The 54,900-nt window shown below is 69.9% G+C and carries 57 protein-coding genes, 2 tRNA genes, 1 pseudogene and 1 riboswitch (2 of these 61 cut by a window edge); of the genes and pseudogenes, 30 read left to right on the top strand and 30 right to left on the bottom strand.

Annotation, left to right across the window (positions count from 1 at the left end; genetic code table 11):
* From pstS to AB663_RS16630, 4 genes are all read right to left on the bottom strand, one after another.
* A protein-coding gene (pstS, locus tag AB663_RS16645) for a phosphate ABC transporter substrate-binding protein PstS (protein ID WP_067201826.1) crosses the window boundary here: on the bottom strand, positions 1-91 show its beginning. 1,016 nt of this gene lie to the left of the window's left edge; 91 of the gene's 1,107 nt are visible here — the first part of the coding sequence; its start codon is at positions 89-91; its stop codon lies beyond the left edge, outside the window.
* Between the two features lie 177 nt (positions 92-268).
* Positions 269-1,249 carry an NUDIX hydrolase gene (locus AB663_RS16640; protein WP_067201824.1) on the bottom strand — a complete coding sequence of 327 codons (981 nt, stop codon included), beginning with the start codon at positions 1,247-1,249 and terminating at the stop codon, positions 269-271.
* Positions 1,246-3,411, bottom strand: a complete 2,166-nt coding sequence (locus tag AB663_RS16635; RefSeq protein ID WP_067201821.1) for an RNA degradosome polyphosphate kinase — start codon at positions 3,409-3,411, stop codon at positions 1,246-1,248. The genes AB663_RS16640 and AB663_RS16635 overlap by 4 nt, the downstream gene beginning before the upstream one ends.
* Before the next feature lie 51 nt (positions 3,412-3,462).
* Complete coding sequence (locus tag AB663_RS16630) at positions 3,463-4,146, bottom strand: response regulator transcription factor (protein ID WP_067201819.1); 684 nt, start codon at positions 4,144-4,146, stop codon at positions 3,463-3,465.
* A gap of 72 nt (positions 4,147-4,218) precedes the next feature.
* Here AB663_RS16630 and AB663_RS16625 point away from each other — a divergent pair, with 72 nt between their 5' ends.
* From AB663_RS16625 to ygfZ, 3 genes are all read left to right on the top strand, one after another.
* Positions 4,219-4,512, top strand: coding sequence for a hypothetical protein (locus AB663_RS16625; protein ID WP_067201816.1), 294 nt, complete (start codon positions 4,219-4,221; stop codon positions 4,510-4,512).
* Positions 4,513-4,674: 162 nt separating this feature from the next.
* A complete protein-coding gene (locus AB663_RS16620; RefSeq protein ID WP_067201813.1) occupies positions 4,675-5,277 on the top strand; it encodes an FABP family protein in 603 nt (200 codons plus the stop codon).
* Position 5,278: 1 nt separating this feature from the next.
* Complete coding sequence (ygfZ, locus tag AB663_RS16615; protein ID WP_067201810.1) at positions 5,279-6,397, top strand: CAF17-like 4Fe-4S cluster assembly/insertion protein YgfZ; 1,119 nt, start codon at positions 5,279-5,281, stop codon at positions 6,395-6,397.
* A 1-nt stretch (position 6,398) separates the two neighbouring features.
* Here ygfZ and AB663_RS16610 read toward each other — a convergent pair whose 3' ends face one another.
* Positions 6,399-7,259: a class I SAM-dependent methyltransferase gene (locus tag AB663_RS16610; protein ID WP_067201807.1), complete on the bottom strand. Its 861-nt coding sequence runs from the start codon at positions 7,257-7,259 to the stop codon at positions 6,399-6,401.
* A gap of 37 nt (positions 7,260-7,296) precedes the next feature.
* Between AB663_RS16610 and AB663_RS16605 the strand changes: the two genes are divergently transcribed.
* Positions 7,297-8,046: a phosphoglyceromutase gene (locus AB663_RS16605; protein ID WP_067201805.1), complete on the top strand. Its 750-nt coding sequence runs from the start codon at positions 7,297-7,299 to the stop codon at positions 8,044-8,046.
* 113 nt (positions 8,047-8,159) lie between these two features.
* Here AB663_RS16605 and phoU read toward each other — a convergent pair whose 3' ends face one another.
* Positions 8,160-8,870 (bottom strand): phosphate signaling complex protein PhoU, encoded by a 711-nt coding sequence (gene phoU, locus AB663_RS16600; RefSeq protein ID WP_067201803.1) that lies wholly within the window; start codon positions 8,868-8,870, stop codon positions 8,160-8,162.
* Between the two features lie 215 nt (positions 8,871-9,085).
* Between phoU and AB663_RS16595 the strand changes: the two genes are divergently transcribed.
* Positions 9,086-10,312, top strand: a complete 1,227-nt coding sequence (locus AB663_RS16595) for a sensor histidine kinase (protein ID WP_067201800.1) — start codon at positions 9,086-9,088, stop codon at positions 10,310-10,312.
* Positions 10,309-10,992, top strand: coding sequence for a response regulator transcription factor (locus AB663_RS16590; RefSeq protein ID WP_067201798.1), 684 nt, complete (start codon positions 10,309-10,311; stop codon positions 10,990-10,992). The genes AB663_RS16595 and AB663_RS16590 overlap by 4 nt, the downstream gene beginning before the upstream one ends.
* A gap of 105 nt (positions 10,993-11,097) precedes the next feature.
* Here the strand turns inward: AB663_RS16590 and AB663_RS16585 are convergent, their stop codons facing one another.
* Positions 11,098-11,631: a DNA modification methylase gene (locus tag AB663_RS16585; protein ID WP_067201795.1), complete on the bottom strand. Its 534-nt coding sequence runs from the start codon at positions 11,629-11,631 to the stop codon at positions 11,098-11,100.
* A gap of 134 nt (positions 11,632-11,765) precedes the next feature.
* On the opposite strand from AB663_RS16585, the gene AB663_RS16580 reads away from it, so the two are divergent.
* From AB663_RS16580 to AB663_RS16555, 6 genes are all read left to right on the top strand, one after another.
* Positions 11,766-12,248, top strand: a complete 483-nt coding sequence (locus tag AB663_RS16580) for a CarD family transcriptional regulator (protein WP_067201792.1) — start codon at positions 11,766-11,768, stop codon at positions 12,246-12,248.
* 69 nt (positions 12,249-12,317) lie between these two features.
* Positions 12,318-13,493, top strand: coding sequence for a bifunctional 2-C-methyl-D-erythritol 4-phosphate cytidylyltransferase/2-C-methyl-D-erythritol 2,4-cyclodiphosphate synthase (locus AB663_RS16575; protein WP_067201788.1), 1,176 nt, complete (start codon positions 12,318-12,320; stop codon positions 13,491-13,493).
* Between the two features lie 99 nt (positions 13,494-13,592).
* Positions 13,593-14,183 carry a short chain dehydrogenase gene (locus tag AB663_RS16570; protein ID WP_067201786.1) on the top strand — a complete coding sequence of 197 codons (591 nt, stop codon included), beginning with the start codon at positions 13,593-13,595 and terminating at the stop codon, positions 14,181-14,183.
* Between the two features lie 67 nt (positions 14,184-14,250).
* Positions 14,251-15,711: a cysteine--tRNA ligase gene (cysS, locus tag AB663_RS16565; RefSeq protein WP_067201784.1), complete on the top strand. Its 1,461-nt coding sequence runs from the start codon at positions 14,251-14,253 to the stop codon at positions 15,709-15,711.
* The gene (rlmB, locus tag AB663_RS16560; RefSeq protein ID WP_067201782.1) at positions 15,708-16,715 is read left to right on the top strand and encodes a 23S rRNA (guanosine(2251)-2'-O)-methyltransferase RlmB; all 1,008 of its coding nucleotides are present in this window, start codon (positions 15,708-15,710) and stop codon (positions 16,713-16,715) included. Before cysS ends, rlmB begins: the two co-directional genes overlap by 4 nt.
* Positions 16,716-16,765: 50 nt before the next feature.
* Positions 16,766-17,407 (top strand): NAD(P)-dependent oxidoreductase, encoded by a 642-nt coding sequence (locus AB663_RS16555; RefSeq protein WP_067201780.1) that lies wholly within the window; start codon positions 16,766-16,768, stop codon positions 17,405-17,407.
* Between the two features lie 4 nt (positions 17,408-17,411).
* Here the strand turns inward: AB663_RS16555 and AB663_RS16550 are convergent, their stop codons facing one another.
* Positions 17,412-18,716 (bottom strand): DUF4032 domain-containing protein, encoded by a 1,305-nt coding sequence (locus AB663_RS16550; RefSeq protein ID WP_067201778.1) that lies wholly within the window; start codon positions 18,714-18,716, stop codon positions 17,412-17,414.
* A gap of 78 nt (positions 18,717-18,794) precedes the next feature.
* Positions 18,795-19,898, bottom strand: a complete 1,104-nt coding sequence (locus tag AB663_RS16545; protein WP_067201775.1) for an ABC transporter ATP-binding protein — start codon at positions 19,896-19,898, stop codon at positions 18,795-18,797.
* Positions 19,899-20,129: 231 nt separating this feature from the next.
* Here AB663_RS16545 and AB663_RS16540 point away from each other — a divergent pair, with 231 nt between their 5' ends.
* The 3 genes from AB663_RS16540 to AB663_RS16530 all read left to right on the top strand — a co-directional run bounded on the left by AB663_RS16540 (position 20,130) and on the right by AB663_RS16530 (position 22,251).
* Positions 20,130-21,098 (top strand): DsbA family protein, encoded by a 969-nt coding sequence (locus AB663_RS16540; protein ID WP_067201772.1) that lies wholly within the window; start codon positions 20,130-20,132, stop codon positions 21,096-21,098.
* Between the two features lie 32 nt (positions 21,099-21,130).
* Positions 21,131-21,203: transfer RNA gene (locus tag AB663_RS16535), tRNA-Thr, on the top strand.
* 94 nt (positions 21,204-21,297) lie between these two features.
* Positions 21,298-22,251, top strand: a complete 954-nt coding sequence (locus AB663_RS16530; RefSeq protein WP_067201769.1) for an aldo/keto reductase — start codon at positions 21,298-21,300, stop codon at positions 22,249-22,251.
* A gap of 27 nt (positions 22,252-22,278) precedes the next feature.
* On the opposite strand, the gene AB663_RS16525 is transcribed toward AB663_RS16530, so the two are convergent.
* The 6 genes from AB663_RS16525 to AB663_RS16500 form a co-directional block, all read right to left on the bottom strand.
* Positions 22,279-22,950: a response regulator transcription factor gene (locus AB663_RS16525; protein WP_157541172.1), complete on the bottom strand. Its 672-nt coding sequence runs from the start codon at positions 22,948-22,950 to the stop codon at positions 22,279-22,281.
* Positions 22,947-24,188 carry a sensor histidine kinase gene (locus AB663_RS16520; RefSeq protein WP_067201763.1) on the bottom strand — a complete coding sequence of 414 codons (1,242 nt, stop codon included), beginning with the start codon at positions 24,186-24,188 and terminating at the stop codon, positions 22,947-22,949. The genes AB663_RS16525 and AB663_RS16520 overlap by 4 nt, the downstream gene beginning before the upstream one ends.
* A gap of 9 nt (positions 24,189-24,197) precedes the next feature.
* Positions 24,198-25,004 carry an ABC transporter permease gene (locus tag AB663_RS16515; RefSeq protein ID WP_067201760.1) on the bottom strand — a complete coding sequence of 269 codons (807 nt, stop codon included), beginning with the start codon at positions 25,002-25,004 and terminating at the stop codon, positions 24,198-24,200.
* Positions 25,001-25,912, bottom strand: a complete 912-nt coding sequence (locus AB663_RS16510) for an ABC transporter ATP-binding protein (protein ID WP_067201756.1) — start codon at positions 25,910-25,912, stop codon at positions 25,001-25,003. The genes AB663_RS16515 and AB663_RS16510 overlap by 4 nt, the downstream gene beginning before the upstream one ends.
* Positions 25,913-26,056: 144 nt before the next feature.
* On the bottom strand, positions 26,057-26,434 hold the full coding sequence (locus AB663_RS16505; protein ID WP_067201753.1) for an MmcQ/YjbR family DNA-binding protein: 378 nt from the start codon (positions 26,432-26,434) through the stop codon (positions 26,057-26,059).
* A gap of 19 nt (positions 26,435-26,453) precedes the next feature.
* A complete protein-coding gene (locus AB663_RS16500; RefSeq protein WP_067201750.1) occupies positions 26,454-27,107 on the bottom strand; it encodes an SOS response-associated peptidase family protein in 654 nt (217 codons plus the stop codon).
* A gap of 50 nt (positions 27,108-27,157) precedes the next feature.
* Here AB663_RS16500 and AB663_RS16495 point away from each other — a divergent pair, with 50 nt between their 5' ends.
* On the top strand, positions 27,158-28,108 hold the full coding sequence (locus tag AB663_RS16495) for a DMT family transporter (protein ID WP_067201746.1): 951 nt from the start codon (positions 27,158-27,160) through the stop codon (positions 28,106-28,108).
* Between the two features lie 149 nt (positions 28,109-28,257).
* Here the strand turns inward: AB663_RS16495 and AB663_RS16490 are convergent.
* Positions 28,258-28,788 (bottom strand): annotated as a pseudogene (locus tag AB663_RS16490) (nitroreductase family protein); the annotation flags it as partial.
* Positions 28,785-29,189: a peptide-methionine (R)-S-oxide reductase MsrB gene (msrB, locus tag AB663_RS16485; RefSeq protein ID WP_067201743.1), complete on the bottom strand. Its 405-nt coding sequence runs from the start codon at positions 29,187-29,189 to the stop codon at positions 28,785-28,787. The pseudogene AB663_RS16490 and the gene msrB, both read right to left, overlap by 4 nt.
* A gap of 56 nt (positions 29,190-29,245) precedes the next feature.
* Here msrB and AB663_RS16480 point away from each other — a divergent pair, with 56 nt between their 5' ends.
* From AB663_RS16480 to groL, 4 genes are all read left to right on the top strand, one after another.
* A complete protein-coding gene (locus tag AB663_RS16480) occupies positions 29,246-30,238 on the top strand; it encodes a DUF2332 domain-containing protein (protein ID WP_067201740.1) in 993 nt (330 codons plus the stop codon).
* Between the two features lie 9 nt (positions 30,239-30,247).
* Complete coding sequence (locus tag AB663_RS16475; protein ID WP_067201738.1) at positions 30,248-30,505, top strand: DUF3263 domain-containing protein; 258 nt, start codon at positions 30,248-30,250, stop codon at positions 30,503-30,505.
* 105 nt (positions 30,506-30,610) lie between these two features.
* Positions 30,611-31,177 (top strand): LytR C-terminal domain-containing protein, encoded by a 567-nt coding sequence (locus AB663_RS16470; protein ID WP_335338556.1) that lies wholly within the window; start codon positions 30,611-30,613, stop codon positions 31,175-31,177.
* 115 nt (positions 31,178-31,292) lie between these two features.
* On the top strand, positions 31,293-32,912 hold the full coding sequence (gene groL / locus AB663_RS16465) for a chaperonin GroEL (RefSeq protein ID WP_067201732.1): 1,620 nt from the start codon (positions 31,293-31,295) through the stop codon (positions 32,910-32,912).
* Between the two features lie 69 nt (positions 32,913-32,981).
* Here groL and AB663_RS16460 read toward each other — a convergent pair whose 3' ends face one another.
* The 6 genes from AB663_RS16460 to AB663_RS16435 form a co-directional block, all read right to left on the bottom strand.
* The gene (locus AB663_RS16460; RefSeq protein ID WP_067201729.1) at positions 32,982-33,269 is read right to left on the bottom strand and encodes a WXG100 family type VII secretion target; all 288 of its coding nucleotides are present in this window, start codon (positions 33,267-33,269) and stop codon (positions 32,982-32,984) included.
* Positions 33,270-33,415: 146 nt separating this feature from the next.
* On the bottom strand, positions 33,416-35,095 hold the full coding sequence (locus AB663_RS16455; RefSeq protein WP_083511296.1) for a sensor histidine kinase: 1,680 nt from the start codon (positions 35,093-35,095) through the stop codon (positions 33,416-33,418).
* A gap of 33 nt (positions 35,096-35,128) precedes the next feature.
* A complete protein-coding gene (locus tag AB663_RS16450; protein WP_067201725.1) occupies positions 35,129-35,815 on the bottom strand; it encodes a response regulator transcription factor in 687 nt (228 codons plus the stop codon).
* 77 nt (positions 35,816-35,892) lie between these two features.
* The gene (locus AB663_RS16445; protein ID WP_067201721.1) at positions 35,893-37,533 is read right to left on the bottom strand and encodes a DNA repair helicase XPB; all 1,641 of its coding nucleotides are present in this window, start codon (positions 37,531-37,533) and stop codon (positions 35,893-35,895) included.
* 11 nt (positions 37,534-37,544) lie between these two features.
* Complete coding sequence (locus AB663_RS16440; protein WP_067201718.1) at positions 37,545-39,248, bottom strand: helicase-associated domain-containing protein; 1,704 nt, start codon at positions 39,246-39,248, stop codon at positions 37,545-37,547.
* Positions 39,249-39,258: 10 nt separating this feature from the next.
* Positions 39,259-39,528: a multidrug ABC transporter ATPase gene (locus AB663_RS16435; protein ID WP_067201715.1), complete on the bottom strand. Its 270-nt coding sequence runs from the start codon at positions 39,526-39,528 to the stop codon at positions 39,259-39,261.
* Between the two features lie 95 nt (positions 39,529-39,623).
* On the opposite strand from AB663_RS16435, the gene AB663_RS16430 reads away from it, so the two are divergent.
* Entirely contained in the window at positions 39,624-40,004 is a 381-nt protein-coding gene (locus AB663_RS16430) for a cold-shock protein (RefSeq protein WP_067201711.1), read from the top strand.
* Positions 39,988-40,596: a DUF3027 domain-containing protein gene (locus AB663_RS16425; protein ID WP_067201707.1), complete on the top strand. Its 609-nt coding sequence runs from the start codon at positions 39,988-39,990 to the stop codon at positions 40,594-40,596. The genes AB663_RS16430 and AB663_RS16425 overlap by 17 nt, the downstream gene beginning before the upstream one ends.
* A gap of 39 nt (positions 40,597-40,635) precedes the next feature.
* Here the strand turns inward: AB663_RS16425 and serC are convergent, their stop codons facing one another.
* The gene (gene serC / locus AB663_RS16420) at positions 40,636-41,748 is read right to left on the bottom strand and encodes a phosphoserine transaminase (protein ID WP_067201703.1); all 1,113 of its coding nucleotides are present in this window, start codon (positions 41,746-41,748) and stop codon (positions 40,636-40,638) included.
* A 99-nt stretch (positions 41,749-41,847) separates the two neighbouring features.
* On the opposite strand from serC, the gene AB663_RS16415 reads away from it, so the two are divergent.
* From AB663_RS16415 to AB663_RS16400, 4 genes are all read left to right on the top strand, one after another.
* Positions 41,848-42,549, top strand: coding sequence for a metal-dependent transcriptional regulator (locus AB663_RS16415; protein ID WP_067201700.1), 702 nt, complete (start codon positions 41,848-41,850; stop codon positions 42,547-42,549).
* 366 nt (positions 42,550-42,915) lie between these two features.
* Positions 42,916-43,644, top strand: coding sequence for a M23 family metallopeptidase (locus AB663_RS16410; protein ID WP_232304580.1), 729 nt, complete (start codon positions 42,916-42,918; stop codon positions 43,642-43,644).
* Positions 43,645-43,969: 325 nt separating this feature from the next.
* Complete coding sequence (locus AB663_RS16405) at positions 43,970-44,467, top strand: HNH endonuclease (RefSeq protein WP_067202922.1); 498 nt, start codon at positions 43,970-43,972, stop codon at positions 44,465-44,467.
* A gap of 46 nt (positions 44,468-44,513) precedes the next feature.
* Positions 44,514-44,587 (top strand) — tRNA-Arg (locus tag AB663_RS16400).
* Between the two features lie 184 nt (positions 44,588-44,771).
* On the opposite strand, the gene AB663_RS16395 is transcribed toward AB663_RS16400, so the two are convergent.
* Positions 44,772-46,433: a 2-isopropylmalate synthase gene (locus tag AB663_RS16395; protein WP_442922677.1), complete on the bottom strand. Its 1,662-nt coding sequence runs from the start codon at positions 46,431-46,433 to the stop codon at positions 44,772-44,774.
* Between the two features lie 150 nt (positions 46,434-46,583).
* On the opposite strand from AB663_RS16395, the gene AB663_RS16390 reads away from it, so the two are divergent.
* Both AB663_RS16390 and AB663_RS16385 read left to right on the top strand, forming a co-directional pair.
* Positions 46,584-47,252, top strand: a complete 669-nt coding sequence (locus AB663_RS16390; RefSeq protein WP_067201694.1) for a FadR/GntR family transcriptional regulator — start codon at positions 46,584-46,586, stop codon at positions 47,250-47,252.
* Complete coding sequence (locus AB663_RS16385; protein ID WP_067201691.1) at positions 47,249-48,046, top strand: ABC transporter ATP-binding protein; 798 nt, start codon at positions 47,249-47,251, stop codon at positions 48,044-48,046. Before AB663_RS16390 ends, AB663_RS16385 begins: the two co-directional genes overlap by 4 nt.
* A gap of 19 nt (positions 48,047-48,065) precedes the next feature.
* Here the strand turns inward: AB663_RS16385 and AB663_RS16380 are convergent, their stop codons facing one another.
* Positions 48,066-50,252, bottom strand: a complete 2,187-nt coding sequence (locus tag AB663_RS16380) for an MMPL family transporter (RefSeq protein ID WP_083511294.1) — start codon at positions 50,250-50,252, stop codon at positions 48,066-48,068.
* Positions 50,253-50,386: 134 nt separating this feature from the next.
* Between AB663_RS16380 and AB663_RS16375 the strand changes: the two genes are divergently transcribed.
* Positions 50,387-51,013: a MarR family winged helix-turn-helix transcriptional regulator gene (locus AB663_RS16375; RefSeq protein ID WP_083511293.1), complete on the top strand. Its 627-nt coding sequence runs from the start codon at positions 50,387-50,389 to the stop codon at positions 51,011-51,013.
* Positions 51,014-51,081: 68 nt separating this feature from the next.
* Here the strand turns inward: AB663_RS16375 and AB663_RS16370 are convergent, their stop codons facing one another.
* The 4 genes from AB663_RS16370 to AB663_RS16355 all read right to left on the bottom strand — a co-directional run bounded on the left by AB663_RS16370 (position 51,082) and on the right by AB663_RS16355 (position 53,823).
* A complete protein-coding gene (locus tag AB663_RS16370) occupies positions 51,082-51,432 on the bottom strand; it encodes a histone-like nucleoid-structuring protein Lsr2 (protein WP_067201688.1) in 351 nt (116 codons plus the stop codon).
* 48 nt (positions 51,433-51,480) lie between these two features.
* On the bottom strand, positions 51,481-51,807 hold the full coding sequence (locus AB663_RS16365) for a DMT family transporter (RefSeq protein WP_067201685.1): 327 nt from the start codon (positions 51,805-51,807) through the stop codon (positions 51,481-51,483).
* A 10-nt stretch (positions 51,808-51,817) separates the two neighbouring features.
* Positions 51,818-51,885, bottom strand: a riboswitch (guanidine-III (ykkC-III) riboswitch).
* Between the two features lie 38 nt (positions 51,886-51,923).
* Positions 51,924-52,784, bottom strand: a complete 861-nt coding sequence (locus AB663_RS16360; RefSeq protein ID WP_067201682.1) for a LuxR C-terminal-related transcriptional regulator — start codon at positions 52,782-52,784, stop codon at positions 51,924-51,926.
* Between the two features lie 520 nt (positions 52,785-53,304).
* Positions 53,305-53,823 carry a methylated-DNA--[protein]-cysteine S-methyltransferase gene (locus AB663_RS16355; RefSeq protein WP_067201679.1) on the bottom strand — a complete coding sequence of 173 codons (519 nt, stop codon included), beginning with the start codon at positions 53,821-53,823 and terminating at the stop codon, positions 53,305-53,307.
* A gap of 187 nt (positions 53,824-54,010) precedes the next feature.
* Here AB663_RS16355 and AB663_RS16350 point away from each other — a divergent pair, with 187 nt between their 5' ends.
* Positions 54,011-54,900, top strand: partial view of an ATP-binding protein gene (locus AB663_RS16350; RefSeq protein WP_067201677.1) — the start only. It continues 2,830 nt past the right edge of the window; the window shows 890 of its 3,720 coding nt (coding positions 1-890); the start codon lies at positions 54,011-54,013; its stop codon lies beyond the right edge, outside the window.

The following is a 54,900-nucleotide window of genomic DNA, read 5'->3' as shown; positions in this document are numbered from 1 at the left end:
CGGTGCCGCCTTCGTTCGCGGCGCAGCCGGCGAGAGTGAGGGCAGCGACGGCGCCGATGGCGCCGATTCGGGCGATGCGGGAGATCTTCACTGTGGATCCGTTCGATCGGGAATGGGAATGGGCCCGGTGCAGGGCACACAGTGACGCTAAGTGCGGCGGTTAACGAGATTCTCCCGCCCAGGTGAACGGAAGGTGAACGACCGTCGACGCTCTGGATTCCCGGCAGGCGGATGCTGGGATCGCGGGGGATCGCGTGGGTCGCGGCGATCAGACCTTGGGGACGTGCGTCTCGATCGCGATGATGCCCGAGCCCGGGTGAGACGAGGAGAGATGCACGACGGAGAAGGCACCGGGCTCTAGGTCGGCTGCGCTGTCGACGTACGATCCGTGGATGGTCCCGGTGGCGAGCGCGATCTCCGACAGGAGCCCGGGGAGCACGGGCCCGTGGCTGCAGAGCACGGCGGGCTTGCCTGATGCGACCCGCCTTCCGACGACCTTGCGCAGGTCGGCGGTGCCGTCTTCCCACGCATCCTGGCTGATGCGCGACGTCTCCACCGGCTTGCGTCCGAGCGCCTTCGCGAGCGGTGTCACCGTCTGCACGCACCGCACGGCATCGCTCGTGACGATCTTGCGCACGCCGAAGGCCCGCAGCGGCCCGACGATGGATGCGGCCTGTCGTCTGCCGCGACCGGTGAGCGGTCGCGCGGCATCCGCTCCGTCCCATTCCGAGCGGGGGAGCGCCTTGGCGTGGCGCAGTGCGATCACCGGAAAGGTGCGCAGCGCGCCGTCGTCCACGAGCTGCGCGAAGAAGTCCAGCACCTCGAGGTCGACCGGGTAGCTCAGCCGGCGGCGGGCCTTCTTGATGCTCACCCATTCGAGCGCGGCGATCTCGCGGTTGGGCACGAACGTCGAGGCGCGGATCGCGTCGTCTGTGGCCTCCGCCGCCCAGTAGTGCACGACCTTCTGCTTGTTCGACGGCAGGTGGTACCGGCTGACGCCGACGGGCACGCCCAGCGAGACGCGGATGCCGGTCTCCTCCTGCACCTCTCTCACCGCGGTCTCGGCGAGCATCTCACCGGGGTCCACCTTGCCCTTGGGCAGCGTGACGTCGCGGTACTTCGTGCGGTGGATGAGCAGCACGCGCAGCTTTCCGTCGACCAGGCGCCACACGACGGCTCCCGCCGCGTATACGGCCTTGTCGGTCCACTTCGCCCTGGTCTTGGCGGGCTGGGTCTGCCCGACGGTCATCGCACCGCCCGAGCGCGGCGACGCCGCTGGATCGATCCCATGGTCCTATCCTGCAGGTCGACAAGCGGGGTGCCGTCGGCGGCTTCGGCGTGGCGCTGCCACACGCCGTCGGCTCCGAGGTGCCACGAGCTGGTGCCGGGGTCCATCGCGAGATCGAAGAACTCGAGCAGCTCCTTCATGTGGTGAGGGTCGGTCACGCGCACGAGCGCCTCGACGCGACGGTCGAGGTTGCGGTGCATCATGTCTGCGCTGCCGATGTACACCTGCGGGTCGCCGTCGTTCTCGAACGCGAAGATGCGCGAGTGCTCCAGGTAGCGGCCGAGGATGCTGCGCACCGTGATGTTGTCGCTGATGCCGTCGAGGTCGGTCCGGAGGCTGCAGATGCCGCGCACCCAGACCTCGACCTTCACTCCGGCCGCGCTCGCCCGGTAGAGGGCGTCGATGATCTCCTCGTCGACCATCGAGTTGACCTTGATCCGGATGCGCGCCGGCTTGCCGGCCACGGCGTTGTCGCGCTCCGCGTCGATAAGGCGCAGCAGCCCCTTGCGCAGGTGCAGGGGTGCGACGAGGAGCCTCTTGAACTTCTTCTCGATCGCGTAGCCGCTGAGTTCGTTGAACAGGCGCGTGAGGTCCTTGCCCACCTGTGCGTCGGCGGTGAACAGGCCGAAGTCCTCGTAGAGGCGGCTCGTCTTCGGGTTGTAGTTGCCGGTGCCGACGTGCGAGTAGTGGCGCAGCATCCCGTCTTCCTCGCGGATGACGAGCGCCAGCTTGGCGTGCGTCTTGAGCCCGACGAGGCCGTACACGACGTGCACTCCTGCCTTCTCGAGCTTGCGGGCCCAGACGATGTTGTTGGCCTCGTCGAAGCGGGCCTTGACCTCCACCAGCGCGAGCACCTGCTTGCCGGCTTCCGCGGCGTCGATCAGCGCCTCCACGATGGGGCTGTCGCCCGAGGTGCGGTAGAGCGTCTGCTTGATGGCCAGCACGTGCGGGTCGCGCGCAGCCTGCTCGAGGAAGGCCACGACGCTCGTCGTGAACGACTCGTACGGGTGGTGCACGAGCACATCGGCCTTGCGGATCGCCTTGAACACGTCGGCCCGCTCGTTGCTGTCGCCGGGCTGGAACGCCACCGCGGTCGTCGGCAGGTGCGGCGGGTAGCGCAGATCGGGGCGGTCGATGCGCGTCAGGTCGAAGAGCCCGCGAAGGTCGAGGGGCCCGGGGAGCCGGTAGACCTCCTGGTCGGTGATGTCGAGCTCCCTCACGAGCAGGTCGAGCGTCACGTCGTCCATGTCGTCGGTGATCTCGAGGCGGATGGGCGGCCCGAACCGGCGCCGCATGAGCTCGGCCTCGAGCGCCTGGATGAGGTTCTCGCTCTCGTCCTCCTCGATGACCATGTCCTCGTTGCGCGTGAGGCGGAACGCATGGTGGTCGAGCACCTCCATGCCGGGGAAGAGGTCGTCGAGGTGGTTGGCGATGAGTTCCTCGAGGCGGATGAAGCGGAGGATCTCCCCGCCTCCTGGCACCTCGACGAATCGAGGCAGCATCGGCGGCACCTTGAGGCGGGCGAACTCCTGCCGGCCCGTGCGGGCGTTGCGGATGCGGATCGCGAGGTTGAGCGAGAGACCGGAGATGTACGGGAAGGGGTGCGCGGGGTCGACCGCGAGCGGCATGAGCACGGGGAAGACCTGCGCCTGGAAGTACTCGGTGAGCGCGTCCCGTTCGGCGTCGGAGAGGTCCGCCCAGTCGGCGATCTCGATGCCGGAGTCGGCGAGGGCGGGGCGCACGAGAGACGTCCAGGCGTCGGAGTGTCGCAGCTGCAGCGCGTGCGCCTCTCGTGAGATGTCGGCGAGGGCGTCGACGGGCGAGCGGCCGATGTTGGTGGGCACCGCGAGGCCGGTGACGATGCGCCGTTTGAGCCCGGCGACGCGGACCATGAAGAACTCGTCGAGGTTGCTGGCGAAGATGGCGAGGAAGTTGGCCCGCTCGAGCTCGGGGAGGCTCGGGTCTTCGGCGAGCTCCAGCACGCGCTGGTTGAACGCGAGCCAGCTCAGCTCGCGGTCGAGGTAGCGGTGGTCGGGGAGCAGCGCGTCGGGCGACTCGACGGCGTCGAAGTCATCGTCTTCGGAGTCGCCGAGACCGGCATCGGCGAGTGCGGGATCGATCATGGGGTACATCTAAGCACCGAGAGGTGTCGGGTGTGTGAACGGATGCCTCTGTTACCGCGACGCCACCTGCGGGTCGTCCTCGTACACGTTGAAGCGATAGCCCACGTTGCGGACGGTGCCGATGATCTGCTCCTGGTCGCCGAGCTTGGCGCGCAGGCGCCGCACGTGCACGTCGACCGTGCGCGTTCCGCCGAAGTAGTCGTATCCCCACACCTCGCTGAGCAGCTGCTCTCTGGTGAAGACGCGCGACGGGTGCGTCGCCAGGAAGTGCAGGAGCTGGAACTCCTTGTAGGTCAGGTCGAGCGGTTTGCCGTGCAGCTTGGCGGAGTACGACTGCTCGTCGATCGTGACGCCGGAGGCCTGCACGCGCGTGGGCTCGGCGACCTCGTCGCGGCGCGCGAGCGCGAGGCGCAGCCGCGCGTCGGCCTCGGCCGGGCCCGCGGTCGAGAGCATCACGTCGTCGATGCCCCAGTCGCCGGAGACGGCGCTCATGCCGCCCTCTGTGACGACGAGCAGCAGCGGCGCCTCCTGGCCGGCGGCGCGCAACAGCCTGCACAGCGACTTCGCCCCGACGAGGTCGACGCGGCCGTCGACGATCACGACGTCGTACTCGGGGGCGTTCACGAGCTGTGCCGGTTCGGCCGGGATCTGCCGCACGCGATGGCTGAGGAGCTCCAAGGCGGGGAGGACCTGCTCGGGCGCGGGAGCGTTGGTCAACACCAGGACCTGGGCCACGCGCTCTCCTTCCGGGCGTCGATGATCGACGTGCCGCCATGATACCGGCAGCCGATGGGGGACAATGGAGACATGTCGCAGCCAGCACTCGCTCCGCGGAACGCCTTCGTCGGCGTCTTCGTCGTGTGGGGCGTCGCCTTCCTCGCATCGATCGCGGTCGGCGTGTTCGCTCCCGAGGAGTGGCGGGTGTCGTGGCTCCTCGTCGTGTTCGGTGCGGTCGTGCTGCTGTCGTTCGCCGTGCAGCTCTGGTACGGCGTCACGCAGGGGTTCATCTTCCGGGTCGCCTGCAGCGTCACCGGCGCGCTGCTCCTCACGGGGCTGATCTCGGTGGGGTTCGGACTCGCCGCCCTCGTCCCCTCGGCCTGACGCGCCGCGACCTGGCGCGCGACGAGAGGGGTAAGGTGGAGGCCATGGATCTCGTCGCGCTCGAATTCTTCTTCATCGGCCTTCTCGGTCTTGCGAGCCTTGCGATCGCGTTCGTCTCGGTCGTGGTGCTGCGCAACCTCTTCCGCGGCCAGCGCTGAGCGCATGCTCGAACTGCCCACAGACCTTCCCGCCGATCTCGCCCCTCTCGCGTGGCTGATCGGCGTCTGGGAGGGCACCGGCGTCATCGACTATCCGCTGGGCGATGACCGGCTGCAGGGCGAGTTCACGCATCGCGTGAGCTTCAGCCACGACGGCGGACCCTTCCTCAACTACGCCGCGACGGCGACCTTCACCGGCGACGACGGCGGCCGGCGCATCCCGCTCGTCGCCGAGGCCGGCTTCTGGCGCCTCTCGCGGCCTGCGACGGAGTCCGACGCCGGCCCGGCTCTGCTTCCGCCGACCGCCGACCCTGTGACGCGCGGCGTCGACGACGTCGAGGAGCTGCGCCAGGCATCCGGCGGCTTCCCTCTCGAGGTCTCGATCGCGCACTCCGACGGCACCCTGGAGCTCTATCTCGGCGAGGTCACGGGTCCGCGCATCGACATCGCGTCGGATGCCATCGTCCGCGGAGCAGGGGGGAAGCAGTACGGCGCCGCGTCGCGCATGTACGGGCTCGTCGACTCCCATCTGCTGTGGGCATGGGACATCGCCGCACTCGGGACGCCGCTGCGTTCGCACGCGTCAGCACGTCTGGCCAGGGTCTGACGTGGCGATCTTCGACGACATCGCCGGGGCCGTGTCCGGGCCGTCGGGCATCGCCCACTTCGGTGACGCCTTCCGCGAGCAGCGCCGGCTTGCGGCGGGCGAGGCCTTCGTGCCGCTCGGCGATCGGGCCGTGGTCGAGGTCTCAGGGCCGGAGCGTCTCGGCTGGCTCGACTCCATCACGTCGCAGGCCGTCGGACGGCTCGCGGCGGGGGAGAGCACGGAGCTGCTCATCCTCGATCCGCATGGGCATGTCGAGCACGCCGCCGGGGTCTTCGACGACGGCGAGTCGACCTGGCTCCTCGCCGATCGGGCGGATGCCGAGCCCCTCGCCGCATGGCTCACGCGCATGAAGTTCCGCACCCAGGCGACGGTCGCGGTGCGCGACGACCTCGTCGCGCTCGGCTTCGTCGACGGCGGACCGGCCGCGCAGGCCGTGCGCGCGGCTGCGGCGGCGCCGCACTCGGTCGGGCTCGTGTGGGCCGACCCATGGCAGCGCGTCAGCGCCGGAGGGCATCAGTACGCCGAGGTCGCGGAGCACCCCGGCGCAGCCCTCGCCTGGCGTGTCGCGATCACCGCCCCCGACGCCGCCGGCGCCCTCGCGGAGAGACTCGGCGCCGACGCCCTCGCCGGCCTGCTCGCGGCGGAGGCGCTGCGGGTCGCAGCCTGGCGTCCCCGCTGGTCGGCTGAGGTCGATGAGCGCTCGATCCCGCATGAGTCTGACTGGATCCGCAGCGCCGTGCATCTGAACAAGGGCTGCTACCGCGGACAGGAGACGGTCGCCAAGGTGCACAACCTCGGGCACCCTCCTCGCCGACTCGCCGCGCTGCATCTCGACGGCAGCGACGCGGTGCTCCCTGCACCTGGCGACCCCGTCTTCGCGGGGGACGACGAGGTCGGGCGCATCACCTCCGTCGCACGCCATTTCGAAGACGGGCCGATCGCACTCGCGATCCTCTCCCGCCGCGCACCGACGGGCGATCTCGTGGTGCGTTCCGAGGGCGGGCACATCGCGGCGGCGCAGCAGGTCATCGTGCCGGCGGATGCCGGAGCCACAGCCGACGTGCCGCGCCTCACCCGGCTCTCGCGCCGCCCCACCGCACCCGACCCGCGCGGCGCCTGAGCTATCGCCGGGCGGGCTGCTCGAGCGCTTCCGCGCCGTCGTCGCGGGGCGCCACCGCACTCCACGGCACCGTGAGCTCGCCGAGACGCCACCGCGCCTTGCCGCCCTGGACGGGCCAGCCCTGGGCCTTGAGGGCGGCGACCGCGGCGAGGAAGCGCTGCGTAGCCCCGAAGGTCGACAGCGGCGCCGCCCGCTCCCACTCCCTGTCGAGATCCGTGAGAAGGGCGTGCACGCGCTCACCGGGGACGTTGCGGTGGATCAGCGCCTTGGGCAGCCGCTCTGCGACGATGCCGGGGCGCTCGAGTCCGGAGAGGCGCAGCGAGAGCGTGAATCGCACCGGAATTCCGTCAGGGGCGACGTCCACCCAGCTCGCGACGCGGCCGATCTCATCGCACGTGCCCTCCACGAGCAGTCCGCCCGGAGCCAGCCGTGCCGCCATGGCGCGCCACGCCTCACCGACGTCACCCTCGTCGTACTGACGCAGCACGTTCATCGCGCGGATCACCGCGGCGGCTCGACCGGCAGGCAGCGGCACCTCGAAGCCTCCCCGTGCGAAGGACACCCGCAGGTCGCGGGGGAAGGACGTCGTGCCGGCTCTGACGGCGGAGAGCTGCTCCTGCGCCAGCGCGACGCGCGCCGGGTCGATCTCGAGGCCGTGCACCTCGGCATCCGCACGCACCCGCCGAAGGCGCGCGGCGAGCTCGAAGGCCGTCACGCCGCTCGCACCGAAACCGAGATCCACGACGAGCGGGTCGGACGCTCGGCGGAAGGCCTCGCTCGCGGCGATCCAGCGGTCGTTGCGGCGCAGCCGGTTGGTTCCCGTCGTGCCGCGTGTCGGCCTGCCGACGGGAGATGACGCCATGAGTCGATCCTCTCAAACCCGCCGATAAACTGGCTGCATGACTGCGAAGCGCACCCTGATCCTGCTCCGCCACGGCCGGAGCGAGTGGAACGAACTGAACCTGTTCACCGGATGGGTGGACGTCCGCCTGAACGAGCAGGGCAAGGCCGAGGCGCGGCGCGGCGGCGAGCTGCTGGCCGAGGCCGGCATCCTCCCCGACGTGCTGCACACGTCGCTGCTGAGCCGCGCGATCCAGACAGCGAACATCGCGCTCGACGCGGCAGACCGGCTGTGGATCCCGGTGGCACGCTCCTGGCGCCTCAACGAGCGCCACTACGGTGCGCTCCAGGGCAAGGACAAGGCCGAGACGCTCGAGCAGTTCGGTCCCGAGCAGTTCCAGCTCTGGCGTCGCTCGTTCGACGTGCCGCCGCCCCCGCTCGACGACGACAGCGAGTTCAGCCAGGTGAACGACCCGCGCTACACCGGCATCGACGGCGAGGTGCCGCGCACCGAGTCGCTCAAGCTCGTGATCGACCGCCTGCTCCCGTACTGGGAGAGCGCGATCATCCCCGACCTCGAGGCGGGCAAGACCGTGCTCGTCACGGCCCACGGCAACTCGCTGCGCGGTCTCGTGAAGCACCTCGAGGGCATCAGCGACGCCGACATCGCTGAGCTCAACATCCCCACCGGCATCCCGCTGGTGTACGAGCTCGACGAGAACAACGTGCCGACCGGACCAGGGCGCTACCTCGACCCCGAGGCCGCAGCCGCGGGAGCTGCCGCGGTCGCCGCCCAGGGCAAGAAGTGAGCTGAGGGGGTGTCGTGCGAGCGCGGCACCCCCTCACAGCGACGACGCCCCTCCTGATCCCGGGATCAGGAGGGGCGTCCTCGTGCAGCGGGTGCCGGTGAACCGGCGCCCCGTCAGGCGTGGCCGTGCTCGTGCTGCTCGAGCTCCTGCTGCTCGATCGCGAGGGCGATGTCCTCCTCCTCGACGTGCCAGTCGCCCGTCGCGAGGTAGACGACCTTCTTCGCCACGGCCACCGCGTGGTCGGCGAAGCGCTCGTGGTAGCGGCTGGCCAGGGTCGCGTCGACCGTGGCGACGGCCTCGCCCTTCCAGTTGTCGCTGAGCACCTTCTCGAACACGCTCGCGTGCAGCTCGTCGATGTCGTCGTCGGTGTTGCGGATGGTGTCCGCGAGGCGCAGGTCCTGCGTGCGCAGCAGCTCCGAGAGCGTGCGGGCGATCTCCACGTCGAGCTCGCCCATCTTCGTGAAGGTGCCCTTGAGCCCCTTCGGGATGGCGCGCTCGGGGAAACGCAGGCGCGCGAGCTGCGCGATGTGCTCGGACATGTCGCCCATGCGCTCGAGCGACGCGCTGACCCGCAGAGCCGTGACGACGATGCGCAGGTCGCGGGCGACCGGCTGCTGCCGCGCGAGGATCTCGATGGCCTGCTCGTCGAGGGCCACGGCGAGCTCGTCGATCTTGGCGTCGTCCGCGATGACCTCCTCGGCCAGTGCGACGTCGCTCGTGGCGAAGGCGCGCGTCGCCTTGTCGATCGACACGGTAACCAGATCGGCGATCTCGACGAGGCGGGACTGCAGGTCCTCGAGGGACTGGTGGAAGACTTCGCGCATTGTGGGGCGCACCCTTTCATTCGGATCTCGGCGGTCGGCGCGAGACGGCGGTTCGTCCGCACGGCGGGCACGAGCGCGCTCCCGCACGGGCCCGAAGCGATTGTGTGCCCCGAAGGTTAACGAACGGTGCCCAGTACGTGAATAGTACTTCTCGGCTTTCCTGAGGGGCCCGGAAACCCGCCGGAAACGCGGTGAACGCACTCTACGCTGGGACCATGACCCTGCCGCAGATCGCGCTGCTCGCGCTCGCCGTCGGGCTGCTGATCGGCGTAGGCCTGTCGCTGCTCGTCGTGTGGGCGTACCGTGCGCGGGCCCGCGTCGTCGAGGAGACGTCGACCGTCGTGCCCGACGGGGTGACCGCCGTGCTCGGCAGCATGGACGACGCCGCGTGCGTCGTCGACACCTCCGGGCTCGTGCTGGCGGCGTCGAACGCCGCTGCGCGCTTCGGCATCGAGGTCGGCGCCACGCTGGACAACCCCGAGCTGCGTCAGCTCGTCCGCCGCGTGCGCGGCACAGGCGGCACCGCGACGGAGTCGCTGCGCATCACGCGAGGCGGCCTGACTCTCGACCCGCGCCTCGTCTCGGCGAGAGCGAGCGTCATCAGCCCGCGCATGGCGCTGCTCATCATCCGAGACGTGACCGAGCAGGAGCGCCTGGATCAGATGCGGCGAGACTTCGTCGCCAACACCAGCCATGAGCTCAAGACGCCGGTGGGAGCTGTGACCCTGCTCGCCGAGGCGATCGAGTCGGCCGCCGACGACGCAGCCCAGGTGCGCGTGTTCGCCGCGCGGATCTCGGCGGAGGCCGCGCGGCTCAGCCAGCTCACCGGCCGCATCATGAGCCTCTCGCGCCTGCAAGCCGACGACGGCCTCTCCGAGGTCAGGCCCGTGTCGATCGATGAGGTGCTGGCCGCGTCGATCGAGGCCCATGCCGTGCAGGCGGATTCGGCGGGCGTCGAGCTCACGCGCGGCGGGGACCGCGGCGTGTGGGTGCGAGGCGATGCGCAGATCCTCATCGAGGCGTTCGGCAACCTCATCGCCAACGCGATCGTGTACTCGCCCCGCGGATCGAGGGTGGGCATCGGCGTGCGGGCAGACGGCGCCGTGGTCGAGATCGCCGTGTCCGACCAGGGCATCGGCATCGCCGAGGCCGATCGCGAGCGGATCTTCGAACGCTTCTACCGGGCCGACGAGGCACGTTCCCGGCGTACGGGCGGCACCGGCCTCGGTCTCTCCATCGTCAAGCACGCGACGCAGCGTCACGGCGGAGAGGTGCTGCTGTGGTCGCGTCCCGGACGGGGCTCGACCTTCACGATCCGCCTTCCTCGCATCGAGTCCCCGGTCGCCGGCTCGTCGAAGAAGGGCAAGAAGAGCAAGAAGAAGCGCGAGCGCAAGGCGGCGAAGCCCGCGGCGGTCCGCGTTCGGAACGGAGATGACGCATGACCCGCATCCTTCTCGTCGAAGACGAGCCCGACCTCGCCGACCCGCTCGCGTACCTGCTGCGCCGCGAGGGCTACGAGGTCGAGATCGCGGAGGACGGACCAGGTGCGCTGGCGGCCTTCCGCGAGCGCGGGGCCGACATCGTGCTGCTCGACCTCATGCTGCCGGGGATGCCGGGGACCGAGGTGTGCCGGCAGATCCGGTCGACCTCGGCGGTCCCGATCATCATGCTCACGGCGAAGGACTCCGAGGTCGACATCGTCGTGGGGCTGGAGCTCGGCGCCGACGACTACGTCACCAAGCCCTATTCTTCGCGCGAGCTGCTGGCTCGCATGCGGGCCGTGCTCCGTCGTGTCGCGCAGGCTGACAGCGAGCTCGATGAGCGGGTTCTCGAGGGCGGCCGGGTGTCGTTGGACATCGACCGGCACACCGTCACGGTGGCGGGGGAGCAGATCAACATGCCGCTGAAGGAGTTCGAGCTGCTCGAGGTGCTCATGCGCAACTCCGGTCGCGTCCTGACGCGCGGTCAGCTCATCGACCGCGTGTGGGGCAGCGACTACTTCGGCGACACGAAGACCCTGGACGTGCACATCAAGCGCATCCGCTCTCGCATCGAGGAGAACCCGGGGGAGCCCGTCATGCTCGTCACGGTCCGGGGGCTGGGTTACCGCTTCGAGGGCTGAGCCGGGGCGGCCGCTGCGTCGCAGCCCGCCGCGAACGGACGAGGCCGGCACCCTGCGGGGTGCCGGCCTCGTCGATGCCGGAGGACGCCGTGTCGGCTGGCGCGCTCAGTTCGTGGGTGCGGGAGCAGCCGTGTCGGTGGGCGTCGGGGTGGGCGTCGGGGCGCTCGCCTTCTCGCTGGGCACGAGGTCTGCGTAGTACGGGAGGGTGCCGTCGAGCACGGGCACCTGCGTCTTCGTGCCGACGCCGTCGCCGGACTGGAAGTGCACCTCGACGGTCGCACCGGGCTTGGTGTCGAGATCGACGATGCGCAGCGGCTCCTCGTCGGCACCGAGGCTGACGCTGCCGTTGGCGGGGACCGTGACGGTGAAGGGGTCGATGTCGGCGAGGGTGATCGTCAGGGTCGACTTCTCGTCGGTGGGGTTGACGATCGCGGCGACGAGGTTTCCCACCGAGCCGTCCTCGGTCGCCACGATGAAGACGTTGCGCACGTCGAGCGGTCCGCCGTCGTCGGACACGTTCACGCCGTCGGACGGCGAGTACGAGATCGTCGTCGACTGCGGCGAGATGAACGTGCAGCCGGTCGCTCCGAGAACTACGAGGGCGCTGATGGCGGCAGACGCGACAAGGCGCGATTTCACGGGTCCTCCTGAGGTCCGGCGGGTCTTCCGCGTCCATTCTATGGGTAACCGCGGCCGCACCCGGGACCCCGGTGCGCGAACCTTAGCGCATATCGCCTGTGGTATCCTTGAGGTTGCCGAAAGGACATGTTTTTATGCTTTTTGAGGTTGGCGAGACCGTCGTCTATCCGCACCATGGCGCTGCGACCATCATCGAGGTCAAGGAGCGCATCATCAAGGGTGAGACGAAGAAGTATCTGAAGCTCAACGTCACCCAGGGCGATCTGATCATCGAGGTTCCGGCCGAGAACGTCGACCTCGTCGGCGTCCGCGATGTGATCGGCAAGGAGGGCCTCGACCACGTGTTCGAGGTGCTGCGCGCGCCGTTCACCGAGGAGCCGACGAACTGGTCGCGCCGGTACAAGGCGAATCTCGAGAAGCTCGCCTCCGGCGATGTCATCAAGGTGAGCGAGGTCGTGCGCGACCTGTGGCGCCGCGATCAGGACCGCGGGCTGTCGGCGGGCGAGAAGCGGATGCTGGCGAAGGCTCGCCAGATCCTCATCTCCGAGCTGGCGCTGGCCGAGAAGATCGACGAGGACAAGGCGGGCTCTCTGCTCGACGAGGTCCTCGCCTCCTGAGCTTCCTCGCACACGAGAAGGCGGATGCTGCGGCATCCGCCTTTTTCGTGCGCCGGGTAACGTGAGAGCGTGAGCATCCTCCCCGTCCCCGACACCGCGATCATCGTCGTCGCAGCCGGCTCCGGCACGCGACTCGACGGCGGAGCGCCCAAGGCCTTCGTCGGCATCGACGCCCGGCCGATCCTCCGGCACGCGCTGGACCGCGTGTTCGCCGCAGCTCCGGCTCAGGTCGTCGTCGTCGCTCCGGCCGGGTTCGAAGGGGATGCCGAGACGGAGATGCGTGCAGCGGCAGGAGAGCGCGCTGAACTGGGCGTCGTCGTGACCGGCGGAGCCACGCGTCAGGAGTCGGTGGCTGCCGGACTCTCGGCGCTGTGGGGCGACGTCACGACCGTGCTCGTGCACGACGCGGCGCGCGCGCTCACGCCGCCCGAGCAGATCGACGCCGTTGCGCGCGCCGTGACGCACGAAGCCGGCGTCATCCCCGCGCTGCCCGTCGTCGACACCCTGAAGCGGGTCGACGACGACCGCGTCGTGGCGGCCGTCGACCGCGCTGCGCTCGCGGCGGCGCAGACGCCTCAGGGCTTCCCCCGAGCCCTCCTCGAAGCGTCCTACGCCGCCGCGCGGGAACAGGGCGCCGAGTACACCGACGACGCAGCGCTGTTCGCCGCGGCCGGTCATGAGGTGCGCCGCATCCCCGGCTCTGAGCGCGCCTTCAAGATCACCACGCAGGCAGACCTCGAGCGCGCCCGCCACCTGCTCGGAGCATCCGCTCCCCGTGCGCCCCGCGTCGGGATAGGCACCGACGTCCACGCCTTCGGGGGAGAGGGCGACCTCTGGCTGGCGGGGCTGCACTGGCCGGGCGAACAGGCGCTGTCGGGCCACTCCGACGGTGATGCGGTCGCGCACGCGATCGTCGACGCGTTGCTCGGCGCCGCGGGCCTCGGCGACATCGGTCAGCACTTCGGCACCGCGCACCCCGAGTACGCGGGAGCGCACGCGGACGTGTTCCTCGGCCGCACCCGCGAGCTCGTCGCAGACGCGGGGTTCACGATCGGCAACGTCTCGGTGCAGTTCCAGGCGAACCGGCCGCGTTTCGCCGCGCGCCGAGCGGAGGCCGAGCAGGTGCTGTCGGCGCTCCTGGGCGCTCCTGTGTCGGTGACCGCGACGACGACGGACGGGCTCGGCTTCCCCGGCCGAGGGGAGGGCGTCGCGGTCACGGCCGTCGCACTCGTGTTCCCGCGCTGACGCGCATCGCCATCGCGGGCGACGGGCCCGCGTGGCGCCGGGAATGTGCGCCGTGCGCATAGGGTTGTCCCGCATGGTGACACGGCAGGAGGAGCACACATGAAGATCCTGATCATCGGCGGCTCGGGGCACGTCGGCCGCGCGGCGGCCGAGGCCTTCGACGGGCACGAGGTGGTGGCGGCGTCACGCCGGACACAGCCCTCGGTCGACGCGTCGGACCCGGCATCCGTCGCGGCGCTCTTCGACGCCGTCGGGCCGGTCGACGCCGTGATCGCCGCAGTGGGGAGTGTGCCGTTCGCTCCGCTGTCCGACCTCGCCCGCGACGACTACGAGTCCGCGTTCCGCGACAAGGTGCTGGCCCAGGTCGACGTCGTGCGTCTCGGCACCCCGTTCGTGCGGGACGGCGGGTCGTTCACGCTGACCTCCGGCATCCTCGCGCGCGAGCCGATCGCGACGGGAGCAGCCGCGTCGCTCGTCAACGGCGCGCTCGAGTCGTTCGTGATGGCCGCGGCGACCGAGCTTCCCCGGGGCATCCGGATCAACGTCGTGAGCCCGTCCGTCCTCGAGGACGCGCCGTCGTACCACTCGGCGTTCCCCGGTTTCATCCCCGTGTCGTCGCACCGCGTGGGTCAGGCGTACGCCAAGAGCGTGCTGGGCGTGCTGAACGGACAGGTCCTGCGCGTCGACTGACCGCGAGCGGCGTCGGGCGCCCCGCGACGTCCGGTCTTCTCGCGGGAGCGCCCGGTAGGCTTGAGCGGTGACTCTCCGCCTCTACGACACCCGCGCCGCTCAGCTGCGCGACTTCGTGCCTCTCGACCCCGAGAACATCACGATGTACGTGTGCGGACCCACCGTGCAGTCCGGGCCTCACATCGGCCACGTGCGTGCTGCGCTGAGCTTCGACCTGCTGCGGCGGTGGCTCACCTACCGCTACGGACGCGTGACGTTCGTGCGCAACGTCACCGACATCGACGACAAGGTGCTCCAGAACGCGACGGATGCCGAGCCGTGGTGGGCCTTGGCGTACCGCATGGAGCAGGAGTTCACGGCGGCATATGCCGCGGTCGGCATCCTTCCGCCGACGTACGAGCCGCGTGCGACGGCATCCATCCCGCAGATGCAGGAGCTCATCGCCCGGCTGATCGAGCGCGGGCACGCCTACCCGGCGCCCGACGGCTCGGGCGACGTCTACTTCGACGTGCATTCGTGGCCCTCGTACGGCTCGCTGACGAACCAGTCGGTCGACGCCATGGAGGCGGCAGTCGACGCCGACCCTCGGGGCAAGCGCGCCCCTCAGGACTTCGCCCTGTGGAAGGGCGCGAAGGCCGGGGAGCCGGACGACGCCACGTGGCAGTCGCCCTGGGGGCCGGGTCGGCCCGGGTGGCACATCGAGTGCTCCGCCATGGCGAAGCGGTACCTCGGTTCGGCATTCGACATCCACGGCGGCGGGCTCGACCTGCGCTTCCCGCACCACGAGAACGAGCTCGCCCAGTCGACGGCCGCCGGCGACGGCTTCGCGCAGTACTGGCTGCACAACGGGCTCATCACGGTCAACGGGCAGAAGATGTCGAAGTCTCTCGGCAACTTCACGCTCGCGTCAGCGGTTCTCGCGGTGCACGATCCCGTCGTCGTCCGGTATGCGCTTGCCGCAGCGCACTACCGCTCGAGCCTCGACCTCAGCGATTCGTCGTACGCCGAGGCGGAAGCCGCGCTCGGACGCATCCGTTCGTTCCTGCAGCGGGCGGAGCGCGCAGCGGAGCGGAACGCGGTGCGCCGAGCCGAGCGCACCAGCGCAGGAGCCTCGGACAGCGGCGTCTCGACCGACGACACGATCGAGTACATCCCGCTCATCCCCGAGGCGTTCGCCGACGCGATGGACGACGATCTCGGCGTGCCCCAGGCGCTCGCCGTGCTGCACGAGCGCGTGCGGAGCGGCAACCAGGCGCTCGACGAAGGCGATGACGCCGCTGCCGAGCGTGCGCTGATCGAAGTGCGCGCGATGGTCGGCGTGCTCGGGCTCGATGACGCACCGGCGGCGGGGCGTGACGCCGCGACGGCATCCGCTCTCGACGCCCTGGTGCAGACGATGATCTCGCAGCGCGCGCAGGCGCGTGCCGACAAGGACTGGGCGACCGCCGACCGCATCCGCGACGCGATCGCCTCCGCAGGAATCACGCTGGAGGACACTCCGGCCGGAACGCATTGGAGTATCGAATGACGAAGCCAGGCCGCCCCGGCGCCAGCCGCGGCAAGAAGAAGGGCCCGACCAAGGGGTCGGGCGGACTCGGGCGCAAGGCTCTCGAGGGACGCGGGCCCACGCCCAAGGCCGAAGACCGCGCCTGGCACGTCGCAGGCAAGCGCAAGGCCGCGGCGGAGCGCTACGCCGCAGCCGGCGGCAAGGGCAAGCCGGGTCAGCGCCAGGCGACCGGCGGCAATCCCAACCGCACCGCGCGCGCCAAGGACAACACCAGCGACACCGAGACGGTCACCGGCCGCAACTCGGTGCTCGAGGCGCTGCGCACGAAGATCCCGGCCACGGCGCTCTACATCGCGCAGCGCGTGGAGATGGACGACCGCGTCAAGGAGATGCTGTCGATCGCGACGCACCGTGACATCCCCGTGCTCGAGGTGACTCGGCAGGAGCTCGACCGCATGGCCGGATTCGACGGCGTGCACCAGGGCGTCGCGCTCAAGGTGCCTCCGTACGAGTACGCGCACCCGCAGGACGTGCTGGAGCAGGTCATCGACAAGGGTGAGGTGCCGTTGTTCGTGGCGCTCGACGGCATCACCGATCCGCGGAACCTCGGCGCCATCATCCGGTCGACCGCGGCGTTCGGCGGTCACGGGCTCATCCTGCCGCAGCGCCGGTCCGCGGGCGTGAACTCGGCGGCGTGGAAGACGAGCGCCGGGGCGGCTGCGCGCATCCCCGTGGCGCTCGCGAGCAACCTCACCACGCAGCTCAAGGAGTTCAAGAAGCAGGGCGTGTTCGTGCTCGGCCTCGACGGCGGGGGAGACGTCGCCCTGCCCCAGCTCGAGCTCGCCGACCGTCCGGTGGTGATCGTCGTCGGCTCCGAGGGCAAGGGTCTCTCGCGCCTCGTGGCCGAGACGTGCGACCAGATCGTCTCGATCCCGATCTCGGCCGCCACCGAATCGCTCAACGCCGGCATCGCGACCTCCGTCGCGCTCTACCAGGTGTCCACCATCCGCAACGCGCAGCAGTAGCGCGCAGACGGCACGGTCCCCGCACGACCCAGGAACAGGAAGGCATCGCCATGGCACGCATCGTCGTCCTCGGAGGAACCGGCTACGCAGGCCGCCACATCGTCGCGGAGGCGGTGAGCCGCGGGCACCAGGTGGTCGCGGTCTCGCGCTCCGCACCCGCCGATCCCGTCGACGGCGCGGAGTACGTCCAGGGATCGGTGCTCGACATCCCCGCTCTCGGCGGTGTCTTCGAGGGTGCGGATGCCGTCGTCTCGGCGCTCTCCCCGCGCGGCGACATGGAGAACGCGGTCCTCGGGGTGCTGGCCGACGTGGCGGAGAGGCTCACCGGGACGTCGACGCGGCTCGGGGTGGTGGGCGGAGCCGGGGGCAGCCTGGTGGCTCCCGGAGGACCGCGGCTGTTCGACCTCGACTTCCCCGAGGAGTACAAGCACGAGGCGCAGGTCGGCATCGACTCGCTGGCTCTGCTGGAGAAGACGGATGCCGCCCTCGACTGGTTCTTCGTGCATCCGGCTGAGGTCTTCGGACCCTGGGCGGAGGGCGAGCGCACCGGGCACTACCGCGACGGCGGAGACGTGCTCGTGCGGGACGCCGACGGGAAGTCCTACATCTCCGGAGCGGACTTCGCCGTCGCCGTGGTCGACGAGATCGAGCAGGGCAGGCACCACCGCGAGCGGTTCACGGTCGGGTACTGAGGCGTCAGACGAGGTCGCGCCAGTCGATGTCTTCGTCGTCGTCCGTGATGGGCGTGACCCCGGTGATGACGGGGAGGCTCATCGTCTCGGTCGGCGGGCCCATGATGGTCGCCTCGTCCCGCCGGTGACGCAGCACCTCGTTGATGTAGCTCGTGAGCACCTCGGCGAGCGGAACGGATCGTCCCTGCGCCTGCGAGAGGTACCAGCGGTGCTCGAGCACCTGGTGGAAGACCTCGGCCGGTTCGAGCTTCGCCCTCAGGTCGTAGGGGATGGCTCGGACCACCGGCTCGAAGACACGCGTGAGCCATTCGTGCGCATACATCTCCTCGTCGGCCCACTGCTTGTTCGATCGCGCCCGGAACTCGTCGAGGTCGTTGAGCAGCCGCCTCGCCTGGTTCTCCTCGACGTCGAGACCGGTCAGCCGGATGAGGCGGCGCTGATGGTGGCCGGCGTCGACGACCTTGGGCTGGATCTCGACCACCGTGCCGTCGGCCGTCGTCGACATAGACATCTCGTCGATGTCGAAGCCGAGCGCGTTGAGACGCTCGACGCGCTCGGTGATGCGCCAGGTCTCGGCTGCGGCGAACGACTCCTGCGCGGTCAGCTCGGCCCACAGCGACCGATACGACGACACGATGCCGTCGGCGACCGCGATCGCGTCGACGCCGTGCTCCAGGCGGCCGCCTGCCGCCAGGTCCATGATCTCGCCGGCGATGTTCGTGCGAGCGAGGTCGAGGTCGTACGCGCGCTGCCCGTCGGTGAGACCCTCTTCGTGCAGCTCGCCGGTCTCGGCGTCGACGAGGTACGCGGCGAAGGCTCCGGCGTCCCTCCGGAACAGCGTGTTCGACAGCGACACGTCGCCCCAGTAGAAGCCGACGTTGTGCAGGCGCACGAGAAGCAGCGCGAGCGCGTCGACGAGGCGCGTGGCCGTGTCGGGCCGCAGCACCCGCGTGAACAGCGCACGATACGGCATCGAGAAGCGCAGATGTGAGGTGACGAGGGCGGCAGGGAGCGGCGTGCCGTCGGCATCCGTCCTGCCGGCGATCACGGCAACCCGTGAGACGCATGGCACGTCGAGGCGAGCGAGGTTGCCGAGCATGTCGTACTCGCGCCTGGCCATTTCATCCGTCGTCTCCTTGACCGCGACGACCCGGCCGGAGAGATCGGCGAAGCGCACGAGATGCCGAGAGAGGCCCTTCGGGAGCGAGACGATGTGCTCCGACGGCCACTTGGCCAAGGACGTGCCCCAGGGGAGGGCGAGCAGCCCGGGGTCGACGGTGCTGGCGGTGATCCTCAGCGCATCCTGCATGGAACTCCTGAATGGTGCGGGGAAAGCAGAAGCGGCGCGGGCGACCGAAGTCTGCCCGCGCCGCCTCTGCGGATCCGATCAGGCCGAGACGACCGGCTTGTCGTTCAGGCGGTCGCCCGACTCGAGGTCGAACGCGTGCACGTGACCGGGGTTGGCCGACAGCGTGACCGTCTCACCCGCGTTCGGGTGGTTGCGGCCGTCGACGCGGGCGACCAGGTCGGTGCGCTTGCCCGCGATGTCGGTGTGGCCGTAGAGGTAGCCGTCGGCGCCGAGCTCCTCGACGAGGTCGACGACGACCGAGAGGCCCTTGCCGTCGGCCGGGCCGACCGTGATGTCCTCGGGGCGCACGCCCACCGTGATCTGCGAGCCCGTGGCGCGGCCGACCGTGTCGCGGTCGAGCGGGACGACCTCGGTGCCGAACTGCACGCCACCCTCGGCGAGGTCGGCGGTGAAGAGGTTCATCGCGGGCGAGCCGATGAAGCCGGCCACGAAGACGTTGTTCGGCTTCTCGTACAGGTCGCGCGGCGAGCCCACCTGCTGGAGCAGGCCGTCCTTCAGCACAGCGATGCGGTCGCCCATCGTGAGCGCCTCGGTCTGGTCGTGCGTGACGTAGACCGTGGTGACGCCGAGGCGGCGCTGCAGCGATGCGATCTGCGTGCGGGTCTGCACGCGGAGCTTCGCGTCGAGGTTCGACAGCGGCTCGTCCATGAGGAACACCTGCGGCTGACGCACGATGGCGCGGCCCATGGCGACGCGCTGACGCTGACCACCCGACAGGGCCTTCGGCTTGCGGGTCAGGTACTGCTCCAGGTCGAGCAGCTTGGCGGCCTCGAGCACGCGGGCCGCACGCTCCTCCTTGCCGACGCCGGCGATCTTGAGCGCGAAGCCCATGTTCTCGGCGACGGTCATGTGCGGGTACAGCGCGTAGTTCTGGAACACCATCGCGATGTCGCGGTCCTTCGGCGGCACGTCGGTGACGTCGCGGTCACCGATGAGGATGCGGCCGGAGTTGACCTCTTCGAGGCCGGCGAGCATGCGGAGGGAGGTGGACTTACCGCAACCCGAGGGGCCGACCAGGACGAGGAACTCGCCGTCTCCCACCTCGAGGTTCAGCTTGTCGACGGCCGGACGGGTTCCGCCGGGGTAGAGGCGCGTGGCCTCGTCGAACGTCACAGATGCCATTGTGTTTCTCCTTCACCGGCAGGTACGTGCCGGACGATCCGTAGTGATAGAGCGGCGGTTCGACCCACCGTGACCCCTCGTCGGGTCGGGATCAGTATGACAGAAGAAACCGCACCTGGGTATTTCTCAGCCAGGCTCGTTAACATCGAACCCGGCCGTGCTTCGCGGCGTGCGTCGCTGGCAGCGGCGTTCGGGGCCACCCTGCCCCCCAGGAGACTGTCAAGAGGAACGATGTCGAGCGACGAGACGCCGAACGTCCCCACCCCGCGCAACTCGCGCGAGGCCGTGCGGGAGAAGGCACAGAAGGTGCATGCCCAGCAGTCGAGGGCGCGCCTGATGCGACGGATCATCATCGGAGCGGTCGCGATCGTCGCCGTCGGCGCCATCGGCACCGCCGTGACCATGGCCGTGTCTGCGCAGGTGTCGAAGCCCCAGCTGACGCCGACCGGCATGGACGGCGACGGGGTCCTGGTGAGCGACATCACGGCGACGGCGGGATCCGACGAGGGCGCGGCCGCCCCGACGCCCGATGCGACGGATGCCGGCGCGAGTGCAGAGCCGACCCCGGAGCCGACGACGGCGGGCACGGTCGACATCCACGTCTACGTCGACTACCTCTCGCCCGACGCCGGCACGTTCGAGCGCGCGAACGCCCGGCAGCTCGCGAACTGGGTCACGGAGGGAGCCGCGACGCTCACCTACCACCCGGTCGCGCTCCTCACCGCGAGCTCCAACGGTACGAAGTACTCGCTGCGCGCGGCTGCCGCGGCGGCCTGCGTCGCGACCCACTCGCCCGACCAGTTCTACGCGTTCAACCACGACCTCCTCGACGATCAGCCCGAGGTCAACAGCGACGGCTTCTCCGACGTCGAGCTCGCCGACCTCGCCGGTGCAGTCGGCGTCGACAACGCCAAGAAGGTCCGCTCGTGCATCGAGAAGCAGGACTACGTCACGTGGGCGAAAGACGCCACGTCCCGTGCGCTCGAGGGGCCGCTGGTCGGCTCCGACGACCTCGTGCTGACGTCGGCTCCGATGATCGTCGTCAACGGCGAGGCCTACGTCGGCGCCCTCGACGACCCGGCCGAGTTCTCGCAGTTCGTGCTCACGGTCGCCAGCGACGCCTACTACGCCACCGCCACGCCGACGCCCGCCCCGAGCGAGTCGCCGGCTCCTGCGCCGACGGAGACGCCCGCGCAGTAACGCGCGCGGCCACCGCTAAGCTGGTGGCATCCGCCGACTTGGCGCAATTGGTAGCGCACCGTACTTGTAATACGGGGGTTACGGGTTCGAGTCCCGTAGTCGGCTCTGAACGGATGTCTCGCCCTGGGGGCGGACCGCCGTCGTGACACAGAGCGTCATCGTGGAAATACGTCGTCGGCCTGTCGGGTTGTGAACGAGCATGACTCGCATCGGAACCAGTGACCTCGACGTCTTCCCCCTCTCCCTCGGCGGCAACGTGTTCGGCTGGACGGCCGACCGCGATACCTCCTTCGCCGTGCTCGACGCCTTCGTCGACGGAGGGGGCGACTTCATCGACACGGCCGACTCGTACAGCGCCTGGGTGCCGGGCAACACCGGTGGCGAGAGCGAGACGATCATCGGCGAGTGGCTGGCCGCGCGCCGGCCGCGCGACGTGGTGGTCGCCACCAAGGTGAGCCAGCATCCGGTGTTCCGCGGGCTCGCGGCCGCGAACGTCCGTCGTGCCGCTGAGGCCTCTCTCGGCAGGCTCGGCGTCGACGTGATCGACCTGTACTACGCGCATTTCGACGACGAGAGCGTTCCGCTCGAAGAGACGGTCGCCGCGTTCGGCGCGCTCGTCTCCGACGGCCTCGTCCGTCACGTCGCGGTCTCGAACTACACCGCCGACCGCATCCGCGAGTGGGTCGGCATCGCGCGTCGACTCGGCGTCGCCGAGCCCGTGGCGATCCAGCCGCACTACAACCTCGTGCACCGCAACGACGTGGAAGAGACGATCATCCCGGTGGCGCAGGAATTCGGTCTCGGGCTCGTGCCGTACTACTCGCTCGCCAGCGGATTCCTCACCGGCAAGTACCGGTCGACGGATGCCGCCGGGCACTCGTCGCCCCGCGCCGCCGGCGCGGCGAAGTACGCGACGGATCACGGGCTGCGCGTGATCGACGCCCTGCAGCAGGTCGGCGACGCGCACGGTGCCTCGATCACCGCGACCGCGCTGGCGTGGCTGCGCGCGCAGCCCACGGTGGTCGCTCCCATCGCCAGCGCGCGCACCGTGGATCAGGTCCCCGATCTGCTCGCGGGTGCGCGGCTCGAGCTCGCTCCCGACGAGATCGAGCTCCTCAGCCGCGTCTCGGAGTGGACGCCGACCACGGCCTGAACCGGGGCCGATCGGAGCGCTGCCGGCTCACCGATCGGCAAGACCCAGGCGGTGCGCGAGGATCACCGCGTGGATGCGGTCCCTGGCGCCGAGCTTGGTGAGCACCCGCCCGACATGGGTCTTGACAGTCGACTCGCTGACGAAGAGGGCGCTGCCGATCTCGGCGTTGGTGAGGCCTCGGGCGACGGCGAGGAACACCTCCCGTTCGCGTTCGGTGAGCGTTGCCACCGCGGCCCTGCTCCGTTCGTCCTCATCCGACGGCGAGTGCAGTGCCGGGCCGACGTGGTCGAGCAGCATCCGGGTCACCCGCGGGGCGAGCGCCGCGTCGCCGCGATGCACGGCGCGCAGGGCGGAGAGCATCTCGTGCCGATGCGCGTCTTTGAGCAGGAACCCGCTCGCGCCGGCCCTGATCGCGCCGAAGGCGTACTCGTCGAGATCGAAGGTGGTCAGCACGAGCACGCGCGTGGTGGGATGTTCGCGCACGATGGCCTCGGTGGCCGCGATGCCGTCGAGGCCCGGCATGCGGATGTCCATGAGCACGACGTCGGGCTGCAGCGAGCCGGCCTGAGCGATCGCCGTGCGGCCGTCTCCGGCCTCGCCGACGACGACCAGGTCGTCTTCGGCTTCGAGCACCATCCGGAAGCCCAGCCGGATCAGCTCCTGGTCGTCGACCAGCAGCACCCTGATCTGTTCCGTCACGATGCCTCCTCCCGTGCGATCAGCGGCAGGACCGCGCGCAGCCGCCATCTCCCGTCGAGGCGACCGTACTCGATCCGCCCGTTCACATGGGCGACCCGCTCCGCGAGGCCGCGCAACCCGAAGCCAGAGGTTCCGGAAGTCGCGCGCACGCCGTCGTTGACGATCTCGATGACGACCTCGTCGGACGCGACCTCCAGCCGCACCGTGATCTTGGTCGCCGCTGGAGCATGCCGCATCGCGTTGGTCACGCCCTCCTGCACGATGCGTGACACCGCGTGCTCGACGACGGAGACGAGCTCCGCCTCGCCGACGACCGTCAGGCTCACGGGGAAGCCGGCGCGCTGCGCCGCCGCCACGGTGTCATGCGGACTCGGCGGCGAGACCGGTGCGAGCGGTGCGGGAGCGTCCTCGTCGCGCAGCACGCCGAGCATCGCGCGCATCTCTCCCAGAGCCGAACGAGCGGTCGCCGCGGCCGTGCGCGACGCCGCACGGGCACGCTCGGCATCCGGCGTCGCCGCCGCCCCCTCGGAGAGCGCGACGATGACCGTCAGCGAGTGCGAGACGATGTCGTGCATCTCCCGCGCGATGCGCGCGCGTTCCGCTGCGGCCGCCAGCTGCGCCTGCTGGTCGCGTTCGATCAGCAACTGCCTCGACCTGTCGATGAGCGCAGCCAGATAGCGTGCCCGCCCGCCGACGTTGACGCCGATGAGCGTGCCGATCAGGCCGACCACGAGGTTGCCAAGCACCGAGTTCGCGGCGCTCTGGAAGGTGAGGACCCCGCTCGCCGTCAGTGCCGAGCTCACGAGCGTGAGCGCTCCCATTCCCGTGCCGAAGGCCGCCCACGCTGCGCGCGACGACCCGTGCACGGCGAGCGAGTACGACGCCACCATCACCATCGGCGTGCCGCCGGGGGCGCCGAGAAGGAGGAAGAGCATCTCGGCGGCGAACGCCGCGATCACAGGTACGAGCGGATGCCGTCGCCGCAGCAGCAGCGTGCCGCACGCGACGAGCACCGAGGCCTGCACCGCGATGGTGAAGAGCACTCCCAGCGGCTCGGGGAGGTGCGAGGGCGCGGTCCGAGCGGGGATGAGAGACAGCAGCAGGCAGATCAGGGCGATGAGCACGTCGGCGAAGACGGGGTGCCGTGCCCAGAAGCGCCGGAACACTCCGGGGGGATGCGGCAGCCGCAGCTCGTCGTCCTCGCGGACGGCATCGCTGCGGCTGCGCGTCGTGTTCACGGAGCGACTCTACGCGTCACGGGTGCGCAGCACGGCCCACGCGCCGAGCAGGCCGGCGAACACCCAGCCGCCGAGCGTGAGGAGGGCGACAGGCTGCTCGAGCCCCGCGCCGGGGAGGATCGCACTCTGCGCCGCGGTCATCGGCAGGTATCGCGCGGCATCCGAGATCCACTGCCAGGCCTCGCCCGCGATGCCGAACATGCTCGCCACGATGGGCAGCACGAACAACAGGCCGACCGTCGCGGCGATGGCGCCCGCGCCCGAACGGATCATGAAGCCGAAGGCGATGCCGATCAGTGCGAAGGCCGACATCGCGACGGATGCGGCGAGGACGGGAAGGGAGGAGACGGATGGATCGCTCCAGTCGATGCTCTGGTCGCGGCCCGCGACGACCCCGGAGACGGCGAGGGCGGCGACGCCGAAGATCACGAGCGACGAGACGAACAGGAACACTGCCACGGTGAGAGCCTTGGCGAGGAGCACCGACCCCCGCACGGGATTGGCCGCGAGCGTCGATCGGATCATGCCGGTGGAGTATTCACCGGTGACGGAGATGGCGCCGAGGATGCCCGCGAGCAGCATGGTGAACTGGATGGGCATCACGACGGCCTGGATCGGCGTGAAGCCCGGAACGTTGGCGGCCTGCGCGATGAGCATCGCGATGCCGACGGTCAGCACCGCGACGATGCCGATGGACCACCACGTCGAGCGCAGGGTCGTGAGCTTGATCCACTCGCCTCGCACTGCGTGAAGAAAGGTCAGGCGGTGACCGGTCGCTGTGCGAGCCGGGGCCGCGGGAGGGGCCTGGACGGTCATGAGATCTCCTTGGTGCGGTACTCGACGGCATCGCCCGTGAGGGCGAGATAGGCGTCTTCGAGGGAGCCGGTCGTCGGCGTCAGCTCGTGCAGCGGGATGCCGCGCTCCGCTGCGAGGTCGCCGATGCGCGCGGCGGGGAGGCCCACCACGTCGAGGACGTCGGGCTGCACGCTGACGATCTCGACCTCGGGTCCGGCCACCGCCGCAGCGAGCTCGGACGGACGAGGCGTGCGCACCCGCACGGTGTTCCTCGTCCAGGCGCGTACCAGCTCGTCGAGCGGAGCATCCGCCAGGACCTGCCCTCTGCCCATCACGATCACGTGATCGGCGGTCTGCGCCATCTCGCTCATCAGGTGGCTGGAGAGCAGGACGGTGCGACCCTCGGATGCCGCGTGCCGCACGAACTGGCGCACCCAGCGCACGCCTTCGGGGTCGAGGCCGTTCACGGGTTCATCGAGGATGAGGGTGTGCGGGTCTCCGAGCAGCGCCGAGGCGATGCCGAGCCGCTGGCCCATCCCGAGCGAGAACTTGCCCGCACGTTTGCGTGCGACGGCGCCGATGCCGGCGAGATCGATCACCTCGTCGACCCGCGACGCCGGGATGCCGTGCGTCGCGGCCATGGCGCGCAGGTGGTTGCGTGCGGTGCGGCCGGTGTGCACGGCCTTCGCGTCGAGCAGAACGCCCACCTCACGGAGCGGAGCGGTGAGCGAGCGGTACTCCCTCCCTGCCACGGTGGCGCGTCCGGACGTCGGGCGGTCGAGGCCGACGATCATGCGCATCGTGGTGGACTTTCCGGCGCCGTTCGGGCCGAGGAAGCCGGTGACGGTACCCGGCTTCACGGTGAACGACACGTCGTCGACGGCGGTCTTGTCTCCGAACCTCTTCGTGAGGCCCTCTGCTGTGATCATGCGGTCCACGCTACGGTCGCGCCCCCGGCCGCCGCGTCCGCCTCAGGTACCGATGTGCCCGAACGACGCGTAGCACCCGGGGACGATGCGCCCACGCGCCGAGTCCTTCGTCGGGCTCTTCGCCCCGCAGAGCGTCGTCTCCGCTCAGGCGCGTCCGAAGAGCGCTGGGTCGACGGGGCGCCGCGCGCGAGGGAGCTTCTCGACCACGAGGAGGTAGGACTCCGTGACGAGCTCGGCGACGAGATCTGGTTCGAGACTCGGCCCCGGCATCAGCGTGATCCAGTGCTTCTTGTTCATGTGGTACCCGGGCACGATGTCGGCGAAGGTCTCGCGCAGCGCGACGGCATCGTCGGGGTGGGACTTGAGCGTGACACGTCCGGTTCCGTCGAGCGGGATCAGCAGGAACACGCGCCCCCGGACCTTGTACACGTCCCATTCCGGTCCGAACGGGTTCTCCCGTGCAGACCCCGGCAACTCCTCCGCACGCGCGGAGGCGCATGCGATCAGCTCGTGGGAATCCATCTCGTATGGTCCGGCCCCGTCAGAAGAGACGGTCGGAGCCCTTGTCGTCGGAGCGGGGGACGGCGACCACTCTCTCGTCGAGCGACGCCGCGGCCAGCAGCGCCTCGTCGATGAGCTCACGGTCTCCCTGCGCGGCGAGCCACTCCCGCGCGAAGGTCGTCGGGATCAGCACCGGCATCCGGTCGTGAATGGCGGCGAGGTGCTCGGGAGCGGGGCGCATGACGATTGAGTAGCACGTGAACCACTCGCCGTCGGCCGTGCGTCCGCGCTGCGTGACGGCAGCCATGCCGAACAGCGCTCCCGAGTCGAGGCCGAAGTCGTGCCACACCCGCTCGGGCTTCTTCAACTCGTACCACCCGGTGGCTGGCACGAGCGCACGCGCCTTGAGCGCCCCCGGGCGTTCCTGCAGCCGCTCGGAGCGGGTGTTGATGGAGGGGAAGCGCGCGGGCTGCCCGTCGACGAGGAACCCCCACCAGGCCGGCTCGAGCGTCGTCTCTCCGTCGACCTCGCGGAGCACGGGATTGAGGTTGCGGAGGTTCTTGCCCGTTGGTCGCAGCGTCTCGCCGGCGTTGCCCTCGGCCCACGAGCGCAGCCCCTCGAGCACGGCGTCGTCGACACCGTCGAGCAGCTCGGTCTCGGTGAATCGCGGATCCAGCCCATAACTCGCGCACATGCCGTCAGCGTAGCGCCGGGCGCCGACACCGGCTCGGGTAGGGTCGACAGGTGACCGACAGCCGACGCCTCCCCGCCCCCGTCGCCCTGGGCGGGGCCGTCGCCATTGGCGTCATGACCGCTGTCCAGGCACGCGTGAACGGTGTGCTCGGGGTGCGGGTCGACAACGGCATCGTCGCCGGCTTCATCTCCTTCTCCGTCGGCCTGGTCGTGCTCATCTCCGTGATCCCGCTGCTGCCGTCGGCCCGGAGCGGAGTCGTCCGGCTGTGGCGGGGCATCCGCACGGGCGACGTGCCGTTCTGGATGCTCCTCGGCGGTGCATGTGGCGCGCTCACCGTGTCGACCCAGGGCGTCACCGCCGGGGTGCTGGGCGTCTCGCTCTTCACCGTCGGAGTCGTCGCGGGGCAGACGCTGCACGGTCTCGTCCTCGACCGCATCGGCTTCGGCCCCGCAGGCGTCGTGGCCGTGACACCAGGACGCGTGCTCGGAGGGCTGCTGGCGCTCGCGGCCGTGGCGATCTCGCTCAGCGGCGACGTGCTCGCCACCGCGCCGCTGTGGATGCTGCTGCTGCCCTTCGCCGCAGGCGTGGGCATAGCCTGGCAGGCTGCGGCGAACGGGCGTCTCGCTCAGCGCGTGCAGTCGCCGATCACGGCCACCCTGATGAGCTTCCTCGCGGGAACGGTCGCCCTCGCGCTCGCCGCAGGCGTCAGCATCCTCTTCCGGGGCGTGCCCCAGGCGCCTCCCGCGGAGCCGTGGCTCTACCTCGGCGGACTGCTGGGCTTCGCCTACATCCTGCTCGGCGCGTTCATCGTGGCGCACACCGGCGTGCTCCTCATGGGGCTCGGATCGGTGCTCGGTCAGCTCGCGGCATCCGTGGGCATCGACCTCGTGTGGCCGGCGGCATCCGGACCAGCGCCATGGCAGATCGCGGCGATGGTGGTCGTCGCCGTGGCCTCGGTAGTCGTGGCGGTTCCTCGTCGGCGCCGTCGGGCCAGCCGCTAGTCGTCCTTCGCGGCGGCCTTCGCGGCCTTCTTCTTCGCCTTCTTCGCCCGCTTCTCGGCTTTCTCGGCCGCCTTCTTCTCGGCCTTCCTGGCGGCCTTCTCGTCCGCAGGCACCGGCGCGGCGGCTGCGGCCGTGCGCTGCGCGGTGTCCGGCATCCGGGTGAGGAGGCCCTCGGCGTCGACGGGCTTCCGGCGACCGGGACCCTTGCCCTCGGGCTTGCCGCCCACGTAAAGCCAGCCGAGCAGCTCCTCGTCTTCACGCAGCCCATGCGCCACGGCGACGGCCCTCGCCCTCGTGTAGTGACCGGTGCGCCAGATGACGCCCCAGCCGGCCTCGTCCAGGAGCAGGCTCAGCATGTGCGCGACGCCGGATGCCACGGCCTCCTGCTCCCACCGCGGCACCTTCTCGCTGTGCCGGTAGCTGGCCACCACGGCGATGAGGAGAGGCGCGCGCAACGGCTTCGACGACGGCGACTCGTCTCCCTGCGCCACGGCGATGGCCGCGCCCAGCCGTTCGCGGTCGTCACCGCGAAGCTCGATGAGCCGCCACGGCTGCAGCGACGAGTGATCGGCGACCCGGCCCGCCGCGGCGACGAGGGGCAGCAGCTCCTCATGCGTCGGGGCCTCGGCGGTCACCTTCGACCAGGACTGCCGTGCGCGCACGGCCTCCAGCGCGCTCACGACGCGTCGGGCGTGAAGTTCAGCGCGATCGAGTTCATGCAGTAGCGGTCACCGGTCGGCGTGCCGAAGCCGTCGGGGAACACGTGCCCCAGATGCGAGCCGCACGCCGCGCACCGCACCTCGGTGCGGACCATGCCGAGGCTCGTGTCCTCGAGCAGCTCCACAGCGTCGGGGCGGATCGACTCATAGAAGCTCGGCCATCCGCATCCGGAGTCGAACTTCGTGCCGCTCTTGAAGAGCTCGGCGCCGCACGCGCCGCAGGTGTAGAGTCCCGCGCGCTTCTCGTCGAGCAGCTCGCCCGTCCACGCGCGTTCGGTCGCCGCCTGGCGCAGCACCGCGTACTGGTCGGGCGAGAGCTCCTCGCGCCACTCGTCTTCGCTCTTGTTCACGCTGTAGGACATGACTCCATTCTCCCCCTTCCGGCGGACGAGCGGGCGCCTGCGGACACAATGGAGGGATGACGGATGCCGTGCAGCAGCGCTTCGCCCGCTTCGCCCGTGAGGAGGCTCCGGGCCGGAGCGAGCTGTACCGGGAATGGGCCGCCGGCGTCGCGGACGACCGAGCCGTGCGAGATGTCCTCGCCCGGATCCCGGAGACGCGCCGCCAGCCGCCGCTCGTCTTCGCCGTGACCCGGATGCTCGGCGCGCCGCTGGCGGGCTACGGCACCTGGCGTGCGTTCCTGCTCGCGCACGCCGACGCCGTCGTGGAGGAGTGCGCGTCGCGACGGCTGCAGACGAACGAGCCGCTGCGGCTCGCGCCGCTTCTGCCCGTGCTCAGCGAGCTCTGCGGTCCGCTCGCCCTGCTCGAGATCGGCGCCTCGGCCGGGCTGTGCCTCTACCCCGACCGCTATTCGTACCGTGTGCGGGGAGCTTCCGGGGAGCTCCGAGCGGCCGTCGACCCCGTCGACGGCCCGTCGAAGGTCGTGCTGGAGAGCACGGTCACGGGCCCGCTCCCCGAGATGCGGATGCCGGAGGTCGTGTGGCGGGCCGGCATCGATCTGGCTCCGCTCGACGCGAGGCTCGACGCCGACCGGCGGTGGCTGCAAGCACTCGTCTGGCCGGGGGAGGCGCGAAGGGCGGAGCGGGTGGCCGCGGCCCTCGACATCGCAGCATCCGAACCGGCGCTCCTCCTGACGGGAGACGCGGGGGACAGGCTCGACGAACTGGTCGCGGCCACGCCGTCGGATGCGACGCTCGTCGTCACCACTCCCGGCGTGCTCGTGCACATCCCGCGAGAGCCGCGTGCCGCTCTGGTCCGTCGTCTCCAGGAGCTGGATGCGCACTGGCTCACGATCGACCCGCCTGCACTCCTCGACGTGTGGCGGCCGGCCGTCGATGCCGCGTCGTGGGACGGCTTCGTCGTCGCGCTCGACGGTGGCGTGCGCGCGTCCGCCGATCCGCTCGGGAGGACATGGGAGTGGCGCGCGGGTGAGATGCGCTCTGCGACGTAGCCTGGAGCCATGCTGGGAGAGCTCACCGACCGCGATCGCGCGATCCTCGCGATCGAGACGGCATGGCCGCGGCACAGCGGCACCAAGGAGGAGCTCATCCGCGCCCAGCTCGGCATGAGCGCCGCGCGGTACTACCAGCTGCTGGGCCGCCTCATCGAGTCGGAGGCGGCGCTCGAGTACGACCCCCTGCTGGTCGGACGGCTCCGTCGGCTCCGTGACGCCAGGGCGTCGAGACGTCGTGCGCGCACTCCGGGGTTCGCCGGCTGAGCGACCGGGTGCTCCGGGCCTCCAGCCGCGCGCGGCGCTGCGACGGAGCCGTCGCGGATGGCGTCGCGATGCGGAATCCCAGGCACGTGCCACTAGCATCGAGGGGTGTCCAAGCCCTCCCGAGACCGATTCGATGACGTCCCCCGTTCGTCCGGGCGCGTAGGGGCGCACCGCGCCGAGGCCCCGGGCATGAACGGCTGGGTCGTTCTGCTGTGGTCGTTCGTCGCCGCCCTCGTCCTCATCATCGCGGGGATCTTCGGATCCCTCGTCGTGATGGGACGCATCTCGCTGTTCCCCGACGCCGCACCCACCTCCGTTCCGACGCCCGAGGAGACCGGCGTCGTCGACACGAGCTACTCCGTGATGATCCTCAACGCCTCGCCGGATGAGGGACTCGACGCCCAGCTGCGCGACCAGCTGATCAACGAGGGATGGGCCGCCGACACGGTGTTCGCGAGCGACAGCGCGAGCCAGGACTTCGAGACGACGACGGTGTACTACGTGGCCGACGAGGACGAGGCGGCCGCGATCGGACTCGCCGGTCTCATCGGAGGTGCCGACGTGCAGCAGAGCGACTTCTATGCGGGGCAGAACGACACCGGCGGCAAGCAGCTCGTCGTGGTCATCGGCCTCGATCGCGCCGGGGCGGCGGGGGAGACCCCGGCACCCTGACCCGCGCCCTCCCGGCGGCTTGCACTCGAAGGTGTCGAGTGCCAGAATGGCGTTAGCACTCGCTGACTCTGAGTGCTAAACCCAACGTCTACGTCCAGGAGGGACGACAAAACTCATGGCAAAGATCATCGCTTTCGATGAGGAGGCCCGCCGCGGCCTCGAGCGCGGCCTGAACATCCTCGCCGACGCCGTCAAGGTGACCCTCGGCCCGCGTGGCCGCAACGTCGTGCTCGAGAAGAAGTGGGGCGCCCCCACGATCACGAACGACGGTGTGTCGATCGCCAAGGAGATCGAGCTGGACGACCCGTACGAGAAGATCGGCGCGGAGCTCGTCAAGGAGGTCGCGAAGAAGACCGACGACGTCGCGGGTGACGGCACCACCACCGCCACGGTCCTGGCACAGGCCCTGGTCCGCGAGGGTCTGCGCAACGTCGCGGCCGGCGCCGACCCCATCTCGCTCAAGCGCGGCATCGAGAAGGCCGTCGCCGCCATCACCGAGGAGCTGCTGAGCAACGCCAAGGAGATCGAGTCGAAGGAGCAGATCGCCGCGACCGCGTCGATCTCCGCCGCAGACCAGGCGATCGGCGAGCTCATCGCCGAGGCCATCGACAAGGTCGGCAAGGAGGGTGTCGTCACGGTCGAGGAGTCGCAGACCTTCGGCACCGAGCTCGAGCTCACCGAGGGCATGCGCTTCGACAAGGGCTACCTCAACCCCTACTTCGTCACGGACCCGGAGCGCCAGGAGGCCGTCTTCGAGGACCCGTACATCCTCATCGCCAACCAGAAGATCTCGAACATCAAGGACCTTCTGCCGATCGTCGACAAGGTGATCCAGGACGGCAAGGAGCTCGTCATCATCGCCGAGGACGTCGAGGGCGAGGCTCTCGCGACGCTCGTGTTGAACAAGCTCAAGGGCATCTTCAAGTCGGTCGCCGTCAAGGCTCCCGGCTTCGGCGACCGCCGCAAGGCTCAGCTGCAGGACATCGCGATCCTCACGGGTGGCCAGGTCATCACCGAGGAGGTCGGCCTCAAGCTCGAGAACGCGACGCTCGACCTGCTCGGCCGTGCTCGCAAGGTCATCGTCACCAAGGATGAGACCACCATCGTCGAGGGTGCCGGTGATGCTGCGCAGATCGAGGGTCGCGTCACGCAGATCCGCCGCGAGATCGAGAACACCGACAGCGACTACGACCGCGAGAAGCTGCAGGAGCGCCTCGCGAAGCTCGCCGGCGGCGTCGCCGTCATCAAGGCGGGTGCCGCGACGGAGGTCGAGCTCAAGGAGCGCAAGCACCGTATCGAGGACGCCGTCCGCAACGCGAAGGCGGCCGTCGAGGAGGGCATCGTCCCCGGTGGTGGCGTCGCGCTGATCCAGTCGGGTGCCAAGGCCCTCGAGGCGCTCTCGCTCTCGGGCGACGAGGCGACCGGTGCGAACATCGTCCGCGTGGCGATCGAGGCTCCGCTCAAGCAGATCGCTCTCAACGCCGGTCTCGAGCCGGGCGTCGTGGCGAACAAGGTCGCCGAGCTGCCGGCTGGTCAGGGCCTCAACGCCGCGACCGGTGAGTACGGTGACATGTTCGCACAGGGCATCATCGACCCGGCGAAGGTGACCCGTTCTGCGCTGCAGAACGCCGCCTCGATCGCCGGTCTCTTCCTCACCACCGAGGCCGTCGTCGCCGACAAGCCCGAGAAGGCCGCCGCTCCCGCGGGCGACCCCACGGGCGGCATGGATTTCTGAGTCCGTCGATCCTCTGACAGCAGCGCCCCGGCCGATTCGGCGGGGGCGCTGCCGCGTCTTCGGCTGTGGTCAGCGGAAGAGGCTCGCCGAGTACAGGTCGGCATCCGCGTACTGCGTGGCGGCGCCGCCCAGCGACGAGCCGATCGACTCGAGCGACTGCTCGACGTGCAGCGCCGTGCCGCGCCACTGCTCGACGCAGCTCTGGAACGCGCTCGACGCGGTCCCCGTCCACGACGACTGCAGCTGCGTCAGCTGCGCCGTCAGCGTGGTGGATTCCGTGCGCAGACGCTCCATCGTGGCGATGGCGGCGGCCTCGGCGGATCGGACCGCATCGGTGTCGACGGTGAAGACGGACATGGGATCTCCTCTCGTTGGGCTTCCGACGATAGGAGCCGGCGGACCCGCGAGAAGGGAACATTCCACCGATCCGCCGGATGCTGTGCACAAGCACCGCAGCGGCCTCGCTGTGCAGGGGGAGTCGAGCGACCGGGCCCGCCGCGGGCTCAGAGGTCCAGCGGGTCCAGCGGCTGCGTGTCCTGCAGCAGGTGCGCCGGCGTGGCGCGGGCGGGGGCCAGCGGGAGCGTCACGGTGAACGTCGCGCCGCCGCCCGGTGTCTCCGAGACGGTGACGCTGCCGTGCAGGGCTTTCACGATCGAGGCCACGATGGCGAGACCCAGACCGGAGCCTCCCGTCTCTCGAGCACGCGACGTGTCGGCGCGCCAGAAGCGCTCGAAGATCTGCTCGCGGATCTGCGGCGGGATGCCCTCGCCGTGGTCGACGACGGCGATGCTGCCGGTGCCCTTGACACGGTCGGCGTCGACGACGATCTCGATCGGACTCTCCTCGGGCGAGAACCGACGGGCGTTGCCGAGGAGGTTGGTGACGACCTGCCGCACCTTGTTCTCCTCGCCGAGCACGATCGGCGGCGTGCGCACGGGGATGTCCGTGGCCTCGGTGAAGTCGATCGCGGGCACCTGCGGGGTGCGCGGGCGGCGGCGGAGCCGCGAGAGCGCGGCGCGCGACAGGCCGCGTGGCGCCGGTGGCTGAGGTGTCGGCTCGGTGCGCGGGGTCACCTCGATGAGCGGGGCGTCGACGGTGCGGTCGACCACGGTCACCGTGCGCCCCGGTGCGGCGGCGCGCACGTCGAGGGCCGCGTCGCGTGCGATCGGGCGGAGGTCGAGAGGCTCGATCTCGATCTCGCGTTCCTCGTCGAGACGCGCGAGCGCCAGCAGATCCTCCACCAGCACGCCCATGCGGATCGCTTCCTTCTCGATCCGCTCCATGGCCCGCGCGGTGTCTTCCTCGCCCTTGATCGCGCCCATGCGGTAGAGCTCGGCGTAGCCGCGGACGCTGACGAGCGGCGTGCGCAGCTCGTGGCTCGCATCGCCGATGAACCGTCGCATCTGCTGCACCGTGCGATCGCGCTGGGCGAGCGAATGGTCGGCCCTGTCGAGCATGGCGTTGATGGCGGCATTGAGGCGCCCGACCTCGGTCGTCGGCTCGAGATCGGTCAGGCGCTGGCTGAAGTTGCCCGCGGCGATGGCCATGGCCGTGGACTCCACCTGTCCGAGCCGCCGGAACGTGAGAGTGACGAGCCCCCGGATCAGCAGCGCCGCGATCACGATGGTGATGAGCGCCACGGTGATGTAGATGCCGAAGTACTGGCTGATGATCCTGTCCGCGGCCGACAGGGGCATGGCGACGAGCTGCACCTGCAATGCGCCGCCTTCGCCCGTGGTGCTCGCCACTGCGGCGCGGAAGGTGGCGCCCTTGGTGCCCTCGAGCGTGAACTTCGCGTCGGCGTTCGCCTGCGCTTGCAGCGGCGTGTAGGTCGACGGGAAGAGCGGGGTGGCCGCGCCGTTGCCCCCGCCCGCCGTCGCGCGCAGGACTCCTGCGGCGTCATAGATGGCGAAGAAGAAGTCGCGCGGCGGTTCCTTCGGTCGGTAGACCGGTTCGCCGCTCGACGTGTCGACGTCGAAGTACCGCCCGGTGAGGTCGGACGACACCAGGGCGGGCAACTGCGCGTCGATGTTGTCGACGAGCGTCGTGCGCAGGATAGGCACGGTGCCGAGGCCCGCGACGAGGAGTCCGAGGGCGAGCACCGCGACCGTCACCCCGGTCACCTTCGCGCGCAGGCTGATCGCCCGCCACCAGCGGGTGACCGCGTCAGGCTTGTGCGCCATGCGGCCCTCCCATGGTCGTGCCGAGATCGTGTGCTACTTGCCGACCTTGAGCATGTAGCCGAAGCCGCGCTTGGTCTGGATGAGCGACTCCTCGGTGTGCGGGTCGATCTTGCGGCGGAGGTACGAGATGTAGCTCTCCACGATGCCGGCGTCGCCGTTGAAGTCGTACTCCCAGACGTGGTCGAGGATCTGCGCCTTCGACAGCACGCGATTGGGGTTGAGCATGAGGTAGCGCAGCAGCTTGAACTCGGTGGGGCTGAGCTCGATGGACTCCTTGCCGACGTGCACATCGTGCGTGTCCTGATCCATGGTCAGCTCGCCCGCGCGGATGATCGACTCCTCGTCGGCCTGCATGGTGCGACGAAGGATGGCCTGGGCCCGAGCGACGATCTCGTCGAGGCTGAACGGCTTGGTGACGTAGTCGTCGCCGCCTGCGTTGAGTCCCTCGATCTTGTCCTCGGTGCCGTCCTTCGCGGTGAGGAACAGGATGGGCGCGGTGAACCCGGCGCCGCGCAGGCGCTTGGTGACGCTGAACCCGTTCATGTCGGGGAGCATCACGTCGAGGATGATGAGGTCGGGCTCCTCCTCCAGCACCGCCGAGATGGTGGCGGCGCCGTTGGCCACCGTCTTCACCTGGAACCCGGCGAAGCTGAGACCCGTTGAAAGCAGGTCGCGGATGTTCGGCTCGTCGTCGACGACCAGGATGCGCGCAGCAGTCATGTCCCCATTATGGTGACTCGGGCCATGCGCGGGCTGATCATTCGCCGGAATGGCGTTTCCTCGCGCTCCGGTCGCGTTCACGCCGCGATGGCGTCCGCGTCCATGATCGTGTAGCTGTACCCCTGCTCGGCGAGGAACCGCTGGCGGTTCTGCGCGTAGTCCTGATCGATGGTGTCGCGTGCCACGAGCGTGTAGAAGCTCGCCGTGTGGCCCGACTGCTTGGGCCGCAGGAGGCGACCCAGACGCTGAGCCTCCTCCTGGCGGGACCCGAACGACCCGGACACCTGGATGGCCACGGATGCCTCGGGCAGATCGATCGAGAAGTTGGCCACCTTCGACACCACGAGCAGCCGGATCTCGCCCTCGCGGAACTGCCTGTAGAGCTCTTCGCGTTCGTCGACCGGCGTCGACCCGGTGATCTGCGGGGCGTCCAACGCCTCGGACAGCGTGTCGAGCTGGTCGAGATACTGCCCGATCACGAGGATCTGCTCGTCGGGATGCTTGGCGATCAGCTCACGCACCGCGTCGATCTTCGCGGGCGCCGATGCCGCGAGCCGGTAGCGTTCGTCGTCGGTGGCCGCGGCGTACTCCAACCGGTCGCCGGGTGGCAGGTCGACGCGGACCTCGTAGCAGACGGCGGGCGAGATGAATCCCTGGGCCTCGATCTGCTTCCAGGGTGCGTCGAAGCGCTTGGGTCCGATCAGGCTGAAGACGTCGCCCTCTCGTCCGTCCTCGCGCACGAGGGTCGCGGTGAGGCCGATGCGGCGTCGTGCCTGCAGGTCGGCCGTGAGCTTGAACACAGGGGCGGGGAGCAGGTGCACCTCGTCGTAGACGATGAGCCCCCAGTCGAGGGCATCGAGCAGTGCCAGGTGGGCGTACTGCCCCTTCCGCTTCGCCGTGAGGATCTGATAAGTCGCGATGGTGACCGGCTTGATCTCCTTCGCCTGACCCGAGTACTCGCCGATCTCGTCCGGCGTGAGGGTCGTGCGCTTCAGCAGCTCGTCGCGCCACTGGCGTGCAGACACCGTGTTCGTCACGAGGATCAAGGTCGTCGTCTTCGTCGCCGCCATGGCGCCCGCCCCGACGATCGTCTTCCCGGCGCCACAGGGGAGGACCACCACGCCCGAGCCGTCCTTCGCGAACGCGTCGACGGCATCCTGCTGGTAGGGACGGATCTGCCACCCGTCCTCCGTCAGGTCGATCTCGTGCGGCGTGCCCGGCGTGTAGCCGGCGAGGTCCTCCGCGGGCCAGCCGAGCTTCAGCAGCTCCTGCTTGATCTGTCCTCGGGCCCACGCGTCGACGACGAACGTCTCGGGCGTGGGGTGGGAGAGCAGCAGCGGCTGGATGCGCTTGTTCCCGGCGACCTGGGTCAGCACGGCGGGGTCGGTGGAGCGCAGGATCAGCGTGCCCTCGTCGTCGCGCTCGATGACGAGGCGGCCGTAGCGGTTCACCGTCTCGCGCAGGTCGACCGCGACGGAGGGCGGAACGGGGAAGCGCGACCAGCGGTCGAGCGTCTCGAGCATGTCTTCGGCGGTGTGGCCCGCTGCGCGTGCGTTCCAGAGGCCCAGGCGCGTGATGCGGTACGTGTGGATGTGCTCGGGAGCCCGCTCGAGTTCGGCGAAGATCGCCAGCTCATGGCGGGCGCTCTCGGCATCCGGATGCGCGACCTCGAGCAGCACGGTGCGGTCGCTCTGCACGATCAGGGGGCCATCAGACATAGCAGACCAGTCTACTGCTCGACGATGGAGGCGGCGCGGATGCTCGACACCGGGAGCGTGCGCTCCACGTCGGCCGCGCGGTCGCGCCCGCGCAGCCGTCCACCGCCCAGGCCGGTCGCCTCCAGCAGCAGCTCGCGCGTGGACCCGTCTGGCATCCCGACGCTCACGCGCAGCAGCGCCCTCGTGCGCACGGCGGCCTCGAGCTCGCGGTCGAGCCAGGCGGCGTCGGCATCCGGCCCCTGGTGCGAACGCAGCGAGGCGATCAGCGCGGTGTAGTCGGTGGAGGGGCGAGGGGATGGCGTGGCAGCCGGATGCCGGTCGCTTGTGAGCGGCGTGCCGTGTTCGTCGACGAGCGTCGCAGGGTAGCGCGCCTCCACGAGGGCCCAGTACGCCGTGTCTGAGCCGACCTTGGTCGTCAGCGCGTCGTCGTCCCGGCGCAGGCCGAGCGGACGCAGCGCCTGGTCGACGCTCATGGCGTCGATGAGCGTGCCGTCCGCGCTCTCGATGCGGGTGCGCCCGGTGGCAGGGTCCGCCGAGACGCGCACGAGGCCGTGCCGCTGCGCCGTCTGTCCGATGAGGTACTGCAACGGCTGCGGAATGCCGGTGAGGGAGATCTCGCCGAGGAAATCCAGGATCGACTGCTCCGTCTCCCCGAGCACCAGAGCGCGGGCGATCGACTCCGGGGTGAAGCGGTACGACGACGCCTGGGCCGCTGACTCGCGGCCGGCGAGCGTGCGGAGTCGTACGTCCAGTGCCGGCGCGAGAGGACCGGGGGCGATGGCGCTCAAGTCGTTCTGCAGGAAGATGCGGTCGACCTCGGGCGGCAGCAGCGCCGCGAGAGACGAGGGACGGGGAACCTCCCCTCGCCGCAGGACTGCGGCCCACTCGGGTTCGGTCCCGTCGTCGGCGATGAGCCCGAGGAGGCGCGCCCGCTCGATCAGCGCCGTGCTGCGCTCGTGCCAGGCGACGTCCCACGGGTGGGCGTCGGGCCAGGCAGCGGGTGGCCGCCATCCGCCCTCGGACGTGCGCACACCGCGGGGGAGCGCGCCGCGGAAGCCCTGGGCGAGCACGCCCCACCGGTCGACGACCGCAGCGCGCAGCCACGGCTCGGCGTCGGCTGTCGTGCGCAGCCTGCGATCGTCGGCGACCGCGAGTCCGGCATCCGTCGCGATCGCCAGCAGGGGATCGACGGCGTCGGCGGGGATGCCGGCGTCGGCGAGCTGTCGCTTCTCTGCAGCGCTGACCGTGCCTCCGGTGAGCAGCGCGAACGGTCGGTCCCGTGCGAGGAGCAGGAGGTCGGCCACCGTCGCCACGGTGGTGAACGCGCGCTCTGCGGCGTGAGCCGACGCGCGTTCGTCCGACGGATGCGGCGGGGCCTCGGTGGCTGGTGGGGGTGCATCGCGATCGCTCAGAGCCGCCGTCACCTCCGGCCACGGAGTGTTATCGGGGCGAAGCAGAGCGAACGCTCTGAGGTCGGCAGCGCGGTCGCGCGACCCGCGGCCGTCGCGGGCGGAGATCAGCGCCCTCGCTTCGGTGTCGGTCAGCGCGGGGAGCGCCCTCGCGATCGCGGACGGCTCGAGCAGGGCCTCCGCGGCATCGAAGAAGTCGTGCCAGGCGGCATCCGCGCGCACATCCCTGGCGCGGAAGAGATCCGACAGCTGCTCGTCGCTCAGCGCGGCCAGCCATTCGGCGAGCGGACGCGCGTGCGTGGTCATGCGGCGAACCTCAAGGGCGCGACTGCGCGCGTCCCTTCCGCACGAAGCTCATCACGAGGAGGGTGATGATGAGCACGAACGCGATCGGCAGGCCCCAGTAGGGGATCGCCGCGACGAACGGCCAGGCTCCTTCGCCGAAGTCCGCCTGGTCCATCCCGACGGCGGTCCCGATGATGATCGCGAAGAAGCAGATGATCGAGGCCGCGGCCAGCCCGAGGGCGGTGAAGGCCAGGACTCGGTCGATGCGGCGGACCTCGGGTTCCGGACTCTGGGCGTTCATCCGTCTCAGCCTAGTGCGTCGCCGACCGGTAGGCTTGTGGAGGGCGCTCATACGAGCGCCTTCTTCTCACACAGTGACTCAGCGAGGTATCTCCCATGCCCACCGGCAAGGTCAGGTTCTACGACGAAGACAAGGGCTTCGGCTTCATCGCCAGCGACGAGGGCCAGGACGTCTTCCTGCACGCCTCCGCGATGCCCGCGGGCACGTCGGTCAAGGCAGGCACGCGCGTGGAGTTCGGCGTGGCCGACGGCAAGCGCGGTCTGCAGGCGCTGTCCGTCCGTGTGCTCGAGGCGCCGCCGAGCCTCGCGAAGGCGAAGCGCAAGCCGGCTGACGACATGGCCATCATCGTCGAGGACCTCGTGAAGCTCCTCGACGGCATCGGCGGCGACCTGCGCCGCGGCCGTTACCCCTCGTCGAGCCACGGTCGGAAGATCGCGGCCGTTCTGCGCAAGGTCGCCGATGACCTCGAAGCCTGAGGTCGATCAGCGTCTCGTCGACGCGCACGACCTCGCGCTCGCCGCTCTGCGGGAGATCACGCCTGCCTCGACGATCGGTCCGGCCGCCGGCTACCTGCCGGAGGAGGACGGGTCGGTGTCGCTGCGTTTCGAGAACCGTCTTCCCGGGTATCCCGGGTGGTACTGGACGGTGACGGTGGCTCGCGTCGCCGAAGAGGAGCCGACCGTGCTCGAGGTCGAGCTGCTCCCCGGTGACGGGGCGCTGCTCGCGCCGGAGTGGGTGCCGTGGGCCGAGCGGCTCGCGGAGTACCGCGCGCATCAGGCGGAGCTCGCCGAGCAGGCGGCGGCCGCTGCGGCGGAGACGGATGCCGAGGGCGACGACGTCACGGCCGCCGCGGACGAGGACGACCTGGTGCTCGTGGAGGACGTGGACGACCTCGACGAGCTGGACGACGACCACGAGCCCGACATCCTCCACGCCGGCGACCTGGACGGCGTCGACATCGACGAGCTTGACGATTCCGACGACGATGACGACGTCGATCAGGAGGACGACGACTCCGACGACGAGTCCGACGAGGACGGCGACGTCGACTCCGACGACGAGGAGTGACCCCGCGCGGCGCCGGTCCGGCGCCGCGCGGGCCCGTCCTCAGGCGCCCTGGTGTGCGAGCACGTAGTCGAGGGCGCGCGTGAGCTGACGGATGTCATCCGGCTCGATCGACACGAACGTCGCGATGCGGAGCTGGTTGCGGCCCAGCTTGCGGTAGGGCTCGGTATCGACGATGCCGTTCGCGCGCAGGCTCTTCGCGATCGCGGCGGCATCGACGCTCTCGTCGAAGTCGATCGTGACGACGACGGGGGAGCGGTGCGACGGGTCGGCCACGAACGGGGTGGCGACCGCTGACTCGGCCGCCCAGTCGTAGAGGACGCCGGAGGACTCCGCCGTGCGTGCGGCAGCCCATTCGAGCCCGCCCCGCTCGAGGATCCAGCCGAGCTGCGAGTCGAGGAGGTGCAGGGTCGTCAGCGCCGGCGTGTTCAGCGTCTGGTTGAGGCGCGAGTTGTCGACCGCGTTCTTCAGGCTCAGGAACTCGGGGATGTACCGGCCGGATGCCGCGATCCGCTCGATCCGCTCGATGGCGGCGGGGGAGACCGCGGCGAACCAGAGACCGCCGTCGGAGCCGAGGTTCTTCTGGGGGGCGAAGTAGTACACGTCCGCCTGCGCGATGTCGACGTCGATGCCGCCGGCCGCGCTCGTCGCGTCGATCACGGTGAGGGCGCCGTCTGCCGCGACGCGCTCCACGGGGGCCCACACGCCCGTCGACGTCTCGTTGTGCGGCCACGCATAGACGTCGACGCCGTCGACGGCCTCGGCGCCGATGCGCGCGCCGGGCTCCGCCTTGCGCACGTCGGGGGCCTGCAGCCAGGGTGCGCCCGCTGCCGCCGCGAACTTGCCGCCGAACTCGCCGAAGACGAGGTTCTGGCTGCGGTTCTCGATGAGGCCGAAGGCCGCGGCATCCCAGAACGCGGTCGATCCGCCGTTGCTGAGCACGATCTCGTAGCCATCGGGGAGACGGAAGAGGTTGGCGAGACGCTCGCGCACGCTCCCCACGAGGTTCTTCACCGGTGCCTGACGATGCGAGGTGCCGAGCAGCGAGGGGCCGTCGACGAGCAGCGCATCGAGCTGCTCGGCACGGACCTTGGACGGGCCGCATCCGAAGCGTCCGTCAGCGGGCAGGAGGTCACGGGGAATCTCGATCGCCATGCGTCGATTCTAGGGTGAGCGGGTCATGCCACCGTGTCGCGTGACGCTCCGAGGCGCACAGGGGAATGTAGGCTTGCCTAAGAAGACCCGGAGGGCCAGATGACGGACTTGATCGACACCACGGAGATGTATCTCCGCACCATCCTCGAGCTCGAGGAGGAGAACATCGTGCCGCTGCGTGCACGCATCTCCGAGCGTCTGGGTCACTCCGGGCCGACGGTGTCGCAGACGGTCGGGCGCATGGAGCGCGACGGCCTCGTCGTCGTCTCCGAGGACCGTACGCTCGAGCTCACGGAGTCCGGTCGCCGCAAGGCGGTCGACGTCATGCGCAAGCACCGCCTCGCCGAGCGGCTGCTGTCCGACGTCATCGGCCTCGACTGGGCGTACGTGCACGAAGAGGCGTGCCGCTGGGAGCACGTGATGAGCGAGCAGGTCGAGCGCCGCCTCGTCGAACTGCTCGGGCACCCCACCGAGTCGCCGTACGGCAACCCCATCCCTGGACTCGACCAGCTCGGAGACCTCCCCGCGCGCACGTTCGACGAGGGTGTGATCGGCCTCGTGCAGAAGCTGAACGCCGCCGGCGGTCCGATCGAGGGCACCGTGCGCCGCCTCGCCGAGCCCGCGCAGGTCGACCCCGAGCTGCTGGAGCAGTTGCGCGAGGCGGGCGTCGTACCAGGCGCGAAGGGCGACTACCGCTTCAACGAGGGATACGTGCTCATCCGCATGGAGGGCCGCGACGAAGGCCTCGAGCTGCCGGTCGAGCTCGCCTCGCACATCTTCCTCGTCGGCGATCCGGCCTGAGGCGGACGGTCAGCGTCGCGGCTCGGCCGCGGGATGGCAGCCGGCTCCCCGGCGATTGCCAGGTTGACGGGGTGACATGATCGTTATCTTCCGGTAACCTCGGTCAGGTCGTCAGCGAAGAAGCCCGCTGCCGGTTACCCGTGGGGATCGCCTTCCAAGCTCGTCGTCTTCACGGTAGGAACGCACAAAGTACCCCGAGCTACATTCGTGCCACGAGAAGCAGAGTGCCGACGAGCCAGCGCTACCCGAAGCGTGCAGGCGCAGGAGGACCACATTTTGGCCGCAGACATCGAACCGACCGCGAAGACATCTGAAGATCGAGTTCCCGCCCGTCGAGGCGGGGCGCGGCCGGCTCCACGGTCGGTCGTGAAGCCTCTGCGATCCGTCGCCATCTTCGGCGCGGTCGGCGCTCTCGTCGCCGCCGTGGCCCTTCCGGCCTACGCCGCCACGAAGCCCGCGGATGCCGCGCCGATGACGGTGCAGCAGCTCGCGGCCGTCGACGCCCAGTCGCTCGTCGTGGCCTCCGAGGCCACCGCGGCGCCGGTCGACAGGGGGTCGTTCAGTGCGACGACGCCCGACGAGATCGCGAAGAAGAAGGCCGAAGAGGCCGCGGCGGCCCGAGCTGCTGCCCTGGCCTCGGCTGCGTCGGCGTCCTCGCGCAGCTTCAACATCGGCAGCTACGCCCTCGTGTCTCCCGGCTCCGGCGAGGTGCGCTACCCGCTGCCGCTGGGCTCGTACCGGGTCTCGCGCACACTCGGCAGCGGCCACAACGGTGCTGACATGGTGTCGCCGCAGGGCACACCGATCTACGCCGCGACTGCGGGCGTCGTCCGGGTCTCGTCGGAGAGCTACTACGGCTACGGCGTCGGCGTCGTGATCGACGGCGTCGTTGGCGGACAGCGCGTCGAGACCACCTACGGTCACATGACCTACGGTTCGCGACAGGTGCAGGTGGGGCAGACGGTTGCGCCGGGTCAGCTCATCGGCTTCGTCGGCAGCACCGGTCGTTCCACGGCCAACCACCTGCACTTCGAGGTCAAGGTCAACGGCGGACTCGTGGAGCCCATCGGCTGGCTCGCCGCGAACGCCGGCTGACCGGCATCCGCCCGCCCGTTCCTGACACGCTCCCTCACGTTCACCGGGAGTTTCGCCCCGAGCAGCCGGGGATGGGTTAGCCTGATCCCGTTGTCGCACAGGCGGGAGAGGCTGATGGAACGACTACCGAGCATCCGCACCATGGATGCCCTCGGTCGTCTCGTCCTTCAGCATCGGCCGCAGGGACGGCACGGTCTGTCCGTGCGTGAGAGGCGCTGTCTGTAGACAGCGCCTTTTTTCGTCTCTGCGAACGCTCTGTCGTCCGCGCGGCCTCGTGTGAGTCGAGAGTGCCGGGAAGCCGTCCCGGCGGATCGAGAGGATGACGATGCGCACACTGGTCCTGAACGCCGGATACGAGCCGCTCGCGATCGTGTCGTTCAAGCGAGCCCTGGTGCTCGTGATGAACGACAAGGCGACCGTGATCGAGAAGGTCGAAGACGACCCCGTCTGGGGGACTCACGGGGCCTATGACCGCCCTGCCGTCATCATCCTCTCGCGCTATGTGCGCATTCCGGCCGGGCGCCGCGTCCCCGTCACGCGACGCGGCGTGCTGCGGCGCGACGACCACCGCTGCGGGTACTGCGGCAAGGCCGCCTCGACCATCGACCATGTGCTGCCTCGTTCCCGCGGTGGCGCGGACTCATGGGAGAACCTCGTCGCATGCTGCCTGCGGTGCAACAACCTCAAGAGCGACCGGACGCCCCAGGAGATGCGGTGGGAGCTGCGGTTCACGCCACGCCCTCCGCACGGCACGGCGTGGACCGTGCGCGGGTCCGAGCGCACCGATCCGCGTTGGGAGCCGTACCTCGCCCTTGCGGCCTGACCACGCGTCGAAGGGGTCGGGCCGCCGTCCCGTAGACTGGGGACGCGCCTTCGTAGCTCAGCTGGATAGAGCAGCCCTCTCCTAAAGGGCAGGTCGCAGGTTCGAATCCTGTCGAGGGCACGTCTGGGTGGTGCGCCGCCCGGAGGGTGGCTCACCACCCAGACTCAGACTCTTCTGCAGTGGGGCCCCGCCGGCCTGGAGGCTCCGCGCGCCGCTCGTGGTTCTAGCCGATTGCCGCTTTCGTATCTGCGGCGCGTGGAGTGGCCGGTGGGGACGCGAGGGCACTCAGGCTCTGCGGCCGTCCTCAGTGCCGCCGGGCGGCCCGGAGCACCGCAGCGAAGCTCGCCTCCAGGACGGAACGCGCTCTCCCCGCCGCCCACTCGACGTTCGCGCCGCGGCGGTATTCGATCAGAGTGAGCGCGTCGCTGCCCCCACCGGCCTCGACGCTCGTCTGATGAAGCGAGAGCACCTCGATCTCCGTCCCCGCGGCTGCGAGCACCGAGATGAGGCTTTCGACGGGTCCGAGGCCGGCCGCACGGTGCGTGTGCTCCACGCCGTCGAGGCGCACCGTGATCTCGGTGTGCGCGTCGTCGACGCTGTAGTGGACGAGTGCCGGGGCGGTGTCGCCCGCGTCGAGATACGTCTGCGCGAACAGGGCCCACAGGTCGGATGCCGAGAGCTCTGCCCCCTCGGCATCCGCGTGCTGCTGCACTGCGCGCGCGAAATCGATCTGCATCCGCCGTGGCAGCTCGACGCCGAATCCGGTCTCGAGCAGGTACGCGATGCCGCCCTTGCCCGACTGCGAGTTCACGCGGATCACCGCGTCGTAGCTGCGCCCGAGGTCGGCAGGATCCACTGGCAGGTACGGCACGCGCCACTCGAGGTCGCGTTCGTCGATCCCGGTCGCCGCTGCCCGTTCTCTGTGCTCGGCCATACCCTTGCGGATCGCATCCTGGTGTGTGCCGCTGAACGCCGTGTGCACGAGGTCTCCGACGTACGGATGCCGCGGATGCACCTCGATGCCGTTGCAGTACTCGACCGTGCGCCGGATCTCGTCGATGTCGGAGAAGTCGATCATGGGATCGACACCCTGCGCGTGCAGGTTGAGGGCGAGCGTGGCGATGTCGACGTTGCCCGTGCGCTCGCCGTTGCCGAAGATGCACCCTTCGACCCGCTGGGCGCCGGCGAGCAGGGCCAGCTCAGCGCACGCGATGCCGGTGCCCCTGTCGTTGTGCGGATGCACCGAGAGGATCACGCCGTCGCGGCGCGCGAGGTTGCGGTGCATGTACTCGATCTGGTCGGCGTACACGTTCGGGGTGGCGATCTCGACCGTCGCGGGCAGATTGAGGATGACGGGACGCTCGGGCGACGCATCCCACAGTGCGGTCATGGCGTCGCACACGTCGAGCACGTAGTCGGGTTCCGTGAGGTTGAACACCTCGGGGGAGAACTCGAAGCGCACGTGCGGCAGGTGTCCGGCGAGTTCGAGGACGTCGGTGCCCGCGGCGAGGATCAGGTCGGCCAGGTCTCCTCTCGACCGCCCGAGCACGACCTCCCTCCAGGTGGGGGCGGTGGCGGTGTACACGTGGATGACGACCGGGTTGCGGATGCCCCGCACTGACGCGACGGTGCGCTCGATGAGGTCGCGGCGCGCGGCGGTGAAGACGACGATCGTGACGTCGTCGGGCGCGAGGTCGGTCTCTGCGATGAGGCGCACGAAGTCGTAGTCCGTCTGCGACGCCGAGGGGTAGCCGACCTCGACCTCCTTGTAGCCCATGGCGATCATCAGCTCGAAGAAGCGTCGCTTGCGCGCGGGGTCCATGGGCTCGGCGAGGGCCTGGTTTCCGTCGCGGAGGTCGACGGGGACCCAGAGCGGGGCTCTGGTCAGCCTCTGCTGCGGCCAGGTGCGCTCGGTGAGCGGGAGGTCGACGCGGTCGTGTACCGGACGGTAGCGATGCGAGGGCATCTGCGACGGACGCTGTCGGTTCCACGCGGGAGCGTCGTGGGGGATCGTGCCGGCCGGAGTCGCGAGAGTGGGGAACGAGGGCGGAGTCATGCAACGAGACGGTAGCAACTCCTCAGACAAGTTGACAAGTCAAGCTGCTACGATCTCGGCATGGCACAGATACAGCGCACGCCCCTGGCTGATCAGGCGGCGGAGCTCCTTCTCGACCGCATCCGCGCCGGCGAGTGGCAGCTCGGCCAGAGGCTCCCGGGTGAGACGACCCTCGCGCCGCAGCTCGGCGTCGGCCGGTCCACCGTGCGCGAGGCCATCCGCCAGCTGGCCGGGCGGGGTGTGCTCGCCACCCGGCAGGGGGCCGGCGTCTTCGTCATGGCCCTGGACGTTCCGGAAGACTGGGATGCCGTGCTGCGCCGCGCCGACATCATCAGCGTCATCGAGGCCAGGATCGCCATCGAGTCGGAGGCTGCCGCCCTTGCCGCCGACCGTCGCACCGCATCCGATGTGCGCGCGATCCGCAAGGCGCTCGAGGCGCGAGCAGCCTCGGCGACCTCCATCGAGACCCACGTCGACGCGGACACGGCGTTCCATCGCGCCATCGTCGTCGCTGCCCACAACCCGGTCCTGCTCGAGCTGTTCGACGGACTCACGCCGCGACTGCGCCAGGCCATGGTCGAGATGCTGCGGATCCGCTCCCAGTACGGCGGTGCCGCAGATCAGCAGCGGCACGAGAGCCTCGCACGCACGGTGATCGACAGGCAGCCGGTCTCGGCCTCGCACGAGAGTCGCGAGCATCTGCGCGAGCTGAAGGAGGCGCTGTCGTGAGCGGGGAGGTGCTGCGGCTCGACGCGGTCACCTTCCGCCGCAACGGCACGGAGATCCTGCACGGGATCGATCTGACGGTCGCCGCCGGTGAGCACTGGGCGCTCCTGGGCCCCAACGGCGCTGGCAAGAGCACGATCCTCGGCTTCTGCGGTGCTCAGGCGCATCCGACGTCCGGCACGGTCGACGTCCTCGGGCACCGTCTCGGCAGGGTCGACATGCAGGAGCTGCGACGGCACATCGGCCACGTGAACCCGCGGCATCCGATCCGCTCCGATCTCACGGCACTCGATGTGGTGCTCACGGGCTTCACGGGGACGATCGAGCGGATGATGCGATGGGCGCCGACCGAGGAACAGCGTGCGCGCGCCGTCGAGCTCGTCACCCTCGTCGGCCTTGGCGACCGCCTCGACGTGCGCTGGCCCACGATGTCGCAGGGGGAGCGCGGGCGCTCGCTCATCGCGCGCGCCCTTGCGGCCGACCCGGGTCTGCTGCTGCTCGACGAACCGACGACGGGACTCGACGTGGCCGCACGCGAGCAGTTGCTCGAGACGATCGACGACCTTGCGCGTTCCGCGCCAGAGGTCGCCTCCGTGCTCGTGACCCACCACCTCGAAGAGCTGCCGGAGAGCACGACGCACGCCTTGGTCATCGCCGACGGTCGTGCGGTCGCGGCCGGTCCTGTCGACGAGGTGGTGACCTCGGCGACGATCAGCGAGGCGTTCCGGCATCCGATCGACGTCGCGCACGTCGACGGCCGCTGGAGTGCGCGAGCCCGCAAGCGGATGCTGGTCTGAGACCGGAGCCGGCCCGGCGTCAGTCGTCCCCGTGGCGCCACAGCGCCGACGGCCACCAGATGCGCCGGCCGATGTCGTACGCCAGGGCGGGCACGAGGAGCGACCTCACGATGAACGTGTCGAGCAGCACGCCGAACGCGACGATGAAGGCCAGCTGCACGAGGAACAGGATCGGGATGACCGACAGCGCCGCGAAGGTCGCCGCCAGCACGAGCCCCGCCGAGGTGATGACGCCGCCCGTGATCGTCAGACCGCGGAGGATGCCGTCGCGCGTGCCGTGCCGCGCCGACTCCTCGCGCACCCTCGTCATGAGGAAGATGTTGTAGTCGATGCCGAGCGCCACGAGGAAGACGAATCCGTACAGCGGCACCGCGGGATCGGCGCCGGGGAACCGGAAGAGTCCGTCGAAGACGAGCGCCGAGATCCCCAGGGCCGTGCCGAACGAGAGCACCGTGGTCAGGATGAGCAGCACCGGCGCCAGGATCGAGCGCAGCAGCAGCATGAGGATCACGAGGATCACGCCGAGGATCACCGGGATGATGAGGTTCCGATCGTGGATCGACGCGTCGTTCGTGTCGACCGAGGTCGCCGTGACCCCACCGATGCGCGCGCCGAGCGGATCGAGTTCGGTGCGCAGCTCTCGCACGGTGGCGGCGGCCGCGTCGGAGTCGGCGGCGTCCGTGAAGGTGGCCTGCAACAGCACGTCGCCGTCGACGACCGTGGGCTCGGGGGTGGGTGCGCCCGGTGCGCCGACGGGCTCGATGCCCTCGGGGGAGACGGGTGCGGTCCCGCTCGGTGAGTCGGCCGTGGTGATGGAGACCTCGTCGACCCCGTCGGATGCGTGCAGCACGTCGACGGCGTCCCGCCAGCGGTCTTCGTCGACCACGACATAGGCCGGGCTGCCCGACCCGCCGGGGAAGTGCTCGCCGAGGGCGACCTGCCCGTCGCGCGCATCCGAGGTGCCGAGCACGAGGTCGGACTGCGGCACGCCGGTCGCGTCCAGCTGCGTCAGGCCGGCGGCGCCGGCGAGCAGCACCGCGGTCGTGACGATCCAGATGAGGCGGGGCCGGCGACGGATCCGTGTGGCGACGCGCGCCCACACTCCCGACGTCGGCCTGCCGTCCTCCTCGACGACCGCGTCCGGTTCGAACACCGGTCGGCGCGGCCAGAACGCGGCCCGTCCGAACAGGACGAGCAGTGCGGGCAGCAGCGTGAGGGCCGAGAGCATGGCGAAGGCGATGCCGATCGCCGCAACCGGGCCCAGCGTGCTGTTCGACCTGAGGTCGCTGAGCAGGAGGCAGAGGAGCCCCGCGATCACCGTGCCGCCGGAGGCGACGATGGGCTCGAGCGATCCGCGCCAGGCGGCTGCCACGGCCGTGCCCTTGTCGCGCGTCCGTCGCAGCTCCTCCCGGAAGCGCGCCACGAAGAGCAGCGCATAGTCGGTGGCGGCGCCGATCACGAGGATGAAGAGGATGCCCTGCGTCTGGCCGCTGAGGAGGAGCACCCCGGTTTTCGCGAGCCACCAGACCACCAGCAGCGCGACGCAGAGCGCGAAAAGGCTCGTCGACAGCACGACGAGAGGCAGGAGGAGCGAGCGGTACACGAGGACGAGGATCACGAGGACCGCCAGGAGGGCGACACCCAAGAGCAGCCCGTCGATGCCGGCAAAGCCCGCGACCAGGTCGGCGCTGAAGCCCGCTGGTCCGGTGATGTGCACCGTCACGCCGGGGAGCGCCTCGCGCAGATGCGTCGCGACCTCGTTCACGGTGTCGGACAGGTCTGCGTCGGATCGGATGGGGATGAACGCCTGCGCTGCCGAGCCGTCATCCGAAGGGATGGCGGGGGAGACATCGGCGTCGACACCGCCGAGCTCCGCTGTCGAGTCGACGGCATCCGAGATCGCGGCGAGGTCGTCTCCCGAGAGCTCGCCGTCGCCGACGAATACAGCGATCGCCGGGATGGCGTCGCTGTCGACGAACTCTCCGAGCACCTCCTGCACTTGCGTGGCATCGGCCGATTCGGGGAGGTACGCGGTGCGGTCGTTGGACGACACCTCGTCGACCTTTCCGAAGAGCGGTCCGCCGAGGCCCGCCGCGGTGACCCACGCCAGGATGAGCAGCGACGGCACCAGGACACGCGCCCACAGCGCGCGGCGATGGCGCTGCCGAGGACGAGCGGCGGAGGTGGGTTCGGATCGGCGGGGCATCAGGGTCCTCTCGGGACGGGTCTCAGGACACCCACCGGACGGAGAAGGCGGGGCGTCGCGGGGGATCCGCGAATATCGCTAGCCTAGCGAGAAAGTTGCTCAGCATGAAAGTATCCGATGTGTAGCATGTTCCCATGACCTCCATGACCGGCGTCGGCCCGCTGCCCGGGGCGGCCGGCGGCGAGCGCAGGTCGTCGGATGGCCTCACTCACTCCGCCATCTACGACGTCGATGCGAGCGACCCTCGCAGCACACTGATCGATCGGTCCGGGGTCGCGCCCGAAGACCTGCGGCAGATCGCGGAACTCATGGGAGCTCTCGGCGAGCTGCGGGAGGCCGAGCAGCGCCTGTCGCACGCGTCGCGGCGGTACATGCAGCTCAACGAGACGGATATGCGCGCCCTGCACTATCTGATCGTGTGCGCGAACCGCGATGTCGTCGCCACGCCCGGCGGAATCGCACAGCATCTCGGGATCTCGACCGCTTCGACGACGAAGCTGCTGGACAGGCTCGAGAAGGGTGGTCACATCACCCGCTCGCCTCACCCCAGTGATCGGCGCGCCCTGGCGATCGCCATCACGCCAGAGACGAGGCAGGCCGCCATGGAGACGGTGGGGCGGCAGCAGGCGAAGCGGTTCCATGCCGCGGCGCGCCTCACGTCGCAGGAGCGCGAGGTCGTCATCCGCTTCCTCATGGACATGACGGCGGAGATCAGCCTGACTGGGGAGGAGCCCTGGGCCAGAGAGGGGTCGCACCCCTGACCTTCACGTTCGCCCGGTGCGCTGAGGGGGCAGCGGGCGAATCGCGATGTCGGTTACGAGTGCTCCGGTCAGTGCGCGGCGTTGTACGCCTCGACCACGGGGGCCGGGATGCGGCCGCGCTCGGAGAGCGTGTAGCCGTTGTCCTTCGCCCAGGCGCGGATGGCTGCGACCTCGGGATTGCGAGCCGGACGCTTCCGCGACGATGATGACGCCCTGGTGGCGGACCCAGACGATCCCGCCCGTCGCCCTGCCGAGATGTAGGGCTCGAGCGCCGCGCGGAGTTCTTCTGCGTGCTCGGCGCTGAGGTCGATTTCGTATGCCGAGCCGTTGAGCGAGAAATGCACGGTCTCGCCTTCGCCGATTTCCAGAACGCTGCCGTCGATATCGTCAACCAGCTGGTGCACAATTCGTCTCGCCATGAAAATGACGATACCGCTGTGCCGCCGAGGCGACAAGGCGCTCGTTCGTCATTCGTGACCGGGGTCGATGAGCTTCAAACCGACAATGCAGCCGACGAGTCCCATGAGCAGCAGAATTCGCGGCCACGAGATATCGCTCTCTCCGGTGACCATGGCCCAGATGACGGTGAGCGATGCCCCGATTCCGACCCACACGGCATAGGCGGTGCCCGTGGCGATCTCGCGCATGGCGAAGGCGAGCCCGAGCATCGACAGTGTGAGTCCGCCGAAGAAGATGATGCTCGGCCAGAGTTTGGTCAGTCCTTCGGACTTGCCCAGCGCCGTCGCCCAGACGGCCTCGAGAACGCCGGATGCGATGAGTACGATCCACGACATGATGGTCCTCCCGGACCAGTCTTGTCGCTCACCGGGTACTGGCCTGCCTCGTCCGGAGTCGGTGTCGCCCGACTGCTCGCCATGTTACCGGCGTCCAGTGGGCACCGTCTGTGCAGTCAGGGCAGGAGTCCGGCGCGCCGTGCCTTCGCCACCGCGGCGTGCCGTGTGGAGGCGTCGAGCTTCGACATCGCGGCGCCGAGGTAGGCCTTCACGGTGCCCTCGCGCAGCCCGAGCTGTGCGGCGATCTCGGCGTTGGTCGCACCGAGTGCCGCGCACGCGAGGACGTCGGTCTCACGGCGGGAGAGATGCACCGACGGGATCGGGCCGGTGACCGCGGGAACGGGCTCGCCGGCCAGGCGCAGCAGACGGCGTTCCACACGCGCGATGCGTGCGCGCAGGTCGGCGTCGTCGACGGATGCCCCGATGCTGCGCAGCTCCGCGAAGCTCTCGCGCAACTCCTCCTGCTGTTGCTGGGGCGCGATGGTCGCCGTGGTGGCGGCCGCAGCCCTCAGCCGACGCTCGACCTCGTCCCTGATGCGCAGCTCGTCCGCGACCGACTGCACGACCTGCATGGCGGGCGCGGTCGTGACGCCTCCGACGGGAGTCTCGTCCCACGCTCCGGCGTACAGCACGCCGCGTGGTCGCCCGTCGACGACGATGGGCAGAGCCAGGAGCGTGCTGAGCCCTTCGCCCAGCACGAACACGTCGTAGTCGTGCGTGATCTGCTGCGATGACCCGTAGTCGTTCGTCATGCGGGGGCGGAGCTCCATCATGGCTCGGCCGCCGAGTCCGCGTTCGGGCCGCACTCGAAGACCCTCGAGGCTGCGGGTGCGGTTGCCCACGATGCTGGTGACGTTCACCACGCCCTGCTCGATGAGCCCGCCGAAGGCCACCGGGAAGCGGGTGCGGCGCGCCAACTCGCGTACCGCGCGTGCGACGAGCTCGCTCTCGGGTTCGAGCTCGGACGATGTGCTCACGTCTTCCTGCCTTCGGGTGACGGCGCCGTGCTCCCGGTCGTAGCGAAGACTCTAGCACCGGATGCCGATTGCACTCACCGCGGGTTCCGCATGGTCATTCTGCTTCTGTCGATTCCATTTGCATCCGATATCGATCGCCGCCGACTTCCATCGCCCCAGAAGTCGATTGCGCCTGAGTCTTGGCTTTCGTGTCATCGAATCCCGATGTCGATCGCAGCGGCGTCGATTTGCGTCGGTGTCGAATCGCCGGTGTCTTTCCGCACGTGCCGAATCCGCCGGTGCCGAATCCGCAGGTGCCGATTCCGCAGGTGCCGAATCCGTGGAGGCCGAATCCGTGGGGAGCGAATCCCGCTGTCCGCGTTCCTGTGGTGTCGCGGTTCAGGACACGCGGGCCCCGGCGGCCTACACGCCGGGACCCGCGCCAATGTCGCAGCGGTCGGCTGGAGCACCGCCGCCCCCCCGGGGACCACAGCGCTCGCCGCTGCGGAAGCCGAGTCTGCCTGCGTCAGCGTCGTGCCGCTCAGCTGCGTGCGGACTCGAGATCGAGGAGGAACCGCTTCCGCTCCGGGTGCGCGCCGTACTGACCGGGCGTGCCGTCCGAGCGGACGACGCGGTGCACGGGAACGATGACCGAGAACGGCGTCAGCCGACAGGCCGTGCCCACCGCGCGCGCGGCACCGGGGTGACCGGCGAGCACAGCCACCTCGCCGTAGCTGAGCGTCTCGCCCCATCCGATCGTGCAGATCGTCTGCAGCGCGCGTCGAGCGAACCCGTTGACCAGACGCCAGTCGAATCGGAGATGCTCGTCGAACCGCACGGGCGCCCCGTCGAAGTAGTCGTCGAGGAGGTGCGCGAGCTCGTCGGCCGCGCCGGGCGCAGCCTCCGGGACGGCGCCCAGCCGGGCGGATACCGACTCGAGAAGCCAGGGGACCGATGGGTCTGCGGACTCGGAGAGATCGAACCGCACGATGCCCTCGTCGGAGAAGACCGCGAGCGCGTCGCCGAAGGGCGTCGGTGCGAAGTCGTAGCGGAATGTCATGGACCTATCCTCCGCGCCTGCGGCGACCTGATCGTCGCCCGTTGACGTGTTCGGTGGATAGCTCGTCGGATCGGCGCGACGGTGGAGGACGAGTTCCGGCGGGCATCGGGGCCGTTCACGCGCGGAATTCCCGTGAAACCCGCCCGGGATACGCGTCCTGCGTCGCGTCGCGCCTAGGGTGTGAAGTGTGTGGCGACGTGAAGGAAAGGCTGCGAACCAGGCGGCGACCGAGGCTGCGGTGACGCTCGGCGACCTCCACGCCACGACGACCGGTGTCGACGTGGCGCATGCCGCGGACTCCGAGCGTGCGCGGCTGCGTGCCGAGGCAGCCGACCTGGGCGGGCCGTCGCCGCTCACCTCGTTCCGCGACACGATCGAGTCGGGCATCGACATCTCGAAGGCGCACCCCGGCAGCCTCCCGCAGTTCATCACCGGCAAGTCCACGCTGCTCTCGAACCTGTTCCGCGACGAGGTGGGACTCCGCACCGCGCGTCTCGCCGCCGAACGCATCACCGCCAAGAACACCGAGCTGCGCACCGTCCGCGGCATCGAGGCCGTGCACCTCGCCGTCGGCGTCGCGGGATGGCGCATCGGCGGCGCGGACTTCGCAGCGCCGGTGCTCCTGCGCCCGCTCGCCATCCGCCGGCACCACACCGACTTCGAGCTGAAGCTGCATGGCGTGTTCGAGGTGAACCCGGAGCTCGTGCGCATCGCGCGCGACCACTTCGGACTCACGATCGACGCGCACGCGCTGGCGGCGCTCGCCTATGACGGCGGCATCTTCAAGCCGCAGCCCGTCATCGACAGCCTCCGCGCGAGCACGCGTTCCATCGAGACGTTCTCCGTGCAGCCGCGCCTCGTCGTCTCGACCTTCGCCGACGTCGGTGGTGCGATGGCCCGGGACAGCAGGAACCTCGACCACGTCGTGCTCAACGCGCTGGGCGGGCACGTCGGCGACCGCGAGCAGGTCACGGCGCGGCGGCCGGAGCCGACCGTCACGAGCCCCGACGAGAGGGCGCCGGCATCCGACAATCTGCTCCTCGACGCGGATGCCGAGCAGGAGGCCGTGCTCGCCAG

The sequence above is a fragment of the Microbacterium sp. XT11 genome (genome assembly GCF_001513675.1).
Classification (GTDB): Bacteria; Actinomycetota; Actinomycetes; order Actinomycetales; family Microbacteriaceae; genus Microbacterium.
The sequence above is the reverse complement of the archived record's forward strand: the minus strand, read 5'-3'. Positions and strand labels throughout refer to the sequence as shown.

Coding starts and splice junctions, on each gene's coding strand:
- AB663_RS16605 (WP_067201805.1), top strand. CDS start 7,297: ATGACTGCGAAGCGCACCCTGATCCTGCTCCGCCACGGCCGGAGCGAG.
- AB663_RS16505 (WP_067201753.1), bottom strand. CDS start 26,434: ATGGATTCCCACGAGCTGATCGCATGCGCCTCCGCGCGTGCGGAGGAG.
- AB663_RS16405 (WP_067202922.1), top strand. CDS start 43,970: ATGCGCACACTGGTCCTGAACGCCGGATACGAGCCGCTCGCGATCGTG.
- AB663_RS16370 (WP_067201688.1), bottom strand. CDS start 51,432: ATGGCGAGACGAATTGTGCACCAGCTGGTTGACGATATCGACGGCAGC.
- AB663_RS16395 (WP_442922677.1), bottom strand. CDS start 46,433: ATGCCCTCGCATCGCTACCGTCCGGTACACGACCGCGTCGACCTCCCG.
- AB663_RS16545 (WP_067201775.1), bottom strand. CDS start 19,898: ATGGCATCTGTGACGTTCGACGAGGCCACGCGCCTCTACCCCGGCGGA.
- AB663_RS16500 (WP_067201750.1), bottom strand. CDS start 27,107: ATGTGCGCGAGTTATGGGCTGGATCCGCGATTCACCGAGACCGAGCTG.
- AB663_RS16550 (WP_067201778.1), bottom strand. CDS start 18,716: ATGCAGGATGCGCTGAGGATCACCGCCAGCACCGTCGACCCCGGGCTG.
- msrB (WP_067201743.1), bottom strand. CDS start 29,189: ATGTCCTACAGCGTGAACAAGAGCGAAGACGAGTGGCGCGAGGAGCTC.
- AB663_RS16475 (WP_067201738.1), top strand. CDS start 30,248: ATGCTGGGAGAGCTCACCGACCGCGATCGCGCGATCCTCGCGATCGAG.
- AB663_RS16595 (WP_067201800.1), top strand. CDS start 9,086: ATGACCCTGCCGCAGATCGCGCTGCTCGCGCTCGCCGTCGGGCTGCTG.
- AB663_RS16450 (WP_067201725.1), bottom strand. CDS start 35,815: ATGACTGCTGCGCGCATCCTGGTCGTCGACGACGAGCCGAACATCCGC.
- AB663_RS16460 (WP_067201729.1), bottom strand. CDS start 33,269: ATGTCCGTCTTCACCGTCGACACCGATGCGGTCCGATCCGCCGAGGCC.
- AB663_RS16380 (WP_083511294.1), bottom strand. CDS start 50,252: ATGCCCCGCCGATCCGAACCCACCTCCGCCGCTCGTCCTCGGCAGCGC.
- rlmB (WP_067201782.1), top strand. CDS start 15,708: ATGACGAAGCCAGGCCGCCCCGGCGCCAGCCGCGGCAAGAAGAAGGGC.
- AB663_RS16580 (WP_067201792.1), top strand. CDS start 11,766: ATGCTTTTTGAGGTTGGCGAGACCGTCGTCTATCCGCACCATGGCGCT.
- AB663_RS16540 (WP_067201772.1), top strand. CDS start 20,130: ATGTCGAGCGACGAGACGCCGAACGTCCCCACCCCGCGCAACTCGCGC.
- AB663_RS16555 (WP_067201780.1), top strand. CDS start 16,766: ATGGCACGCATCGTCGTCCTCGGAGGAACCGGCTACGCAGGCCGCCAC.
- AB663_RS16375 (WP_083511293.1), top strand. CDS start 50,387: ATGACCTCCATGACCGGCGTCGGCCCGCTGCCCGGGGCGGCCGGCGGC.
- AB663_RS16510 (WP_067201756.1), bottom strand. CDS start 25,912: ATGATCACAGCAGAGGGCCTCACGAAGAGGTTCGGAGACAAGACCGCC.
- groL (WP_067201732.1), top strand. CDS start 31,293: ATGGCAAAGATCATCGCTTTCGATGAGGAGGCCCGCCGCGGCCTCGAG.
- AB663_RS16445 (WP_067201721.1), bottom strand. CDS start 37,533: ATGTCTGATGGCCCCCTGATCGTGCAGAGCGACCGCACCGTGCTGCTC.
- AB663_RS16640 (WP_067201824.1), bottom strand. CDS start 1,249: ATGACCGTCGGGCAGACCCAGCCCGCCAAGACCAGGGCGAAGTGGACC.
- AB663_RS16480 (WP_067201740.1), top strand. CDS start 29,246: ATGACGGATGCCGTGCAGCAGCGCTTCGCCCGCTTCGCCCGTGAGGAG.
- AB663_RS16390 (WP_067201694.1), top strand. CDS start 46,584: ATGGCACAGATACAGCGCACGCCCCTGGCTGATCAGGCGGCGGAGCTC.
- AB663_RS16430 (WP_067201711.1), top strand. CDS start 39,624: ATGCCCACCGGCAAGGTCAGGTTCTACGACGAAGACAAGGGCTTCGGC.
- AB663_RS16435 (WP_067201715.1), bottom strand. CDS start 39,528: ATGAACGCCCAGAGTCCGGAACCCGAGGTCCGCCGCATCGACCGAGTC.
- AB663_RS16530 (WP_067201769.1), top strand. CDS start 21,298: ATGACTCGCATCGGAACCAGTGACCTCGACGTCTTCCCCCTCTCCCTC.
- AB663_RS16425 (WP_067201707.1), top strand. CDS start 39,988: ATGACCTCGAAGCCTGAGGTCGATCAGCGTCTCGTCGACGCGCACGAC.
- AB663_RS16355 (WP_067201679.1), bottom strand. CDS start 53,823: ATGACATTCCGCTACGACTTCGCACCGACGCCCTTCGGCGACGCGCTC.
- AB663_RS16440 (WP_067201718.1), bottom strand. CDS start 39,248: ATGACCACGCACGCGCGTCCGCTCGCCGAATGGCTGGCCGCGCTGAGC.
- AB663_RS16620 (WP_067201813.1), top strand. CDS start 4,675: ATGCTCGAACTGCCCACAGACCTTCCCGCCGATCTCGCCCCTCTCGCG.
- AB663_RS16415 (WP_067201700.1), top strand. CDS start 41,848: ATGACGGACTTGATCGACACCACGGAGATGTATCTCCGCACCATCCTC.
- AB663_RS16365 (WP_067201685.1), bottom strand. CDS start 51,807: ATGTCGTGGATCGTACTCATCGCATCCGGCGTTCTCGAGGCCGTCTGG.
- AB663_RS16590 (WP_067201798.1), top strand. CDS start 10,309: ATGACCCGCATCCTTCTCGTCGAAGACGAGCCCGACCTCGCCGACCCG.
- AB663_RS16610 (WP_067201807.1), bottom strand. CDS start 7,259: ATGGCGTCATCTCCCGTCGGCAGGCCGACACGCGGCACGACGGGAACC.
- AB663_RS16625 (WP_067201816.1), top strand. CDS start 4,219: ATGTCGCAGCCAGCACTCGCTCCGCGGAACGCCTTCGTCGGCGTCTTC.
- AB663_RS16515 (WP_067201760.1), bottom strand. CDS start 25,004: ATGACCGTCCAGGCCCCTCCCGCGGCCCCGGCTCGCACAGCGACCGGT.
- phoU (WP_067201803.1), bottom strand. CDS start 8,870: ATGCGCGAAGTCTTCCACCAGTCCCTCGAGGACCTGCAGTCCCGCCTC.
- AB663_RS16570 (WP_067201786.1), top strand. CDS start 13,593: ATGAAGATCCTGATCATCGGCGGCTCGGGGCACGTCGGCCGCGCGGCG.
- AB663_RS16635 (WP_067201821.1), bottom strand. CDS start 3,411: ATGATCGATCCCGCACTCGCCGATGCCGGTCTCGGCGACTCCGAAGAC.
- serC (WP_067201703.1), bottom strand. CDS start 41,748: ATGGCGATCGAGATTCCCCGTGACCTCCTGCCCGCTGACGGACGCTTC.
- AB663_RS16455 (WP_083511296.1), bottom strand. CDS start 35,095: ATGGCGCACAAGCCTGACGCGGTCACCCGCTGGTGGCGGGCGATCAGC.